Source organism: Thauera mechernichensis (assembly GCF_029588855.1).
GTDB classification, from domain to species: domain Bacteria; phylum Pseudomonadota; class Gammaproteobacteria; order Burkholderiales; family Rhodocyclaceae; genus Thauera; species Thauera mechernichensis.
The window spans coordinates 1-56,012 of sequence record NZ_JARQZE010000016.1; the positions used below are offsets into that span (position 1 = coordinate 1).

Annotated in this window: 53 protein-coding genes, 1 tRNA gene and 2 pseudogenes (1 of these 56 running past the window's edge); 30 read left to right on the forward strand and 26 right to left on the reverse strand. The window is 66.6% G+C overall.

What is annotated here, in order from left to right; genetic code table 11:
* Window positions 1-162 (forward strand): annotated as a pseudogene (locus tag P7F68_RS19915) (2-(1,2-epoxy-1,2-dihydrophenyl)acetyl-CoA isomerase); the annotation flags it as partial.
* 4 nt (window positions 163-166) lie between these two features.
* Here the strand turns inward: P7F68_RS19915 and P7F68_RS16180 are convergent.
* The 7 genes from P7F68_RS16180 to P7F68_RS16210 form a co-directional block, all read right to left on the reverse strand.
* Complete coding sequence (locus P7F68_RS16180) at window positions 167-1,381, reverse strand: multidrug effflux MFS transporter (protein ID WP_277834676.1); 1,215 nt, start codon at window positions 1,379-1,381, stop codon at window positions 167-169.
* Window positions 1,382-1,495: 114 nt separating this feature from the next.
* A complete protein-coding gene (gene maiA, locus P7F68_RS16185; RefSeq protein ID WP_277834678.1) occupies window positions 1,496-2,140 on the reverse strand; it encodes a maleylacetoacetate isomerase in 645 nt (214 codons plus the stop codon).
* 26 nt (window positions 2,141-2,166) lie between these two features.
* Window positions 2,167-3,492, reverse strand: a complete 1,326-nt coding sequence (locus tag P7F68_RS16190; protein ID WP_002930478.1) for a TRAP transporter large permease — start codon at window positions 3,490-3,492, stop codon at window positions 2,167-2,169.
* The gene (locus P7F68_RS16195) at window positions 3,489-4,031 is read right to left on the reverse strand and encodes a TRAP transporter small permease (RefSeq protein WP_002930476.1); all 543 of its coding nucleotides are present in this window, start codon (window positions 4,029-4,031) and stop codon (window positions 3,489-3,491) included. The genes P7F68_RS16190 and P7F68_RS16195 overlap by 4 nt, the downstream gene beginning before the upstream one ends.
* A 71-nt stretch (window positions 4,032-4,102) precedes the next feature.
* Window positions 4,103-5,137 (reverse strand): TRAP transporter substrate-binding protein, encoded by a 1,035-nt coding sequence (locus tag P7F68_RS16200; RefSeq protein ID WP_277834681.1) that lies wholly within the window; start codon window positions 5,135-5,137, stop codon window positions 4,103-4,105.
* A 94-nt stretch (window positions 5,138-5,231) separates the two neighbouring features.
* A complete protein-coding gene (locus P7F68_RS16205) occupies window positions 5,232-6,242 on the reverse strand; it encodes a fumarylacetoacetate hydrolase family protein (RefSeq protein ID WP_277834682.1) in 1,011 nt (336 codons plus the stop codon).
* Window positions 6,239-6,790, reverse strand: coding sequence for a VOC family protein (locus P7F68_RS16210; RefSeq protein ID WP_002930467.1), 552 nt, complete (start codon window positions 6,788-6,790; stop codon window positions 6,239-6,241). Before P7F68_RS16210 ends, P7F68_RS16205 begins: the two co-directional genes overlap by 4 nt.
* 138 nt (window positions 6,791-6,928) lie before the next feature.
* On the opposite strand from P7F68_RS16210, the gene P7F68_RS16215 reads away from it, so the two are divergent.
* Window positions 6,929-7,840 (forward strand): LysR family transcriptional regulator, encoded by a 912-nt coding sequence (locus P7F68_RS16215; protein WP_277834684.1) that lies wholly within the window; start codon window positions 6,929-6,931, stop codon window positions 7,838-7,840.
* Between the two features lie 34 nt (window positions 7,841-7,874).
* Here the strand turns inward: P7F68_RS16215 and P7F68_RS16220 are convergent, their stop codons facing one another.
* From P7F68_RS16220 to P7F68_RS16230, 3 genes are all read right to left on the reverse strand, one after another.
* Window positions 7,875-8,111, reverse strand: coding sequence for a DUF2783 domain-containing protein (locus tag P7F68_RS16220; RefSeq protein WP_277834687.1), 237 nt, complete (start codon window positions 8,109-8,111; stop codon window positions 7,875-7,877).
* Window positions 8,112-8,122: 11 nt separating this feature from the next.
* A complete protein-coding gene (locus P7F68_RS16225) occupies window positions 8,123-9,790 on the reverse strand; it encodes an FAD-dependent oxidoreductase (RefSeq protein WP_277834689.1) in 1,668 nt (555 codons plus the stop codon).
* 136 nt (window positions 9,791-9,926) lie between these two features.
* Window positions 9,927-10,889 carry an MBL fold metallo-hydrolase gene (locus P7F68_RS16230; protein WP_277834691.1) on the reverse strand — a complete coding sequence of 321 codons (963 nt, stop codon included), beginning with the start codon at window positions 10,887-10,889 and terminating at the stop codon, window positions 9,927-9,929.
* 159 nt (window positions 10,890-11,048) lie between these two features.
* On the opposite strand from P7F68_RS16230, the gene P7F68_RS16235 reads away from it, so the two are divergent.
* Window positions 11,049-11,885, forward strand: a complete 837-nt coding sequence (locus P7F68_RS16235) for an IclR family transcriptional regulator (RefSeq protein ID WP_002930459.1) — start codon at window positions 11,049-11,051, stop codon at window positions 11,883-11,885.
* On the opposite strand, the gene P7F68_RS16240 is transcribed toward P7F68_RS16235, so the two are convergent.
* The 7 genes from P7F68_RS16240 to ftsY form a co-directional block, all read right to left on the reverse strand.
* Window positions 11,861-13,630, reverse strand: coding sequence for a diguanylate cyclase domain-containing protein (locus tag P7F68_RS16240; protein WP_277834694.1), 1,770 nt, complete (start codon window positions 13,628-13,630; stop codon window positions 11,861-11,863). The two genes, P7F68_RS16235 and P7F68_RS16240, sit on opposite strands and share 25 nt — an antisense overlap.
* Before the next feature lie 38 nt (window positions 13,631-13,668).
* Complete coding sequence (locus P7F68_RS16245) at window positions 13,669-15,564, reverse strand: ABC transporter ATP-binding protein (RefSeq protein ID WP_277834696.1); 1,896 nt, start codon at window positions 15,562-15,564, stop codon at window positions 13,669-13,671.
* Between the two features lie 239 nt (window positions 15,565-15,803).
* Window positions 15,804-17,363: an alkyl hydroperoxide reductase subunit F gene (gene ahpF / locus P7F68_RS16250; RefSeq protein ID WP_277834699.1), complete on the reverse strand. Its 1,560-nt coding sequence runs from the start codon at window positions 17,361-17,363 to the stop codon at window positions 15,804-15,806.
* Between the two features lie 130 nt (window positions 17,364-17,493).
* The gene (gene ahpC, locus P7F68_RS16255) at window positions 17,494-18,057 is read right to left on the reverse strand and encodes an alkyl hydroperoxide reductase subunit C (RefSeq protein ID WP_002930451.1); all 564 of its coding nucleotides are present in this window, start codon (window positions 18,055-18,057) and stop codon (window positions 17,494-17,496) included.
* Between the two features lie 185 nt (window positions 18,058-18,242).
* Window positions 18,243-19,139: a permease-like cell division protein FtsX gene (gene ftsX / locus P7F68_RS16260; RefSeq protein WP_277834703.1), complete on the reverse strand. Its 897-nt coding sequence runs from the start codon at window positions 19,137-19,139 to the stop codon at window positions 18,243-18,245.
* Window positions 19,136-19,828 carry a cell division ATP-binding protein FtsE gene (locus tag P7F68_RS16265; RefSeq protein ID WP_002930448.1) on the reverse strand — a complete coding sequence of 231 codons (693 nt, stop codon included), beginning with the start codon at window positions 19,826-19,828 and terminating at the stop codon, window positions 19,136-19,138. The genes ftsX and P7F68_RS16265 overlap by 4 nt, the downstream gene beginning before the upstream one ends.
* The gene (ftsY, locus tag P7F68_RS16270) at window positions 19,825-21,009 is read right to left on the reverse strand and encodes a signal recognition particle-docking protein FtsY (RefSeq protein ID WP_002938473.1); all 1,185 of its coding nucleotides are present in this window, start codon (window positions 21,007-21,009) and stop codon (window positions 19,825-19,827) included. The genes P7F68_RS16265 and ftsY overlap by 4 nt, the downstream gene beginning before the upstream one ends.
* Window positions 21,010-21,173: 164 nt before the next feature.
* Between ftsY and P7F68_RS16275 the strand changes: the two genes are divergently transcribed.
* The 5 genes from P7F68_RS16275 to P7F68_RS16295 are packed head-to-tail and all read left to right on the forward strand — an operon-like array spanning window position 21,174 to window position 25,244.
* Entirely contained in the window at window positions 21,174-22,550 is a 1,377-nt protein-coding gene (locus P7F68_RS16275) for a M16 family metallopeptidase (RefSeq protein ID WP_277834707.1), read from the forward strand.
* A 28-nt stretch (window positions 22,551-22,578) separates the two neighbouring features.
* A complete protein-coding gene (locus P7F68_RS16280; RefSeq protein WP_277834709.1) occupies window positions 22,579-23,952 on the forward strand; it encodes a M16 family metallopeptidase in 1,374 nt (457 codons plus the stop codon).
* Window positions 23,949-24,488 carry a 16S rRNA (guanine(966)-N(2))-methyltransferase RsmD gene (gene rsmD, locus P7F68_RS16285; protein WP_002938461.1) on the forward strand — a complete coding sequence of 180 codons (540 nt, stop codon included), beginning with the start codon at window positions 23,949-23,951 and terminating at the stop codon, window positions 24,486-24,488. The genes P7F68_RS16280 and rsmD overlap by 4 nt, the downstream gene beginning before the upstream one ends.
* Complete coding sequence (gene coaD / locus P7F68_RS16290) at window positions 24,485-24,973, forward strand: pantetheine-phosphate adenylyltransferase (RefSeq protein ID WP_002931041.1); 489 nt, start codon at window positions 24,485-24,487, stop codon at window positions 24,971-24,973. The genes rsmD and coaD overlap by 4 nt, the downstream gene beginning before the upstream one ends.
* 19 nt (window positions 24,974-24,992) lie before the next feature.
* The gene (locus P7F68_RS16295) at window positions 24,993-25,244 is read left to right on the forward strand and encodes a YfhL family 4Fe-4S dicluster ferredoxin (protein ID WP_002938455.1); all 252 of its coding nucleotides are present in this window, start codon (window positions 24,993-24,995) and stop codon (window positions 25,242-25,244) included.
* Window positions 25,245-25,324: 80 nt separating this feature from the next.
* On the opposite strand, the gene P7F68_RS16300 is transcribed toward P7F68_RS16295, so the two are convergent.
* Both P7F68_RS16300 and mutM read right to left on the reverse strand, forming a co-directional pair.
* Window positions 25,325-27,295, reverse strand: a complete 1,971-nt coding sequence (locus P7F68_RS16300) for a dynamin family protein (protein WP_277834793.1) — start codon at window positions 27,293-27,295, stop codon at window positions 25,325-25,327.
* 119 nt (window positions 27,296-27,414) lie between these two features.
* A complete protein-coding gene (mutM, locus tag P7F68_RS16305; protein ID WP_002931048.1) occupies window positions 27,415-28,233 on the reverse strand; it encodes a bifunctional DNA-formamidopyrimidine glycosylase/DNA-(apurinic or apyrimidinic site) lyase in 819 nt (272 codons plus the stop codon).
* A gap of 239 nt (window positions 28,234-28,472) precedes the next feature.
* On the opposite strand from mutM, the gene P7F68_RS16310 reads away from it, so the two are divergent.
* From P7F68_RS16310 to pth, 7 genes are all read left to right on the forward strand, one after another.
* Entirely contained in the window at window positions 28,473-30,191 is a 1,719-nt protein-coding gene (locus P7F68_RS16310; RefSeq protein WP_002938450.1) for a tetratricopeptide repeat protein, read from the forward strand.
* A complete protein-coding gene (gene lolB, locus P7F68_RS16315) occupies window positions 30,188-30,808 on the forward strand; it encodes a lipoprotein insertase outer membrane protein LolB (RefSeq protein WP_002938449.1) in 621 nt (206 codons plus the stop codon). Before P7F68_RS16310 ends, lolB begins: the two co-directional genes overlap by 4 nt.
* Window positions 30,790-31,689 (forward strand): 4-(cytidine 5'-diphospho)-2-C-methyl-D-erythritol kinase, encoded by a 900-nt coding sequence (gene ispE, locus P7F68_RS16320; protein WP_002938447.1) that lies wholly within the window; start codon window positions 30,790-30,792, stop codon window positions 31,687-31,689. The genes lolB and ispE overlap by 19 nt, the downstream gene beginning before the upstream one ends.
* 45 nt (window positions 31,690-31,734) lie before the next feature.
* A tRNA-Gln gene (locus P7F68_RS16325) sits at window positions 31,735-31,811 on the forward strand.
* Window positions 31,812-31,903: 92 nt separating this feature from the next.
* Window positions 31,904-32,854 (forward strand): ribose-phosphate pyrophosphokinase, encoded by a 951-nt coding sequence (locus P7F68_RS16330; protein ID WP_002931055.1) that lies wholly within the window; start codon window positions 31,904-31,906, stop codon window positions 32,852-32,854.
* Window positions 32,855-32,944: 90 nt separating this feature from the next.
* Window positions 32,945-33,544 (forward strand): 50S ribosomal protein L25/general stress protein Ctc, encoded by a 600-nt coding sequence (locus P7F68_RS16335; RefSeq protein ID WP_002931056.1) that lies wholly within the window; start codon window positions 32,945-32,947, stop codon window positions 33,542-33,544.
* Between the two features lie 39 nt (window positions 33,545-33,583).
* The gene (pth, locus tag P7F68_RS16340; RefSeq protein ID WP_037982543.1) at window positions 33,584-34,255 is read left to right on the forward strand and encodes an aminoacyl-tRNA hydrolase; all 672 of its coding nucleotides are present in this window, start codon (window positions 33,584-33,586) and stop codon (window positions 34,253-34,255) included.
* A 14-nt stretch (window positions 34,256-34,269) separates the two neighbouring features.
* On the opposite strand, the gene P7F68_RS16345 is transcribed toward pth, so the two are convergent.
* Complete coding sequence (locus P7F68_RS16345; protein WP_277834741.1) at window positions 34,270-35,184, reverse strand: ATP adenylyltransferase family protein; 915 nt, start codon at window positions 35,182-35,184, stop codon at window positions 34,270-34,272.
* Window positions 35,185-35,401: 217 nt separating this feature from the next.
* On the opposite strand from P7F68_RS16345, the gene ychF reads away from it, so the two are divergent.
* Complete coding sequence (gene ychF / locus P7F68_RS16350; protein ID WP_002938434.1) at window positions 35,402-36,493, forward strand: redox-regulated ATPase YchF; 1,092 nt, start codon at window positions 35,402-35,404, stop codon at window positions 36,491-36,493.
* Between the two features lie 39 nt (window positions 36,494-36,532).
* Here the strand turns inward: ychF and P7F68_RS16355 are convergent.
* Window positions 36,533-37,006, reverse strand: a pseudogene (locus P7F68_RS16355) (IS3 family transposase); the annotation flags it as partial.
* 286 nt (window positions 37,007-37,292) lie between these two features.
* Here P7F68_RS16355 and P7F68_RS16360 point away from each other — a divergent pair.
* The 4 genes from P7F68_RS16360 (at window position 37,293) to P7F68_RS16375 (ending at window position 41,556) form a co-directional block, all read left to right on the forward strand.
* The gene (locus P7F68_RS16360; RefSeq protein WP_277834745.1) at window positions 37,293-38,354 is read left to right on the forward strand and encodes a Fic family protein; all 1,062 of its coding nucleotides are present in this window, start codon (window positions 37,293-37,295) and stop codon (window positions 38,352-38,354) included.
* Between the two features lie 583 nt (window positions 38,355-38,937).
* Window positions 38,938-39,810 (forward strand): bactofilin family protein, encoded by an 873-nt coding sequence (locus tag P7F68_RS16365; RefSeq protein WP_037982548.1) that lies wholly within the window; start codon window positions 38,938-38,940, stop codon window positions 39,808-39,810.
* A 14-nt stretch (window positions 39,811-39,824) separates the two neighbouring features.
* A complete protein-coding gene (locus P7F68_RS16370; RefSeq protein WP_002938421.1) occupies window positions 39,825-40,619 on the forward strand; it encodes a hypothetical protein in 795 nt (264 codons plus the stop codon).
* 1 nt (window position 40,620) lies between these two features.
* Window positions 40,621-41,556, forward strand: coding sequence for a mechanosensitive ion channel family protein (locus tag P7F68_RS16375; protein WP_277834750.1), 936 nt, complete (start codon window positions 40,621-40,623; stop codon window positions 41,554-41,556).
* Window positions 41,557-41,589: 33 nt separating this feature from the next.
* Here P7F68_RS16375 and P7F68_RS16380 read toward each other — a convergent pair whose 3' ends face one another.
* The 3 genes from P7F68_RS16380 to P7F68_RS16390 are packed head-to-tail and all read right to left on the reverse strand — an operon-like array spanning window position 41,590 to window position 44,332.
* Window positions 41,590-42,486 (reverse strand): DMT family transporter, encoded by an 897-nt coding sequence (locus P7F68_RS16380; RefSeq protein WP_037982542.1) that lies wholly within the window; start codon window positions 42,484-42,486, stop codon window positions 41,590-41,592.
* The gene (locus tag P7F68_RS16385; RefSeq protein WP_002938412.1) at window positions 42,483-43,025 is read right to left on the reverse strand and encodes a response regulator transcription factor; all 543 of its coding nucleotides are present in this window, start codon (window positions 43,023-43,025) and stop codon (window positions 42,483-42,485) included. The genes P7F68_RS16380 and P7F68_RS16385 overlap by 4 nt, the downstream gene beginning before the upstream one ends.
* On the reverse strand, window positions 43,022-44,332 hold the full coding sequence (locus P7F68_RS16390) for an ATP-binding protein (protein ID WP_277834754.1): 1,311 nt from the start codon (window positions 44,330-44,332) through the stop codon (window positions 43,022-43,024). The genes P7F68_RS16385 and P7F68_RS16390 overlap by 4 nt, the downstream gene beginning before the upstream one ends.
* A 227-nt stretch (window positions 44,333-44,559) precedes the next feature.
* On the opposite strand from P7F68_RS16390, the gene nosZ reads away from it, so the two are divergent.
* From nosZ to P7F68_RS16440, 10 genes are all read left to right on the forward strand, one after another.
* The gene (gene nosZ, locus P7F68_RS16395; RefSeq protein ID WP_002938410.1) at window positions 44,560-46,509 is read left to right on the forward strand and encodes a TAT-dependent nitrous-oxide reductase; all 1,950 of its coding nucleotides are present in this window, start codon (window positions 44,560-44,562) and stop codon (window positions 46,507-46,509) included.
* 162 nt (window positions 46,510-46,671) lie between these two features.
* Window positions 46,672-48,855: a NosR/NirI family protein gene (locus tag P7F68_RS16400; protein ID WP_277834757.1), complete on the forward strand. Its 2,184-nt coding sequence runs from the start codon at window positions 46,672-46,674 to the stop codon at window positions 48,853-48,855.
* Window positions 48,856-48,872: 17 nt separating this feature from the next.
* A complete protein-coding gene (locus P7F68_RS16405) occupies window positions 48,873-49,295 on the forward strand; it encodes a hypothetical protein (RefSeq protein WP_002931094.1) in 423 nt (140 codons plus the stop codon).
* Between the two features lie 113 nt (window positions 49,296-49,408).
* On the forward strand, window positions 49,409-50,704 hold the full coding sequence (locus P7F68_RS16410) for a nitrous oxide reductase family maturation protein NosD (protein WP_002938402.1): 1,296 nt from the start codon (window positions 49,409-49,411) through the stop codon (window positions 50,702-50,704).
* Window positions 50,676-51,623 (forward strand): ABC transporter ATP-binding protein, encoded by a 948-nt coding sequence (locus P7F68_RS16415; RefSeq protein WP_277834761.1) that lies wholly within the window; start codon window positions 50,676-50,678, stop codon window positions 51,621-51,623. Before P7F68_RS16410 ends, P7F68_RS16415 begins: the two co-directional genes overlap by 29 nt.
* Before the next feature lie 10 nt (window positions 51,624-51,633).
* A complete protein-coding gene (locus tag P7F68_RS16420; RefSeq protein ID WP_002931099.1) occupies window positions 51,634-52,449 on the forward strand; it encodes an ABC transporter permease in 816 nt (271 codons plus the stop codon).
* Between the two features lie 38 nt (window positions 52,450-52,487).
* Window positions 52,488-53,030, forward strand: a complete 543-nt coding sequence (locus P7F68_RS16425) for a nitrous oxide reductase accessory protein NosL (protein ID WP_002931100.1) — start codon at window positions 52,488-52,490, stop codon at window positions 53,028-53,030.
* A gap of 14 nt (window positions 53,031-53,044) precedes the next feature.
* A complete protein-coding gene (locus P7F68_RS16430) occupies window positions 53,045-53,317 on the forward strand; it encodes a hypothetical protein (RefSeq protein ID WP_002931103.1) in 273 nt (90 codons plus the stop codon).
* A complete protein-coding gene (locus P7F68_RS16435; RefSeq protein ID WP_002938391.1) occupies window positions 53,314-53,679 on the forward strand; it encodes a toxin-antitoxin system TumE family protein in 366 nt (121 codons plus the stop codon). Before P7F68_RS16430 ends, P7F68_RS16435 begins: the two co-directional genes overlap by 4 nt.
* Window positions 53,676-54,311, forward strand: a complete 636-nt coding sequence (locus P7F68_RS16440) for a nitrous oxide reductase accessory protein NosL (protein ID WP_277834764.1) — start codon at window positions 53,676-53,678, stop codon at window positions 54,309-54,311. The genes P7F68_RS16435 and P7F68_RS16440 overlap by 4 nt, the downstream gene beginning before the upstream one ends.
* Before the next feature lie 20 nt (window positions 54,312-54,331).
* Here P7F68_RS16440 and P7F68_RS16445 read toward each other — a convergent pair whose 3' ends face one another.
* Both P7F68_RS16445 and P7F68_RS16450 read right to left on the reverse strand, forming a co-directional pair.
* Window positions 54,332-55,708, reverse strand: a complete 1,377-nt coding sequence (locus tag P7F68_RS16445; RefSeq protein ID WP_277834766.1) for a sensor domain-containing diguanylate cyclase — start codon at window positions 55,706-55,708, stop codon at window positions 54,332-54,334.
* Between the two features lie 182 nt (window positions 55,709-55,890).
* Window positions 55,891-56,012, reverse strand: partial view of a c-type cytochrome gene (locus P7F68_RS16450; RefSeq protein WP_002931108.1) — the final stretch only. 283 nt of this gene lie beyond the right edge of the window; the window shows 122 of its 405 coding nt (coding positions 284-405); the start codon falls outside the window, past its right edge; the stop codon is at window positions 55,891-55,893.

Here is a 56,012-nt window from a genome sequence, read left to right on the forward strand (position 1 = left end):
GTGCGCACCCGCCAGGCCATGCACGCCGCCCCCGGCCACACCCTCGAACAGCAGCTCTCCTTCGAAGGCGGCTTCATGCGCGAGCTGGGCTGGAGCGCGGACTACGCCGAGGGCGTCGCCGCCTTCATGGAAAAGCGCGCGCCGAAGTTTACCGGCCAGTAAGCGCTCAGCGCTGCATCCGCAGGCGGCGGACGAGCCCCCAGGCCACCGCCGCCGTAACGGCTGCCGACACGCCGATACCGGTGATCATGGGCTGCGCGCTCCCGTCCATGCTCGCACCCAGCCACTGCCCCACCGCAAACGCCGATAACATCATCAGGCAGCCGCTGAGCGCCGAGGCCGCACCGGCCGCGTGCGGAAACGGGCCCACCGCGCCCGCCTGTCCGCAGGGCTGGTGAATGCCATGGCCGAGCATGTAGAGCAACATCGGCAGCATGATCGGCCACACCCCGGCAACTCCCGACCACGCCAGCACGGCCATCACGCCGCCGCCCGCGAGCGACAGCGCACCACCGACCACGACTGTCCGCTGCACCCCCAGGCGCTTGAGCAGGGCGCGGCAAAGGAAGGTGCCGACCAGGTAGGCAAGCGCCATCAGGCACATCAACAAGCCGTAGTGAACCTTCGTTACCCCGAACAAGGTGATGAAGACGAAGGACGAAGCCGCGAGAAAGGTGAACAGGCCGGCATACGTCGTCATCGCCAGCAGCGCAAAGGCGATGAACTGGGGATGGCGGACGATGCCCATCCACGTTGCCAGCAAGGCTGAGGGGCGCAAGGCGCGCGGATCCGGACAAGCCAGGGTCTCCTCGAAGCGCATCGCGATCAGCACCAGCGTACCGCCGCCGAACACGGCGAGCGTCAGCAGGGCCGCGCGCCAGCCCCACAACTCGGCCACGACGCCGCCGAGCGGAATGCTCAGGCACGCGATGACACCGAGCCCGGACAGGCCCTTGCTGATCGCGCGCGCGCCAGCCTCGGGGGCGTAAAGATCGCGTACCAGTGCGCGCGCGCACATCACCACCGCCCCCATCGCCGCCCCCTGGGCAAGCCGCCACGCCAGCAGCGTATCGATCGTCCCGGCAAACGCACTGCCGACCGCCGCCAAGGTGTAGATCGACAGACCGAGCAAGAGCACAGGCTTGCGCCCGAAGCGGTCCGACACCGGCCCCCACACCAGCTGCGAACACCCGAAGGCCAGCAGCAGCCCCGACAGGGTGAGCTGCGCCTGCCCGACCGACGCGCCGAGCGCATGCGTGAGCGAAGGCAGCGCCGGCAGGTAGAGGTCGGTGGTGACGGGCTGGATGCCCAGCAGCAAGGACAGGGCAAGGACCACGAAGGCCCCCGACATGGCTGGCGCCGAGGCGCTTGCGGTCGTCATGACAGGGGCCCGTTGCAGCGCTGCATGGGCAAGGGGCCCGGGGCAGCGGCGGTGTCGATCTTCTTCATGCAGGTGGGGCCCATTCGGTTGCGCAGCCCCCGTGGCGCGGCGGCCTCATTCGGCGTCAGGCTGGTTGCCGGGTGCCGCCAGCCTGAAAGCCTCGATGGTCTCGCAATTCGCGGCGATGCGCACGATATTCGGCATCGCCGACAGATCGCAGCCGAAGCGCCGGGCATTGAACACCTGCGGCACCAGGCAGCAGTCTGCAAGCCCTGGCACATCGCCATGACAGAAGTCGCCGGTACGCCTGTCGCCGGCCAGCAGCGCCTCGACCGCGCCCAGCCCGGCAAGCACCCAGTGCCGGTACCAGTCGGTTTTCTGGCTGTCGGCGGCGCCGAGCACCTCGCCCAGGTACTGCAGCACGCGCAAGTTGTTGATCGGATGGATGTCGCACGCGATGGTGAGAGCGATCGCACGCACGCGGGCTCGATCGAGCGGCGCCTGCGGCAGCAAGGGCGGCCGCGGATGGACCTCCTCGAGGTACTCGATGATTGCCAGAGACTGGCCGAGCACCTCGCCCCCATCCTCCAGCGCAGGCACGAGCCCGGCCGGGTTCAGTTGCAGGTAGGCAGGCTGGCGATGTTCGCCGCCGCCGCGCACGAGGTGTACGGGTACCGCGTCGTAGGCCAGCCCCTTGAGCCCGAGCGCGATGCGCACGCGATAGGCTGCGGAGCTGCGGAAATAGGTGTAGAGCCTCATCGTCTATCCTTTCAGATGCAAGGGCGTCAGCCACCCAGCAGATGCACCAGCCACAACGAAAGTCCGGGGAAAAGCGCCAGCAGGATGATGCGCACACCGTCCGACGCGAGGAAGGGCAGCACGCCGCGGAAGGTCTCGCGCATCGGAATGTCACGCGCCAGGCTGTTGATGATGAACACGTTCATGCCCACCGGCGGCGTGATCAGGCCGATCTCGACCACCATCAGGGCAAGGATGCCGAACCAGATCGCCTTGTCCGTCGGGTTGAGCCCCCAGAAATCGAGCCCCATCACGATCGGCAGGAAGATCGGGATGGTGAGCAGGATCATCGACAGGCTGTCCATGACGCAGCCCAGCACCAGATAGATGAGGATGATGCCGATCAGCACCGCAGCAGGCGTGAGGCCGCTCTCGAGGACCCAGCCGGCCAGGGCCTGCGGCATCTGCGACAGGGCCAAAAAGGCATTGAGCACGTCGGCACCGAGCAGGATCAGGAAGATCATCGCGGTCGACTCGGCGGCACCGAACACAGCGTGCGCGAGCCCCTTGAGATCGAGCTCGCGCGACGCCACTGCGAGCGCCGCGGTGGCGATGGTTCCCACCGCAGCCGCCTCGGTCGGGGTGAAGATGCCGCCATAGATGCCGCCGATCACCACCACGAATACGGTCACGATCGGCCACACGCGGGCGACCGCCGTCATGCGCTCGGCCCACGACTTGCGCGTCGAGGCCGGGCCGGCGTCGGGCACCACGCGGGCGTAGATGGCCACCACCAGCATGTAGCCGAGCATCGCGATCAGGCCGGGGATGAGCGCGGCCATGAACATCGCCGCGACGTTCTGCTCGGCGAGGATGGCATAGATCACCAGCACCACCGAAGGCGGGATCAGGATGCCGAGCGTGCCGCCGGCGGCAAGTGCCCCCGTGGCGAGGGCCGGCGAATAGCGGTTGCGCCTGAGTTCGGGCAACGCCACCTTGCCCATCGTCGCCGCGGTGGCGAGCGAGGAGCCACAGATGGCACCGAAGCCGGCGCAGGCGCCGATTGCACTCATCGCCACGCCGCCGCGGTAGTGGCCGAGAAAGGCGTTGGTGGCCTCGAACAGCCGGCGCGACAGGCCCCCGTGTGAGGCGATGTTGCCCATCAGCAGGAAGAGCGGCACCACCGACAGGTCGTAGACCGAGAAGCGCCCGTAGGCGAGGTGCTTGAAATAGCTCATCAGCGGGTCCCAACCCGAGACTGCGATGTAGCCAATGGCGCCGCCAAGCAGCATGGCCATGCCGATGTGGATGCGCAGGGCGAGCAGGACAAGGGTCAGCCCACCTACCAGGAAGCCAATGGTCACACTGCTCATTGCTCGCCCACCTCGTTGTGCATCTGCCCCTTCCAGGCGGTGTACAGGGCGGTGAGGGCAAGCAGCAGGAAGCCCGGCCCAAGCGTGAGATAGGACCACCACAGCGGCCAGCCCAGGATCATGGTGCTCTCACCCGTTTGCGAGGCTTCCCAGGCACCGACGAAACTGCGCCAGGCGATCACTGCAGCCCCCAGCGCAAGCACGACCGAGGCGATGCGATCGAGCACGCGGCGCACCCGGGCCGAGGCGTTGTGGGTGAAGAAATCGACAATGACGTGGGCGTTCTTCATCTGTGCGTAGGGCAGACAGGCCGCGATCGCGAGCGCACACGCCATCTGCACGAGTTCGACATCGCCCAGCACCGGCGCATCGAACAGCCAGCGTCCGAGCACGCTGTACACCGAGACACCGCAGGCAGCGAACAGCAGCACCGCGCCCCCCAGCGCCGAGAGCTGCGACCATGCAAACAGAAAGTGCCCGACCGGATCGCGCGGGCCGGGGTCGCGCTGGTCGTCGAGCTGGGGAATGACTTCGGCCATGGCGGGGCCTCCGGACTGCCGGGGTTGTGCGATTGGCGGCCCGCCCGCGGGCGCGGCAGGCCGCCAGCAGGTCAGCGGGCGCTGTGTGTGGCGATCAGCGCGCGCGCGGTATCGAGCATCTCCTGGCCCGGATAACCCTTGCCGCTGACCTCCTTCACCCACTCTGCGGCGAGACGATCGCCAACCTTCACCCATTCGGCCGCCTCGCTCGCCGGGATGGTATGGAACTGGTTGCCGCGATCGACCGCCTGCTGGCGAGCCGCAGGTGCCGACTCGTCCCAGGCGCGACCGATCGCCGCCGAGAAATCGGCACCGGAGTTGGCATCAATGACCTTCTTGAGCTCGTCCGGCAGGCTGTCGTAGCGGGCCTTGTTCATCGCAATGGTGAAGAAGGTGGTGTAGAGCGAGGGCTGGGAGGCGTCCATCTCGGTGTGGTACTTGGTCATCTCATGCAGCTTCATGGTCGGGATCACCTCCCATGGCAGCACGTAGCCGTCGACCACGCCCTTGGACACCGCCTCGGGCGTCTGCGGCATCGGCATGGCCACCGGGGTCGCGCCGAGATGGGCGATCATGCGGTTCGTGAGCCGCGTCGGCGCGCGCATCTTCAGGCCGCGGAAGTCGGACATGCGGGTGATCGGACGCTTGTTGTTGTGGATGTGGCCGGCGTCATGCACATGGAAGGCGAGCGGCTTGACCGACTCGAAGTCCTTCTGGCCGAACTGCTCGTAGTAGGCCCAGGCCGCGCGGCTCGCGCCTTCGGCATTGTGGGTCATGAAGGGCAGCTCGAAGACCTCCACCGACGGGAAGCGGCCCGCCGTGTACCCGGGCAGGGTCCACACGATGTCGGCAACGCCGTCTGCCGCCTGCTGGATGAGTTGGGCAGGCGTGCCTCCAAGCTGCATGGCCGGGAAGATCTGGCACTTGAGCCGGTTGTCCGACTCGACGGCAATCTTCGCGCACCAGGGTTCGAGGATCTTCTGCTGGCTGAGCGCGGTAGCAGGCCAGAAATGCGCGACCTTGAGCACGATCTCCTCGGCGCGGACCGGGGCAGCGAACAGGGTGGCAGTGGCGGCGGCCAGGCCGATCAGGGCTTTCAGCTTCATGTGTCTCACTCCTCTCAAGCGTTTTTGTGTGACTGCGGGTTTTGCCGGCGCTGGTGCGAGCCTTCTGCGGGTCATCGCCAGGCCGGGGGGAAGCTCAGGACTGGACTGCGGTGACGCGGTTCTCGATGGCGCCGAAGATGCTGCGCCCCTCGCGGTCGAACATCTCGATGCGTACGACGTCGCCATCGCGCATGAAGGGCGTGGCGGGCGTGCCCTGTTCAATGGTTTCGTAGGTGCGCAACTCCGCCAGGCAGCAGTAGCCGACGCCACCGTGCTCGATCGACGAGCCCCACAGGTCGCCCTGCTTGTTGGATACCGTCCCCGAGCCGATGACGGAGCCGGCCTCGAGCTCGCGGGTACGTGCCACATGGGCGACGAGCTGGCCGAAGTCGAAGGTCATGTCGACACCAGCCTCGGGCTTGCCGAACAAGGCGCCGTTCAGGTGCACGACGAGCGGCAGGTGCAGCTTGGCATCCTTCCAGGCATCGCCGAGTTCATCGGGCGTGACCGCTACCGGACTGAACGCAGAGGCGGGCTTGCTCTGGAAGAAACCGAAGCCCTTCGCGAGCTCGTTGGGGATCAGGTTGCGCAGGCTGACATCGTTGACCAGCATCACCAGGCGGATCGCGCGCGCCGCATCGGCGGGCGTCGCCCCCCTCGGCACATCGCCGGTCACCACCGTAACCTCGGCCTCGAAGTCGATCCCCCAGCGTTCATCGGCCACCACCGCGTCGCGCGGCCCAATGAAGCTATCCGAGCCACCCTGGTACATCAGCGGGTCGGTGTAGAACGAGGGCGGCATCTCGGCATTGCGTGCCCTGCGCACCAGCTCCACATGGTTGATGTATGCAGAACCGTCGGCCCACTGGTAGGCACGCGGCAACGGCGAATGGCAGGCGGCCTGGTCGAACGGCTGCGACTCGATCGCTGCGCTGTTCAGGGCTTCGTACACCTGGCGCAGCTGCGGCTCGCAGGACTGCCAGTCGTCGAGCGCGGCCTGCAGGCTGCGCGCAATCGCCGGGACGGCCCGGCAGCGCGCCAGGTCACGGCTGACGACGACCAGGGTGCCGTCGCGGCCGCCCTGCTTGAGGGTGGCGAGTTTCACTGGAACATCTCCTTGTAGCTGCCGTCGTGCATCCAGGCGGCATGCTTGGGCGCCTTGCGGGTCTGCGCCCACTCCTCAAGCATCTCCCACTTCACCTTGTCGAGGGCTTCCAGCATGCCGGGCCGATGGGTATTGCAGGCCAGCTCGAGACGGTGGCCGTTGGGATCGAAGAAGTAGATCGACTGGAACAGCGCATGGTCGGTCGGCCCCACCACGTCGATGCCCTCGGACTCGAGGCGAGCCTTGGTGGCGAGCAGGGTGTCCATGGAATCGACCTCGAGCGCGAGGTGCTGCGTCCATGCCGGGGTGTTTTCGTCGCGCCCCATCGGCGCACGGGTGGGGAGCTCGAAGAAGGCGAGCACATTACCCATGCCGGCATCCATGAAGATATGCATGTAGGGATCAGGCTCTCCGGTCGACGGCACCGCGTCCTCGGCGATCGACAGCACCAGCTTCATGCCCAGGTGCTTCTCGTACCAGCGCGCAGTCTGGAGCGCGTCCTTGCAGCGGTAGGCTACGTGATGAATCTTGTTCACGATCGGCGTCATTGCAGTCTCCTTCTCCTTCCTGGTTCCAGGGTTCGCGCCCCATGTTTCGTTTATCGCCCGATAAGGCATGCCCACATTACAGGCGAAAAACTAATATCATTCCAACAGCTTTTTCAGATTCATTTATCGGGATACCTGATGAATATCACGCTCCGCCAACTCCGCGCCTTCGTCGCCGTGGCGCGCAACGGGAGCTTCACCCTGGCGGCCGAGAGTCTGTTCCTGACCCAGTCGGCGTTGAGCGGCCTCATCAAGGAACTCGAACAGTCGCTCGGCGTGCGCCTGTTCGACCGCAGCACGCGACGCATCCAGCTCTCGGAGATCGGTCGCGGCATCTATCCGCTGATCGACAAGATCCTCACCGACCTCGATGGCGTGGTCGACGAGGTCACCAACCTGAAGGCACTCAAGAAAGGCGTGGTACGGGTGGCAGCCCCTCAGTTGATGGCATGCACCCTGCTGCCCGAGGTGATCGCAGCCTATCGCGCACGGCATCCCGAGGTGGATATCCGCCTGATCGACTGCGCCGTGGAGAGCGTGACCTCGCGGGTGTTCTCCGGCGAGGTGGATTTTGGTGTCGGCCCCGAGCGCGACCCGAGCTCGGACATCGACGCTGCACCGCTTTTCGAACTGCCCTTCCATGCGGTGTTCCCGCACGGACACGCGCTCGGTGCGCTACAGGCCGTGCGCTGGTCGGACCTGGTGCACCATCCGCTGATCACCCTGCAGGGCCAGTTCACGGAACGCCTGTCGGTGGACCTGCACAATGCAATGCGCGAAGTCGACCTCGACCCCGCCACTACCGTGACCTTCATGTCGACCGCCCTCAGCATGGTGGCATCCGGGCTCGGGGTGACGATCTGCATCCCCTATGCCGCTTCGCTGGTGCGTCTTTACCAGCTCGACATGCGCCCGCTGGTGGAGCCCGAGGTCACGCGCCGCTTTTACGTCTTCAGTCGCAATGGGCGCTCGCTGTCGCCCGCGGCACACAGCTTCCGCGACATGCTGTTCGAGCATGTTGCGGACATCGGGTGCGGCACCCGGGACTGAGCGCCGCACCCGACGAGGGCGTGGCGAGCGCGGCTCAGCCCTCGGCTGCCACGCCCTCACGCGCGAGTTTCAGCGCCTCGCGCAGCACGGTGATGTCACCGACATGGTTGGCGAGAAGCAGGATCAGGCGGGCGTTGAGCATCTCGCTCTGCTCGTCGCTGAGTTCGCGGTGGGCGTCGATGAGCGCCTCGTAGAAATCGTCGCCGGGCGAAAAGGCACGGAAGTAACGCTTGCCGGGTTCGGCCAGGTTGGGCTGCAGGTTCAGGGCCATGACGATCTCCTTCAGGCGTTGCAGGTGGCACGGACGAGGGCCGCTCGCACCCGCTCGGTGTCAAGCAGGCGCCAGCGCGCAGCCACATGCTGGTCGGGACGGATGAGATAGGTGGTTCCGGGCCTCATGTCGTAGCGCTCGCGCACACGCCCCTTGGCGTCGATCAGCGTACGCAGGCCGGCAGGCGCCCGCCCGCGGGCCGCGACGATGACGGGCTCGAGCGCGATACCGCCATCAGCGAGCGCCTGCACGGTGGCGAGGGTGGTGTCCGCGAGGGCGGATGCATCGTCGACGTAATGCAGTACCTGGAAGCGGTTCCCGAGCACCTGCAGCAGCCAGGCGTGGCCATCGGCCGCGAGCACCGGCGCGTCGTCCATCGGCGCCCCCGGCACCATGGTGCCGGCAAAGTCGTCCTCGTCTGGCGTGTTGAGGCTCGATGCGGTCAGGTAGCTCGGCACCGACAGGCGCCCGGAATTGACGAGGGCGCGAGCGAAGGGATGATGTTCGGCCAGGCCCAGGACGGCGTTACGGAAGGTCTTGCTGGTGCGGCTCTTCGGGGTGATGAAGTCGGTCGAGCGCGTCGAGTTCATGATGTTTTCGTCCGCCGCGAAACCGCGCTCTTCGGTGTAGCTGTCGAGCAGCTTCGGCGGCGCCTTGCCGTCCATCACGAGCTTGAGCTTCCACACCAGGTTGTCGGCGTCCTGGATGCCCGAGTTGGCGCCGCGCGCTCCGAACGGCGAGACCTGATGCGCCGCATCGCCGACGAAGAGCACGCGCCCATGGTTGAAGCTGTTCATCCGCCGGCACTGGAAAGTGTAGACGCTGACCCATTCGAGCTCGAACTCGCGCTCGTCCCCGATCATGGCCTTGATGCGCGGAATCACGTTCTCGGGCTTCTTTTCCTGCTCGGGATCGGCGTCCCAGCCGAGCTGGAAATCGATGCGGAAGACGTTGTCGGCCTGACGATGCAGCAGCACCGACTGATTGGGATGGAACGGTGGGTCGAACCAGAACCAGCGCTCGGTCGGGAAGTCCGCCTTCATCACCACGTCGGCGATCAGGAAGCGGTCCATGAAGATCTTGCCCTCGATGTCGAGGCCGAGCATGCTGCGGATCGGGCTGCGCGCGCCGTCGGCGACGACCAGCCAGTCGGTGGTGAGCGAATAGGCTCCGTCCGGCGTCTCCACACGCAGCCCTGCCTTGTCGTCGCCGGGCGTGACGCCGATGACGTTGTTCCGGAAGCGGATTTCCAGGTTGGGGAGCTGGCGGGCGCGGCGGACGAGGTATTCCTCGAGGTAATACTGCTGCAGGTTGATCATGCCCGGACGATGATGGTCAGGCTCAGGGCAGAGGTTGAAATTGAAGACCTCGTCCTCCCGAAAGAAGGTGCGCCCGACGTTCCAGGACACACCTTTGGCGACCATCTCCTCGCCGCAGCCGAGGCGGTCGAGGATCTCGAGCGCACGCTTGGCGTAGCACACGCCACGCGACCCGATGGATACGGTGTCGTCGTTGTCGAGCACCAGCACGCGCTGGCCCTGCTGGGCGAGGTCGATCGCAGTGCACAGGCCAACCGGGCCGGCGCCGACGATGATCACGGGATGGTGCCCTTCCCGCCCCTCGTCGATCTCGGGTGGTCGGACATATTCGAACTTCGGGTATGTGTACGTGCTCAGCACGGCGGTCTCCTCCTGGTGTTGGTTCGCTCCGGCCTCACGTCTGGGCGTGAGTTCGACCGGATACGGGCGCCCACGGCGGGCACCCGATCCCTCTGCTGCGGGGCCTGGCGCAATCTGCGTCCTTCAGTGCGGCACCTCAGGCCTGCAGCGCATGCCACATCTGCTGGTCGCGCTCGGCCGTCCAGATGCGCGGGTCGGCGATGCCGCTCGCCTCGTCATGGGCACGCGTGACATCGAACGGCAGGCAGTGCTCGTAGATGAAGACGTGGCCGAACTTCGGATCCATGTTCTTGCGCGTGTGCGCCATCGCCGCCTTCAGATCCATGCCCTGCGCCACCGCCTCCTGTGCGCTGAGGTACAGCGTGGAGACGAAATCGCGCGTGTAGGCCAGCCCTGCCTGCACGGCAGCAGGCGTCATCAGGGCGGGGCCGCGCCCCGGGACGAGCTTGGCGAAGTTCATCGCGGCAAGCCTGTCGAGCGTCTGCGGCCACTCGGCGAGATAGGCGTCGCCGGTGTAACAGGCCGCGTCCGCCTCGACCAGGTCACCCGAGAAGCAGATCTGCTGAGCGGGCAGGTACACGATGGTGTCGCCCTTGGTATGGCCTCGACCGATCTGCTTGATCTTCACCTCGAGCTTGCCCAGCCAGAGCGTCATCTCGCCCTCGAAGCTCATCGTCGGCCAGGTCAGGCCGGGCACGCTCTCGACAGCCTGGAACAGGCGCGGGAAGCGGCCGATCTCCGAATCCATGTCCTGCTGGCCGCGCTCAACGATCAGATCGTAGGTGTCGCGGCTGGCGATGACCTCCTGCAAGCCTTCGCTCTTGTAGCCCGAAGCGCCGAGCACGCGGACAGCGTGATAGTGGGTCAGCACGACATACTTGATCGGCAGGTCGGTGATCTCGCGAACCTTGGCGATGACGCCCTGCGCTGCGACCGGCGTCGCCGTCGCGTCGATGATCATGACGGCGTCGTCGCCGATGATGACGCCGGTGTTGGGATCGCCCTCAGCAGTGTAGGCGTAGGCGTTATCGGACAGCTTCTCCCAGCTGATCTTCTTCTCTTCGACGTCGGCCTGCGATGCAAACTTCTTGCTGTTCATGATCGTGTGTCTCCTGCATTGACTGGGTGCGTCGAATCCTAGACCGCGATTTGCCTATAGTCAATCGATTTGCTATTAACAAATCTGAAGACCATGATGAGACCGACCGTGGCACGCGCACGGAAGCTGCTAACATTCGCCGCGATTCAGGAGGGAGTCATGCAGGACAACACGCCGGCGGTAGCCGACACCGAACGCAGCGAACGGCGCGGCATCCAGTCCATCGAGGTCGGCGGCGCCCTGCTGCAGGCCCTGGTGCGCAGCGGCAAGCCGATGATCCTGAAGGAGCTCGCGCGCGAGGCGGGCATGCCGCCCGCCAAGGCCCACCCCTACCTGGTGAGCTTCGGCAAGCTCGGCCTCATCGAACAGAACCCGCTGACCGGGCGTTACGGCCTGGGGCCCTTTGCCCTGCAGGTCGGGCTGACCGCCCTTCACGGACTTGACCCGCTCAAGGCCGCGATTCCCGAGGTCGCTCGCCTGGCCGACGACATCGAGCTCAACGTCGCCATCGCGGTATGGGGAAACCTGGGTCCGACCATCGTTCACATCGAGGAATGCAGCAAGCAGATCCACGTCAACATGCGCCCTGGCACGGTGATGACGCCCTTGCTGCTGTCGGCCACCGGACGGGTGTTCGCGGCCTTCCTTCCCGAGCGCATCGTCGCGCCGATCCTCGCCGGCGAGACTGCAGCCGAGCCCGCCTCGGCGACCGACCTGACGGTCACCTCGCCCGAGGCGGCAGAGCAGCTCCTACAGGAAGTGCGCCGACACCGCCTGGCGCGCGCGCTCGGCAACCCCATCCCCGGCATCAATGCGTTCTCCGCGCCGGTCTTCAACGACGTCGGGCAGCTCACGCTCGCGATCACGGCGATGGGCCCCGCAGGCAGCTTCGACACCGCCTGGGATGGCGCGACCGCACAACGTGTGCGCACCTGCGCACAGGTCGTCGCGGCCCGCCTGGGCGCCGCGGCTCAGTCGCCCAGCGCGGGCGTGTAGAAGCGGTGGTGGCCGCGGCCGCCGTGCTTGACCGCGTAGAGGGCGAGGTCGGCCCGCCTGAGCAGGCTCTGCGCGTCGCCTCCGTGCTCGGGCGCCAGCACGATGCCGATCGAGGCCGACACGCACCCCTCGCCCTTCTCCAGCACGAAGGGCGTTGCGATCGCCTCGCCGATGCGCAGGGCAATCTCCTCGACGTCGTCCATACCGCCGATCTCGTTGAGGATGACAGCGAATTCGTCACCGCCGAGGCGGGCAACGGTGTCCGATTCGCGCACACAGGCGTTAAGGCGCTCGCCCGCTTCGACCAGCAGGGCGTCACCGGCGAGATGCCCCAGGCGGTCGTTCACCGCCTTGAAGCGGTCGAGGTCCACGAACAGCAGCGCGAAGGCCGAACCTCGCCGGTGCGCCCCCGCCAGCGCGGAAGCGAGGCGGTCGTCGAACAGCGCCCGGTTCGGCAGGCCGGTCAGCGGATCATGGTCTGCCCGGTAGCGGATCTTGTCCTCGAGCGCCTTGCGGCTGGTAATGTCGCTGAGGGTGGCGATGTAGCCCTGAATGTCGTCGGCGGCACCGACGCGGACGATCGAAATCCACTGCACGTAAAGGTCGCCGCTCTTGCGCCGGTTCCACATCTCGCCCTGCCAGTTGCCCTCGCGGGCGAGGCTGTCATACATCTGGGCAAAGTAGTCGGCATCATGACGCCCGGACGCAAGCAGTGCAGGCGTGCGGCCAAGCACCTCCGCAGCGGCATAGCCGGTAATGCGGCAGAAGGCGGGATTGACCTGGGTGATGCGGGACTCGGCGTCGGTCACGATGATGCCCTCGGCTGCGCCGTCGAACACCGCGCGGTAGCGCGCCTCGCTCTCTGCAAGCTGGCGCGCGCTGTGCCGATGCAGATCGACCTCGTCCGCCAGCTTGCGATTGGCGTCGGCAAGCTCGCCTGTGCGCAGCGCGATGAGGCGCTCCTGGTCGGCATTGATCGCGCGCACCACGCGCAGGTGGCGGCGGTTGACCAGCAACAGGCCATGGATCAGCCCGGCGGAGATCAGGAAGGCGAGCAGGTGCATGGCCCCGGTGCGCAGGCGCTGGGTGTCACGCATGGCAATCAGCGCCTGCGCAGGCATGGTGACCGAGATGCCGCCGCGGATGTCACCGACCTCGTAGCCCTGCGCGATGTGGCACTGCAGACAGGCCGGCACCACCAACAGCGGCGCCATGTAGCGATGGGTCTGGGTGTCGCCCGCAGCGACGAGCTCCAGCACTTCCGCCTCGCCACGCTCGAAGCGCCGTAGCGCCTCGCGCTCCCAGGGGTCGGGCGCATTGCCCGGGCGGATGGGGGACAGGCTCGTGATACGCACGCGCACGCCCTGCTTGGCCTCGGCGAGTTCGGCGATCTGTCGCGTCATGTAGGCCGGATTGACCATGGTGAGACGGCGCCCGTCCGCGCTGTCGATATCGCGCGCAGGATGCTCGAGGTAAGGATTGGGCTGGCCCTCGTCCGAGACAAGGACATACACGCCTCCGTGGCGCGCATTCCATTCGCGCGTGGTCTCGACCAGCGCGAACAGCGTCGCGCCACGCTCGCGCGCCAGGGCGAGCACGCTGCGATCGATCGACCGCCACTCGAGCACCAGCAGGACGCCGAACAACAAGGCGCACACGAGATACCCCAAGGCGACAGCCGAGGCAAAGCCCCCTTCGCGCAGCGCGCGACGGCCTTCGGGGGTGTGCTCGCGGGGTGGACTCATGCGCCTAGTCTAGACCGTCGGAAAGATGGCTGGGAAGCTCATGCATCCACAGTGGAGACCGTCGTCCGCCCGGGCGCGGCCACTGCCTCCTCGTCCTCGCTGCCCAGAAAACCGCCGCTCTGATGCGCCCAGAGGCGCGCATACAGCCCCCCCTGGGCAAGCAGGCTGCGGTGATCGCCCTCCTCCACGATCCGCCCACGGTCCATCACCACCAGGCGGTCCATGGCGGCGATCGTAGACAGCCGGTGCGCGATCGCCACCACGGTCTTGCCTTCCATGAGACGGTAGAGGCTCTCCTGGATCGCGGCCTCGACCTCGGAGTCGAGCGCACTGGTGGCCTCATCGAGCAGCAGGATGGGCGCGTCCTTCAGCATCACGCGCGCGATCGCGATGCGCTGGCGCTGGCCGCCGGAGAGCTTGACGCCGCGCTCGCCCACATGGGCGTCGTAGCCGCGCCGCCCCTTGGGGTCGGTGAGGCCGAGGATGAAGTCGTGCGCTTCCGCACGCTTGGCTGCCGCAACCATGTCCGCATCGGAGGCATCGGGGCGGCCGTAGAGGATGTTGTCTCGCACCGAACGGTGCAGCAGCGAGGTGTCCTGGGTGACCATGCCGATCTGCGCGCGCAGGCTGTTCTGGGTGACGCCGGCGATGTCCTGGCCGTCGATCAGGATGCGGCCCTGCTCGAGGTCGTAGAAGCGCAACAGCAGGTTCACCAGGGTCGACTTGCCCGCGCCCGAGCGCCCGACCACGCCGATCTTCTCACCCGCGCGGATGGTGAGCGTGAAATCGTCGATCACCCGCCGCGCCTGCGCACCCGTCGCACCATAGGCGAAGCCGAGGTGCTCGAAGCGGACTTCGCCACGGCTCACCACCAGCGGCTTGGCATCCGCGCGATCCACAACCGCATGCGGGCGCGACAAGGTGTTGATGCCGTCCTGCACGGTGCCGACGTTCTCGAACAGCGAGGCCATCTCCCACATCACCCAGTGCGACATGCCATTGAGGCGCAGCGCCATCGCGGTCGCCGCCGCCACCGCGCCAACGCCGACCTGGCCCTGGCTCCACAGCCACAGCGCCACCCCGCTGGTGGAGAGGATGAGGCCCATCGACAGGCTGTGCACGACGATCTCGATGCCGCTCACCAGGCGCATCTGCGCATGCACCGTGTGCAGGAACTCCTGCATCGCGCCCCGTGCGTAGCCTGCCTCGCGGCCAGCGTGGGAGAACAGCTTGACGGTGGCGATGTTGGTGTAGGCGTCGGTGATGCGCCCGGTCATCAGCGCACGGGCGTCGGCCTGGACGCGCGACACCTTCGACAGGCGCGGCACGAACCAGCGCAGCACCAGTGCATAGAGCGCCAGCCAACCCAGGAAGGGGGCGAGGAACCAGACGTCGAAGCTCGCCACCACCAGGGTGAGAGTGACGAAGTAGATGGTCACGAAGACCAGGATGTCGGTCATGATCAGGCAGGTGTCGCGCACCGCGAGCGCGGTCTGCATGACCTTGGCCGAGACCCGGCCGGCGAATTCATCCTGGTAGAAGCTCATGCTCTGGCCGAGCATCAGGCGGTGGAAGTTCCAGCGCAGCCGCATCGGGAAATTGCCCGCCAGGCTCTGGTGCTTGAGCATGGTCTGCACCGCCACCAGCGCGATGCTGCCGACGATGATGGCCGCAAGCAGCAGCAGGGTGCCCCCCTCGTCGGCCCACAAGCGCGCGGGTTCGACCGCAGCGAGCCAGTCGACCACCTTGCCGAGCATGGCGAACAGCAAGGCCTCGAAGGCGCCGATGCTCGCGGTGAGCAGCATCATGCCGAGGATGAAGGGCCGCATGCCCTCTGTACCCGCCCACAGGAAGGCGAAGAAGCCGCGCGGCGCAGGGCCGGGCGCGGCTTCGGGATAGGGGTCGATACGACGTTCGAACCAGCTGAAAGGCACTGATGGGCTCCTCGATGATCTCGGCATGTGACAGCCAGAGTGTGCCGTGGTTGCCCGCACAATGGCAAAAAGCCCCGTACGGGGCTGGGCCGCGCGAGGCCGCACGAGGACTGCTGTAGGAGCGGCGCCAGCCGCGAGCTTTCGTCGCGCAACCAACTTGCGCCATCGCCTTCAACACCTCGCGGCTGGCGCCGCTCCTACATGAGGGGCAGTACGGGGGGCAGCGCCCCCGTGTGAGCTTACATCGCCGGTGCGCTGCTGCGAATCAGGTGATCGAAGGCCGACAGCGAAGCCTTGGAGCCTTCGCCCATGGCGATGATGATCTGCTTGTACGGCACCGTGGTGCAGTCGCCGGCAGCGAAGATGCCCGGCACCGAGGTCTGACCCTTGGCATCGACGATGACCTCGCCGAAGCGCGACAGCTCGACCGTGCCCTTGAGGAAGTCGGTATTGGGCAGCAGACCGATCTGCACGAAGATGCCCTCGAGCTCGACGCGGTGCACCTGCTCGGTGTTACGGTCCTTGTACACCAGGCCGTTGACCTTGTCGGTGCCGGTCACCTCGGTGGTCTGCGCGCTCTTGATGACGCTGACGTTGGGCAGGCTGTAGAGCTTCTTCTGCAGCACGGCGTCGGCACGCAGGTCATCGGCGAACTCGAGCAGGGTCACATGAGCGACCACGCCGGCGAGATCGATCGCGGCCTCGACACCCGAGTTGCCGCCACCGATCACCGCGACGCGCTTGCCCTTGAACAGCGGGCCGTCGCAGTGCGGGCAGTAGGCCACGCCCTTGCCGCGGAACGCCTTCTCGCCGGGCACGTTCATCTCGCGCCAGCGCGCACCGGTGGCGACGATCACGGTCTTGGCCCTGAGGCTGGCGCCGTTCTCCATCTTGACCTCGTGCAGGTTCTCGCCCGGCACCACGGCGGCGACGCGCTGCAGGTTCATGACGTCGACTTCATATTCCTTGACGTGCTCCTCGAGGGCCGCGACCAGCTTGGGACCTTCGGTGTACTTCACCGAGATGAAGTTCTCGATCGCCATCGTATCCATCACCTGGCCACCGAAGCGTTCGGCGACCACGCCGGTGCGAATACCCTTGCGTGCAGCGTAGATCGCCGCCGCCGCACCCGCTGGGCCACCGCCCACCACCAGCACGTCGAATGCAGCCTTCTCGGCCAGCTTCCTGGCGTCGCGCGCCGCAGCGCCGGTGTCGACCTTGGCCAGGATCTGGCCCAGTTCGAGGCGGCCCTGGTCGAACTCCTCGCCATTCAGATAGACGGTGGGCACCGCCATGATCTGGCGCTCCTCCACTTCCTTCTGGAACAGTGCGCCGTCGATCATGGTGTGGCGGATCTTCGGGTTGAGCACTGCCATCAGGTTCAGGGCCTGCACCACATCCGGGCAGTTATGGCAGGACAGCGAGATGTAGGTCTCGAAATTGAGCTCGACGTCGAGGTTCCTGATCTGCTCGATCACCTCGGCCTCGACCTTGGGCGGGTAGCCACCGGCCTGCAGCAGGGCAAGGATCAGCGAGGTGAATTCGTGGCCCATCGGCAGGCCGGCGAAGCGCACACGCGCCTCTCCACCACGCGGCCCGACCGAGAACGAGGGCTTGCGCTCGTCGTCATCGCGGCGCTCGATCAGGGTGATGAGCTTGGACTGCTCGACCACGTCGTGCAGCAGTTCGAGCATTTCCTTGGACTTGGGACCATCGTCCAGCGACGCCACGATCTCGATCGGCTGCGTCACCCGCTCCAGGTAGGCTTTCAGTTGAGTCTTGATGTTGGCGTCAAGCATGACGGTTGTTCCTTTGGATGATTCCGGCCGCTGCGGTTTTGCGCGGTCCTGATACGACACAGCCGGCACGGGGCCGGCTGCTGGATTCACGGCCCGGACCCCATGGGCCCGGGCAGATGCTGCGGCCTGCTTAGATCTTGCCGACCAGGTCGATCGACGGCGCCAGCGTGGCTTCGCCTTCCTTCCACTTGGCCGGGCAGACTTCGTTCGGGTGCGACGCGACGTACTGGGCGGCCTTGAGCTTGCGCACGGTTTCGGTCACGTCACGGGCGATGGCGTTGTCGTGCACTTCCATCGTCTTGATGACGCCTTCCGGGTCGATCACGAAGGTGCCGCGCAGAGCCAGACCAGCTTCCTCGATATGCACGCCGAAAGCGCGGGTCAGCTGGTGAGTGGGGTCGCCAACCAGGGGGAACTGGGCCTTGCCGACCGCCGGCGAGGTTTCGTGCCAGACCTTGTGCGAGAAGTGGGTGTCGGTGGTGACGATGTACACCTCGGCGCCAGCCTTCTGGAACTCGGCGTAGTGCTCGGCAGCGTCCTCGATCTCGGTCGGGCAGTTGAAGGTGAAGGCAGCCGGCATGAAGATCAGCACGGACCACTTGCCCTTCAGGTCGGCTTCGGTCACTTCGATGAACTTGCCATTCTTGAAGGCTTGGGCTTTGAACGGCTGGACTTGGGTGTTGATCAGCGACATGTAGTTGCTCCAGAAGGGGTTGCAGGACGTTGGGTGAAACTCGATGGATGACAGTCTAGATCGGCGCCATGCATTGATCTAATTGATTATCGAGATACTCTCGATTGAAACAACCTATCAGAGAAAGCAGGCGCCAGGACGCCCCATCGATTTCAGCATCATACGTCAGGGCACACGCGCGGATTTCAAGCCCCGGCAAGGTGCCTGCGCACCGAGATGGCAGCCCCCAGCCAACCGAGCAGCGCGGCGAAGGCAACGATGGCCAGTGCAGCACGCCAGTCCGGCCCACTGAGCACGAACACCGCGCCGTAGGTCTCGGCCAGCGCGGTGACGGGGGCGGAGAGCGCCCGCACGCCCAGCGACACCGTACCCAGGGCCACCAAGCCGCCGAGCGCGCCCTGGAGGCCACCAAACCAGTAGAACGGCCGCCGGATGAAGGGGTCGGTGGCGCCCAGCAGGCGGCTGACGGCGATCTCCTGGCGTTGCGTCAGAATCTGCAGGCGGATGGTGTTGAAGGTGACGATCACCAGCGCAAAGCCGAGCAAGCCCGCCAGCATGAGCACGGCAGAGCGTCCGAGCCCAAGCAGCGCATGCAGGCGCTTGACCCAGGCCGAATCGAGCTGGACATGGGCCACCTTGGGCCACGTCGCCATCTGCTCGGCCATGCGCTCGAACAGCTCCGGATCCTCCTCGCGCAATGACAGCACGAAGGCATCGGGCAGCGGGTTGGCGCTGAGCCCGCCGAGGACGTCGCCCAGGCCGCTCGCTTCGAGCTGGCGCAGAGCCTCGTCGCGCGCCACGAAACGATAGCTGCCGAGGTCGGGCGTTGCCTTCAGGCGCTGCTCGATGGCGGCGCGATCCTCGGGCCCGGCGTCCATGTCGAGAAAGAGACTGATCTCGGGAGCGCCCGAGACGCCGCGCGCCAGCGAGGACACATTGTCCAGCAGCAGGTAGCCGCCGCCCGGCAGCGACAGCGCGATGCCGACCACCAGCGCGGACAGCAGGGTGCTCAACGGCTGGGCGGCAAGGCGTCGCAACGCATGGGCGATGGCGCGCAGGTGCAGGTAAAGCCAGTGGATCATGCTGCCTCCATGGCCGGGCGCCCTGTGGGACGCGAGTCCTCCACGAGTTGCCCCTTCGCGAGCACGAGCCGGCGCGGCCGGCTCGCCGAGAACAGACTGGCATCATGCGTGGAGATGAGCACGGTCACCCCGGCCTGATTGAAGGAGCGGAACAGCTCGGCAATGTCCGCCGCATAGGCGGGGTCAAGATGCGCCGTAGGTTCGTCGGCAATCAGGATGGAGGGCCTGTTGACGATGGCACGTGCGATCGCCACCCGCTGCTGCTCGCCACCGGAGAGACCTGCGGGCATTTCCTTGCCACGCCCGTCCAGACCGACACGCTCGAGCGCCGCCCCGACCCGGCGAGCGGCATCACCCGGCGGATGGCCAGTGATGACGAGAGGCAGCATCACGTTGTCGAACACGCTGCGGTCGAACAACAGGCGGCTCTCCTGCAGCACCAGGCCGAGGTTGCGCCGCAGGTAGGGAATGGCGGTGCGCGGCAGATGGGAAACATCCTGCCCATTGATGAGCACACGCCCGGCGCTCGGACGCTCGATCACCGGAATGAGCTTGAGCAGCGTGCTCTTGCCCGCACCCGAGTGACCGGACAGCACGACGAGTTCGCCGTGGCGGACCTCGAAACTGATCCCGGCCAACGCCGTATAGCCGCCCGCATAGCGCTTGGCTACGCCCTCGAAGACGATCATCTGCGCGCGTCCGCTCCCGCCTTTACCGCACCTGCACCAGGCTCGAACAAGGCATCGACGAACTCGCGCGCCTTGAAGGGCTGCAGGTCGTCGATACCCTCGCCGACACCGATGAAGCGCAGCGGCTTGGGGCATTGGCGCGCGATCGCCGCCAGCACACCGCCCTTGGCAGTGCCATCGAGCTTGGTCACCACCAGGCCGGTGACGCCGATCGCCTTGTCGAAGGCCTTGACCTGGGCGAGCGCGTTCTGGCCGATGTTGGCGTCGAGCACCAGCAGCACCTCGTGCGGGCCGCTCGGGTCGGCCTTGGCGATCACCCGGCGCACCTTGGCGATTTCTTCCATCAGGTGGAGCTGGGTGGGGAGGCGCCCGGCGGTGTCGGCGAGCACGACGTCGATCCTGCGCGCACGCGCGGCGTTGATGGCATCGAAGATGACCGCTGCGGCATCGCCGCCCTCCTGGGCGACCACGGTGACGTTGTTGCGCTCGCCCCAGGTCATCAGCTGCTCGCGCGCAGCAGCGCGGAAGGTATCGCCGGCCGCCAGCAGCACACTCTTGCCCTGGGCCTGGAAATACTTTGCCAGCTTGCCGATCGAGGTCGTCTTGCCCGAGCCATTGACGCCCGCGATCATGATGATGAAGGGCTGGTGGCTGCCGAGCTCGAGCGCCTGCTCGAGCGGCGCAATGATGCCGTGCAGGCCGTCGGCGAGCGCCTTCTGCAGCTGGTCGGCGGTTTCCAGGCGGTCGCGCTTCCAGCGCATGCGCAGGTCGTCGATGAGGTACTGGGTGGCATCGACACCGCAATCGGCCATCAGCAAGGTGGATTCGAGTTCCTCGAGCAGATCCTCGTCGATCTTGCGCAGGCCGAAGAGGTTGGCCAGGCCACCGCCGATCTGCTGACGCGTGCGCGCCAGCCCCGCCTTGAGGCGCTCACCCCAGGACAGGCGCGGCGCCGGCGCCACCACCGTCTCGGCCACGGCTGCAGCCTCCCCCTCCGCAGGCACCACTTCGGCGACGGCTTCAGCCGCTGGCTGCGCGACCTCGACCGCCGGCGCTGCAGCGGCCGCTGCGGCCGGGTCGATCACCGCAGGCGCGGGAACGCCAACCTCGGCCGTCGGTTCCGCTACTGCGGGCGCCACGTCCTCGGGCTTTGGGGACTTCTTCTTCAGGAAACCAAACATGAAACGCTCGGGTCAGAGAGGTCGTTTTGCGTCGGCGCGCATGGCACCCGTTGCGTGGGCGCCCGCCTCCGATCACGCTAAGATGCGGCTCCGCGGCACGCGCCGGCCCTGCCTGCGCCCGTACTGCGAAATGCCGCGAATTCTAACAGATGCAGGACAACTCCATGTTTCGCTCACCCCGCCTTCGTTCAGTGCTGCTGGGCATTGCGGCAGCCACCCTGGCCGCACCGCCCGCCCTCGCCAACCCGTTCGAGACCACGCTTGCAAACGGCATGAAGCTGATCGTAAAGGAAGACCGCCGCGCGCCCTCCGTGGTGCACATGGTCTGGTACAACGCTGGCGCGATGGACGAGCCGGACGGCGTGTCGGGCGTGGCCCACGTGCTCGAACACATGATGTTCAAGGGCACGCGAGAGGTCGGCCCGGGCGAGTTCAACAAGCGCGTCGCCGCAGTCGGCGGGCGTGACAATGCATTCACCGGCAAGGACTACACCGCCTACTTCCAGCAGGTGCCGCCCGCCCATCTGCCGGCGATGATGGCACTCGAGGCCGACCGCATGCAGAACCTGGTGCTCACCGACGACGAGTTCGCGCGTGAGCTCGAGGTCGTGAAGGAGGAACGTCGCCTGCGCACCGACGACCAACCGCGCGCGCTGGTCTACGAGCAGCTGATGGCCACCGCCTTCCAGGCTCATCCCTACCGCCGCCCGGTGATCGGCTGGATGCCCGACCTCGAGGCCATGCAACCCGAGGACGCCCGCGAGTGGTACCGGCGCTGGTATGCGCCCAACAATGCCTGGCTGGTGGTCGTGGGCGACGTCGACCACCAACAGGTCTTCCGCGACGCCGAGCAGCACTACGGCGCGATCCCGGCACGCGCCCTGCCCGAGCGCCGCATCTCGCCCGAGCCTGCCCAGCGCGGTCCGCGCAGCTCGGAGGTGCGGGCACCGGCCGAACTGCCCTACCTGGCCATGGCCTGGCAGGTGCCCACCCTGAGCGACCCGGCAAACGAGCGCGAACCGTACGCGCTGCAGGTGCTCGCCGCAGTGCTCGACGGCTATGACGGCGCCCGCCTCACCCGCCGCCTGGTGCGCGACGAACAGCTCGCGGTGTCGGTCGGCGCGGGCTACGACGGCAGCGGCCGCGGCCCGTCGCTGTTCTACCTCGACGGCGTACCCGCCCCGGGGCGCACGGTCGATGAACTCCAGGCCGCGCTGCGCGCCGAACTGCAGCGCGTCCGCGACCACGGCATCAGCGCGGAAGAGCTCGCCCGCGTCAAGACCCAGGCCATCGCCAGCCGCGTCTACAAGCGCGACTCGCTGATGGGCCAGGCGATGGAGATCGGCTACCTGGAGTCGGCAGGCCTGTCCTGGCGCGACGAGGACAGGCTGCTCGAAGGCCTGCGCGCAGTCACTGCGGACGAGGTGCAAGCGGTGGCGCGGCGCTATTTCGACGACGCCAGCCTCAGCATCGCCCGTCTCGACCCGCAGCCGCTCGGCGAACAACGCCCGCGCTCGCCCTTCGCCCCCGCCCGCCACTGACGCATCAGCACAGGAAACCGCTGCAACCATGCGCGCATCGATCCGCCCCCTGATCCTCCCCGCTCTCGCCCTCGCCGGCTTCCTCGGCCTGGCCTCACCTGCACTCGCCGGCCCGCAGATCCAGCACTGGGTCGCACCGACCGGCGCGCGCGTGCATTTCGTCGAAAGCCGCGCCCTGCCCCTGGTCGATATCCAGGTGAGCTTTGCCGCCGGCACCGCGCTCGACCCTGCCGACAAGGCCGGCCTGGCCAGCATGACCCAGGCCCTGCTCGATGCGGGCGCCGGCAACCTGGACGAACAGACCATCGCCGACCGCAAGGCCGACCTCGGCGCCCAGGTTCGCGGCGGCGCCGACAACGACCGCGCCAGTCTGGCGCTGCGCAGCCTGTCGTCGCCAGCCGAGCTCGACGCGGCCGTCGAACTCATTGCCACCGTGCTGGCGCGACCGACCTTCCCTGCCGAGATTCTGGAGCGCGAGCGCGCACGCGCGATCGCCGGCCTGCGCGAGGCGCTGACCAAGCCGGGCAGCCTTGCTGCCCGCCAGTTCAATGCCGCGCTCTACGCGGGCCACCCCTACGGCAACAACAGCAGCCCGGAATCGCTGGCGGCGATCAGCCGTGAAGACCTGGCGGACTTCCATCGCCGATACTACGGCGCCAACCGCGCCGCAGTGGCGATCGTCGGCGATATCGACCGCGCCACGGCCGAGCGCATCGCCGTGCGCCTCACCGAAGCCCTGCCGCAGACCGCAGCCGCCAGCCCGCCGCCGCCGCCCACCCCCACCCGCGCCCAGACTTTCCGCATCCCCCACCCTTCAGCCCAGGCCCACATCCTCGTCGGCCAGCCCGGCATGGCACGCGAGGATGCGGACTACTTCGCGCTGCTGGTGGGCAACCACGTCCTGGGCGGCGGCGGCTTCGTGTCGCGCCTGACCCGCGAAGTGCGCGAGCAGCGCGGCTTCGCCTACAGCATCTATAGCTTCCTGTCGCCGCAACAGGTCGCCGGCCCCTTCCAGATCGGGCTGCAGACGCGCGGCAGCCAGGCCGACGACGCACTCTCGGTCGTGCGCCAGACACTCGACACCTTCATAGCCGAAGGACCGACTGCCGACGAGTTGCAGGCCGCCAAGGACAACCTGATCAACGGCTTCGGACTGCGCCTCGACTCCAACGCCAAGCTGCTCGACCATGTTGCCATGATCGGCTTCTACGGCCTCGCCCTGGACTGGCTCGACACCTATCCAGCACACGTCGAGAAGGTCACCGTGGCGGCCGTGCGCGACGCCTGGCAACGCCGCATCCGCCCGGATCAGCTCATCACCGTGATCGCTGGCGGCGACGGTGATCGCGCGCCGGATGCCGCTGCCACGCCGAGCGCCGCGATAACGGACGGCGCCAATTGAGCCGGGTACGCATCGTCGGCGGGCAATGGCGCTCCCGCCTGCTCGACGTCGCCCAGGCACAGGGACTGCGCCCCACGCCCGATCGCGTGCGCGAAACCGTGTTCAACTGGCTGGGCCAGGATCTGGACGGCCAGCACTGCCTGGACTTGTTCGCCGGCACCGGCATCCTCGGTTTCGAGGCGGCCTCGCGCGGTGCCGCGGGCGTGGTGCTGGTCGAGCGTGATGCACGCGCCCTGGACGCACTGCACAAATCGGCAAAGACCCTACAAGCATCGCAAGTAGAGATCGTGCGCGGCGATGCGGTAAGATTCGCGCAAACCACACCGCGAAGGTTCGACGGCGTGTTCCTCGACCCCCCGTACAAGCAGGGTTGGATCGAGCGTGTAGCCCCCTGGCTCGACCGCATCGTCCAGCCCGGTGGCTGGCTTTACGTGGAAGCCGAGGCGCCGGTCACGAGCCTGGGCAAGTGGCACGTCGTCAGGCAAGGACATGCCGGCCAGGTTCATTTCCATCTGATGCGTGGGAGCGATGAATGAAGGAAGCGATTGCGGTCTATCCAGGCACCTTCGACCCGTTCACCCGAGGCCATGAGGACCTCGTGCGACGGGCCTCGGTGCTGTTCGACCGTGTCGTGGTCGCGGTGGCCAAGAGCAACAGCAAGAACCCGATCTTCTCGCTCGAGGAGAGGGTCGAGATCGCACGCTCGGCCGTCGCCGCCTTTCCCAATGTGACGGTGGTCGGCTTCGACTGCCTGCTCATGGACTTCCTGCTGCAGCAGAATGCGCGCGTAATTCTGCGCGGCCTGCGTGCGGTGTCCGACTTCGAATACGAATTCCAGATGGCGGGGATGAACCGCAAGCTCTATCCGGACGTCGAAACAGTATTCCTGACCCCGGCAGAAGAGTACATGTTCATCTCGGCCACCATGGTGCGTGAGATCGCCCGCCTCGGCGGCGACGTAAGCAAGTTCGTGCAGCCTCAGGTGCTGGCACGGCTGCAGGAAAAACTGAACTCAAAGTGAAAGCAAGGAAGCAAAGAACATGGCTCTGATCATTACCGACGAATGCATCAACTGCGACGTGTGCGAACCGGAGTGCCCGAACGGCGCCATCTCCCAGGGTGACGAGATCTACGAGATCGACCCCGGCAAGTGCACCGAATGCGTCGGCCACTTCGACGAGCCGCAGTGCCAGCAGGTGTGCCCGGTCGACTGTATCCCGCTCGATCCCGACCACAAGGAAACCAAGGATCAGCTCATGGAGAAGTTCCTCAAGCTGACCGGCAAGGCCTGAGCCCCTTCTCGGCGGGCAGACGCTGAAAACTCGAATGGGCGAGCCGCGGCTCGCCCATTCGTCTTTGCGGCCGCATGCGCTCAGGCGACGGCGCGCCCCGCCTCCGTGTCGGCAGACTCCACCCGGGCCAGGCCAAGCGCGTCTGCGATCGCGTTCTCGTGCGCATCGAGGTCGGCGATGAGCGCCAGCACGGCCTGCTCGCCCTGCTTGAGCTCATCGACACGGCTCTCCAGCGTGTCGGTCGCCTCGTGGATGCGCTTCACGCTCTCAAGGCGGCGCTTGAGCTGGATCTGGTACTCGCGCACCTGGGTTTCCAGTGGCGACATGACTGCACGCAACCACTGCTCGACGTCGCGGTTGGCGATTTCGAACGTGCGGCGCGCCTGCACCGCCACGGTCTCGAAGAACTTCTGCGTGAGCGCGTGCTTCTCCGTCGTGACCAACACCAGCGCGGTGTTGATCTGGCGATTGAAGGCCGCCTCGAGGCGGTCGATCTCCTTCTCGTAGCGTAACGTCGAAAAACCCTCCGGCGGCGTCAGCTTGAGCCCGTGCTCGACGCTGAAGCGCTTGTACATTGCGTCGAGCATGCGCGTGATCTCGCCGATCTCTGCCGTCGACCGCTCCAGATTGGCGCGCAAGTGTTTGAAGAAGCCCTCCATCGCCTCGCGCAGGCCGCGCGAGAAGGAGGACTCGAGCATGGCCTCGCGCGTGCGTCGGGTCTCGTCGCGCAATGCATCCAACCCCATGTGGGCAAGAAGGTTGTTGGTCAGGTTGGAGAACACCGAGCGCACCGCGTAGTACTTCTGCAGGCCCTGCTCGAACTCCTCCTTTTCACTGCGGATCTTGCGCATCATGTATTCGATGACGCTCTGGTTCTTGCCGCGCAGGTCGGTGAGTTCCTGCAACTGCTCGCGCAGGCTGCCCAGGCGGGCCTCCAGCAGGCCGCGCGTGGCAGCGATGACCTCGTGCGTCTCGGCGAACATGTCCTCGCGCACGATCTCCTGCTTGGTGGGCAGCAGGTCCTCGCTCAAGGCGCGCTCGAGCACGGGCACGCGGCTACGCTCGAGCAGCGCCGCATCGCCCTGGATGCGGGCCACCAGCCCCTTCTGCGCCGACACCGGGAAGACCGCGGCGGGCTCGATGCCCAGCGTATCGGCCACCGAATCGACCTGGCGCGCGATCTCGGCGTCGATCCGCGCCTCGTCGCGCAGGCCGTCCCACAGGCCATCGATCTTGTTCAGCACCACCATGCGACCGCGCTGGCGCTCCGCACCACCCTGCACGTAGCTGCGCCATACGGCAAGGTCGCTCTGCGTCACCCCGGTGTCGGCCGCCAGAATGAAGAGCACGGCGTGCGCATTGGGCAACATTGACAGCGTCAGCTCGGGCTCGGCGCCGATGGCGTTGAGGCCGGGCGTATCGAGCACGACCAGACCCTGCTCGAGCAGCGGGTGCGGGAACTGGATCACCGCATGGCGCCAGACCGGAATCTCGACCAAGCCGTCGGCGCCGGGCTTGATGCCCTCCTCGCCCTTGACATCGACCGCGAAGCCGAGCGCGTCGGCTTCGGGCTGGCTGACGCGCTGGGTGTCGCCCACGCGTGCGAGCGCACGCTGCAGGCTGGGCGCATCGACCGCATCGAGCGGCAACACATGCCACTCCTCGGGATAACGCTTGAGCTCGCTGACCGGCGTCTGGCGCACGCGCGTACCTATCGGCAGCAGCCTGAGCTCGGCCTTCGCCCCCTTGGACCACTGCAGCTCGGTCGGGCACATCGTGGTACGCCCGGCGCTCGAGGGCAGGATGCGATCGCCATGGTCGGCAAAGAAGATGGCGTTGATGAGCTCGGACTTGCCGCGCGAAAACTCGGCAACGAAAGCCACCGTGAGCTTGTCGTCACGCAGGCGCTCGAGCAGGTACTGCAGGCGCAGGTCGGACTGCGCGTCACCCACCTCGTTGCGCGTCAGCCAGCTGCGCAGGCGGGTCACCGCATCGCCTGCATTGGCGCGCCAGCGGGCGTAGGCGGAGAACTGTTCGGTCAGATCGGTCATCTGCACCCTCGTCGAGTGGGTTGCCATGGATATTCCTAAAGGATAGCGGCGAGCACCGCCGTTTACAACGTGAAAAGCGCCTGCTACGGACAGGAGGCGTGCCACGGCCGACGAGCGACCTAGTTGCGCCGCTGGCAGCGCGGGCAGAAGTAGGTGGCACGCTGGGCGCTGACGATCCGCCGCACCGGCGTACCGCACACCCGGCATGCCTCGTCGTCACGGCCATAGACGAAGTACTGCTGCTGAAAGTAACCCGGCTGGCCATCGCCACCGACAAAATCGCGCAAGGTACTGCCGCCCGCGGCGATCGCCGCCTCCAGCGTCTCGCGCACGGTACTGACGAGGCGTTCGCAACGCTGCTCGCCGAGCCGCCCAGCCACCTGGAGCGGATGGATGCGCGCCCTGAACAGGCTCTCCGAAGCATAGATGTTGCCGACACCGACAACCTTGTGGCTGTCCATCAGCACATGCTTGATCGGAGCACGCAGCCCACGCGTGACGCGGTACAGCCAGGCACCGTCGAAGCCGGCTTCGAGCGGCTCGGGCCCCAGACCGGCAAGCAGCCGGTGCCCGGACGCGGCACCGGGCTGCCAGAGCACCATGCCGAAGCGGCGCGGGTCGCGCAGACGCAAGGCCTGCGCACCGAACACGAAATCGACATGATCATGGACACCTGCGGGCTCATTCGCCTGCACCACGCGCAGGCTGCCGGACATGCCAAGATGCACGATCACCGTCCCCGTACCGAAATCGAACAGAAGGTACTTGGCGCGCCGCGTCACCGCCTGCAGCGTGCGCCCCCCCACCTGCGCGGCCAGGTTGTCGGGTACGGGCTCACGCAGGCGCGCATTGCGTACCACGACAGCGTTCAGGCAACGCCCTTCGACATGCGGCTGGATACCGCGGCGGGTAGTCTCGACTTCTGGCAGTTCGGGCATGAAGATGGGCTGGGCGAGGCGAAACCCCGTGACGGGAAGGGAAGGCGCAGCGGGCGGAGCACCCACATTCGCGGGCCGGGCGGTGCCAATGGCGCACGCTGCTTGCGAGCAGTGCATCGAACTGCATACCATGACGCGAACCGAATTCTAGATCAGCCCTCCAACCCGCGTCAGCCCGCACACGGCCCCGCAACGCCGCGGCCCGCGCCGCATCGATCGAAGTCTGCCGGACCCTGCCCATGAAGACCCACTTGAAGCGCCTTGCCCGATCAGTCTGCCTCGCACTCGCGCTGGGCACGGGCGGGACCGCCGTAGCAGCCAATGGCGACATCGTCGGCGGCGCACTGCCAGCGCAGGAACTCACCGCGCGCACGCTGTACCACTTCCTGCTCGCCGAGATCGCCGGCGCCCGCGGCGAAATCGGCCTATCCGCCCAGCTCTACCTCGACCTTGCGCGCTCCACCCGCGACCCGCGCATCGCGCGCCGAGCCACCGAGATCGCAATGTACTCGCGCAACGTCCAGCTCGCGATCCAGGCTGCGCACATCTGGAGCGAAGTCGCGCCGGAGTCGGAGGAGGCCCGCCGCCTGCTCGCAAGCATCGCCGGGTCCGGGGAGGCACGCGACAGCATCGATCTCGACGCGGTGCAGATCCAGCTCGCGCGTGTGCTCGCCCAGTCGAGCGAGCGCCTGCCGCAGAACCTGCTCGGCCTCAACCGCACGCTCGCGCGCATCCCGGACAAGCAGGCCGCCAAGGAGATCGTGCAACGCCTCACCGAGCCCTACCTTGAAGTGCCTGAAGCCCATGTCGCACGTGCGCAGGCCGCCATGATCGCCGAGTCCCCGATGGAGGCCCTCGCTGCGGCCGACAGCGCGCTCGCACTGCGCCCGGGCTGGGAACCCGGCGTGCTGCTCAAGGCCCAGATCCTGCAACAGGCGGGCGCCGGCGCCGAAGCCATGCGCCAGCTCGAAGCCGAGGTCAAGCGTGCGCCCGAAAGCCGCAGCCTGCGCCAGGCCTACGCACGCGCCCTGGTCGGCAACCAGCGCTTTGCCGAAGCGCGTGCCGAGTTCCGCCACCTGCTCGTCGGCGCGCCCGAGGATGCCGAGCTGCACTATGCCGTCGGCCTGCTTTCGCTCCAGCTCGGCGAAGCCAGCGAGGCCGAGTCCAGCTTCCTGCGCGCCCTTGCCGCCGGGCACCCGCAAGCCGACATCATCCGCCTCCACCTTGGCCAGATCGCCGACGGACGCGGCGAGGGCGAACGCGCCCGCCAGTGGTTTGCCGATGTCAGCGACGAGGGACACCGCACCGAAGCCATCATCCGCAGCGCCCAGAGCCTGGCGAAGGAAGGCCGCCTGGATGAAGCCCGGACGCTGCTGCAGGCTGAAGCCGACGAACCCGAGACCCAGCGCCGGCTGGTCCTCGCCGAGGTGCATCTGCTGCGCGACGCGAACCAGCCGGGCGAGGCCTTGCTGGTGATCGATGACGCCCTGCGCGAGACGCCCGACGATACCGACCTCCTCTACGAGTCGGCCATGCTGGCCGAGCGCCTCGACCGTATCGACCTGATGGAGACGCGCCTGCGCCGCATCATCGAGCTCGACCCCGAGCATGCCCACGCCCACAACGCCCTCGGCTACTCGCTCGCAGACCGCAACCTGCGCCTGGACGAAGCGCACGAACTGATCGAGCGCGCGCTCGAGCTCGCCCCCGACGACCCCTTCATTCTCGACAGCCTGGGCTGGGTACACTTCCGACGCGGCGACAAGCTGGCCGCGCTCGAGCACCTGGAGCGCGCCTACTCGATCCGCCAGGACGCCGAGATCGCAGCCCATCTCGGCGAAGTGCTGTGGGCGCTGGAGCGCAAGGACGCGGCCCGCCGCATCTTCGACGAGGCCTTGAGCGCCCACCCCGACAACCGCCTGCTCAACGACACCGCGCTGCGCCTGGGCGTGCGATGAGCACTGCGCAGCCTGCACACCTCCGGCACGGCCGCCAGCGGCGCGTGCTGCTCCTGGCTCTGGGCGCCAGCCTGGCGCTCACTGCATGCGCCCCCCTGCTCCCCTCATCGCCGGCAGGCGGCACGCCCGCGGCCGCGCGCACGGCATTGCCCGCCTTCCTGCTAGAAGGCCGCCTGTCGGCAAGCGACGGAGTGCAGGGTGCAAGCGGCAGGCTGGAGTGGCAGCACACGCCCGACGCCGATACGCTGGTGCTGCTGTCCCCGCTCGGCCAGATCGCCGCCCGCCTCGACAGCAGCGCTGAGGGCGCCCGCCTGAGCACCGCCGACGGCGCGATCATCGAGGCCCCGAGCGCAGACCTGCTGCTTCCCCGGGTGCTCAACGTCGACATCCCCGCTGCGCGCCTGCGCCTGTGGGTGCAGGCGGTCACCGACGGCAGCGCCGAGGTGCGCCTGCGCGACACCGCCGGGCGCCCCGTACTGCTCATCGACCGCGGCTGGCGGATCGAGTACGCCGCCTATGCCGACGACAGCGCCCAGGCCCTGCCCACGCGGGTGGACATCTCCCGCGGCGATGCCCGCATCCGACTGATAGCCGATTCATGGACCATCCTGCCCTGAACACAGCCCCCCTCCTCGGCACCGTTCTGCAAGCCGGCAAGCCGACCCAACTGCTGGGCTGCCCTGCGCCCGCCAAACTCAACCTCTTCCTGCACGTCGTCGGCCGTCGGCCCGATGGCTACCACCTGTTGCAGACCGCATTCCGCCTGCTCGACTGGGGCGACACGATCGACCTGCGGCTGCGCACCGATGGCGTCATCCGGCGCACCAACGCCATCGCTGGCGTTGCCGAGGAACAGGACCTTGTCGTGCGCGCCGCACGCCTGCTTCAACAACGCACGGCCACCACCCTGGGAGCAGACATTACCCTGCACAAGCAACTACCGATGGGCGGCGGGCTGGGCGGCGGCAGCAGCGATGCAGCCACGACGTTGATCGCGCTCAACCGCCTTTGGCAAACCGGCCAGTCACGCGCGCAATTGCAGACCATCGGACTCGAACTGGGCGCCGACGTGCCGGTTTTCGTCTTCGGCGAGGACGCCTTCGCCGAGGGCGTTGGCGAGCAGTTGCAAGCCCTGACGCTGCCCTCGGCGTGGTACGTGATCCTGTCGCCAGGCGTCTCCATACCGACTGCAGAAATTTTTTCGTCGAAGGACTTGACGCGCAACACACCTCTCATCAAAATGGCGGACTTCGCAGCAAGCACCACCCACAACGACCTGCAGACAGTAGCCTGCAATCGTTACCCGGAGGTGCAAGAAGCGATCGACTGGCTGAGCAACTTTGCACCAGCCAGAATGACAGGCTCGGGCGCCTGCGTGTTTGCGGAAGCACGCTCTGAGGAGCAAGCGGATCGCATCACGAAAAGTTGTCCGCCACGCTGGAAAGCTTGGAAAGCGCGCAGTCTTGCTCGCCATCCGCTTTACGAGTGGTTACAATAGCGCCCGCCCTGCCAAGCGATCTGCATCGCGGGCGAAAAGGTTTCTTGGGGAGTCGCCAAGTCGGTTAAGGCACCGGATTTTGATTCCGGCATTCGAGGGTTCGAATCCTTCCTCCCCAGCCAGATGACGACGGGCAGGCCATGGGCCTGCCCGAGTCGTTTCTGCGCGACAATTTTTATTCGCGCGTCGTTTAAACGGCTTCGGAGTAGCTGAAATGCCCCACGGCAGCCTGATGGTCTTCACCGGCAACGCCAACCCCAAGCTTGGCGCCGATGTGACGCGACGTCTGGGTATCTCCCTCGGTTCGGCCACCGTCGGCCGCTTTTCGGACGGCGAGGTCAATGTCGAACTGCTCGAGAACGTGCGTGGCAAGGACGTCTTCGTCCTCCAGCCCACCTGCTCGCCGACCAACGACAACCTGATGGAACTGCTGGTGCTGGTCGATGCGCTCAAGCGCGCCTCTGCCGGCCGCATCACCGCTGCCATCCCGTATTTCGGCTACGCCCGCCAGGACCGCCGCCCGCGTTCGGCGCGCGTGCCGATCACGGCCAAGGTCGTCGCCAACATGCTGCAAGCCGTGGGTGTGCAGCGCCTGCTGACCATGGACCTGCACGCCGACCAGATCCAGGGCTTCTTCGACATCGCGGTGGACAACGTCTACGCGGCGCCGGTGCTGCTCGCCGACCTCGACAAGCAGAAGTACGACGACCTGCTCGTGGTCTCGCCCGACGTCGGCGGTGTGGTGCGCGCACGCGCCTTCGCCAAGCGCATGGAATGCGACCTGGCGATCATCGACAAGCGCCGCCCCAAGGCCAACGTGTCCGAAGTCATGAACATCATCGGCGAGGTCGAAGGCCGCACCTGCGTGATCATGGACGACATCGTCGACACCGCAGGCACGCTGTGCAAGGCGGCTGCCGCGCTCAAGGAGCACGGCGCCAAGCGCGTGCTGTCCTACTGCACGCACGCCGTGCTGTCGGGCGCAGCCGTATCGCGCATCAATGATTCGGCGCTCGACGAACTCGTCGTCACCGACACCATCCCGCTGCGTGAGGACGCCAAGGCCTGCAACCGCATCCGCCAGGTCTCGGTCGCCTCCCTGCTGGCCGACACCATCCTGCGCATCAGCAACGAGGAATCGGTGTCCTCGCTGTTCATGGAATAAGTCTTTCGCCCGTACGGCCCCGTGCCGTACGGGCTTTCACCGTCTTCGCCTGGTCGCGGGCGAAGACACTCTTCACTCAGGAGCAACACAATGCAGATCGAATTCAAGGCCACCAAGCGTGACGCTCAGGGTACGGGTGCGAGCCGCCGCCTGCGTCGCGCCGGCCAGCTGCCGGGCATCATCTACGGCGGCGCGGGCGAAGTCAGCCTGATCACCATGGACCACAACGAGCTCTACCACCTGCTGCGCAAGGAAGCTTTCCACGCCTCCGTGCTGAGCATCGAGGTTGAGGGCGCCAAGGAATCCGTGGTGCTGCGTGACACCCAGTGGCACCCGTTCAAGCAGCAAGTGCTGCACATCGACTTCCAGCGCGTCGCGGCCGACCAGAAGATGCACCTGAAGGTGCCGCTGCACTTCGTCGGCGACGACGTCAGCCCGGCCGTCAAGCTCGGTGGCTGCATGATCTCGCACACCATCAACGAAATCGACGTCCAGTGCCTGCCCAAGGATCTGCCCGAGTTCATCTCGGTCGACCTGTCCGCGCTGGAAGCCGGCCAGTCGGTGCACGTGTCGCAGATCAAGCTGCCGGCCGGTGTCGAGTTGGTGATGCACGGTGAAGGCGACCCCGTGGTCGCCACCGCGCTGCTGGTCAAGGGCGCTGCGACCGAAGGCGAAGGCGAAGCGGCCTGATCGGCCACAGCCCTGCCCGTACAGCCAAGGCCGACACTGATGAGCACTGCGCCCATGCGCCCGCCTCGTCTGATCGTCGGCCTCGGCAACCCGGGCGCCGAATACTCCGAGACCCGGCACAACGCCGGGTTTTGGTTTTGTGAGCGGCTCGCCGACAAGTTCGGCGTACGCTTCTCGCACGAATCACGCTTCCACGGCCTGGTCGCCAACGCGCGCGAAGCCGGCATGTGGCTGTTGATGCCACAGACCTACATGAACCGCTCCGGCCAGGCCATTGGTGCGCTGGCGCGCTTCTACCGCATCGAACCGGCCGAGATCCTCGTCGTCCATGACGAGCTCGACGTGCCGCCCGGCCAGTTGCGCCTCAAGTTCGGCGGCGGCCTCGGCGGCCACAACGGACTCAAGGACACCTCCGCCCACCTCGGCACCAACGACTACTGGCGCCTGCGCATCGGCATCGGCCACCCCGGCGACCGCAACGAGGTGGTCAATTTCGTGCTCAAGCCCGCACGGCGCGAAGAGCAGCAGCTGATCGACGAGGCCATCGACAAGGCGCTCGCGGTCTGGCCGCAGATCCAGCGCGGCGAGCTCAATGCCGCCGCCACCAGGCTCAACGCACGCCCCGCGCCGCCCAAACCTCCGAAGCCGCCCAAGCCCCCCGGGCCACCCGCAGCCGTCGGCTCGGACGAGCCGCCCGCAGGGGACGGCTGAGGCCCTGATCGCGCTCAGTAGCCGACTGCAGCCAGCGCGCGCAGCGGACCCACCGCACGGATCGCCTCGATCTGCTCGCGGTGGCGGGTGTATAAGGTCCCGCCGAAGCACACTGCGCTCATCGAGATGCCCTCGAAATGCTCCCGGCTGCGCGGAATCGCCAGCAGCCAGCCATCACCCACGAGTAGGTTGAAGGGCGGCAGCAGGCCATCCTCGCCCGGGCGCAACCCGAGCTCGGCACAGGCACGCTCGAAGCCCGCCAGCAGGCTGTCGGCTGACACGGCCACCGCCTCACCCCGTCCGCAGCGCACACGCACGAAGCAGTGCCGCATCGGCAGCGCCGGATGCGTGGCCACCCCCTGCTCTGCCAGCGCTGCCGGCAGCCCGGGCACGAACAGGCGCAGGCTGGCATTGCCCGCGGCCTCCGGCATCCACTGCACATGCTTGTGGCGCTGGCTGGCGCCCGCGGCAGCGCCGCCGTTGTAGAGCCCGATCCCGCCTGCCGCGGCCATCAGCTCGGCAAGCGCGGCAAAGTCACAAAGCGCCAGCGGTGACAACTGCTCGGCGAACTCTCGCCGCGCCAGCACCAGGTGACGCGCGCACAGCGGAAACTTGTTCAGGATCGCGACATGATGGCCGCCGACCGGCCCAACGGTGAGCTCGGGGTCCGGGTTCAGGAAGGGGTTGAAGCTCGGATCGCGCGGACCGCCGGGAATCGCCACCGCCTTGTCGTCCTTGGCGCCCTCAGCCTTCGCCGCCGCGGCCGCCTTGCTGGCATCCTTGGCCGCGAGCGAGGACACCCAGCGCACGATGAAGCGCATGCCGGCGTCCTCCATCTCGACCTGCTCGGCCTGTACCGGCACCAGCGCCCCCGACGCCAGCGCCGCCGTGCTACGGTCGTCGATCGCCTCGATCCAGCTCGCGTTCATCCATGTCTCCCTGTTTCTGGTTTCTGTTTTGCACAAATGCAGGACGAACGATTGTAGGCCAGGCACAGGACAAGAGCCACGCCGCCTCGTCTCGTCATGCGAAGGGATCGCCTTTGGAGCACCACACTGCGACGCGGTACAATCCGGGGTTTTCCACACCGGATCAAGCCCGTAGCCCTGCGAGCGGCGGCGCGCACCGGAACGATCAAGGATTCACATGAGCCTGAAATGCGGAATCGTCGGCCTGCCCAACGTCGGCAAGTCGACCCTGTTCAATGCGCTGACCAAGGCCGGCATCCAGGCCGAGAACTACCCCTTCTGCACCATCGAGCCCAATGTCGGCATCGTCGAGGTGCCTGATCCGCGCCTGGCCCAGCTGGCCGAGATCGTCAAGCCGCAGAAGATCCAGCCCGCCATCGTCGAATTCGTCGACATCGCCGGCCTTGTCGCCGGCGCATCCAAGGGCGAAGGCCTGGGCAACCAGTTTCTCGCCAACATCCGCGAGACCGACGCCATCGTGCACGTCGTGCGCTGCTTCGCCGACGACAACGTGATCCACGTCTCCGGCAGCGTCGACCCGATCCGCGACATCGAGGTCATCGACACCGAGCTCGCCCTGGCCGACATGGCCACCGTCGAGAAGGCCATCAACCGCTACAAGCGCCCTGCCGCTTCGGGCGACAAGGAGGCCAAGATCCTCGTCGCCGTGCTCGAGAAGTGCTTCGCCCAGCTCGACCAGGGCAAGCCGGTGCGCGCGCTCGAGCTCGCCAGGGAAGAATGGGCCAGCCTCAAGCCGTTCTGCCTGATCACCGCCAAGCCGGTGCTCTATGCCGCCAACGTCGCCGAGGACGGCTTCGAGAACAACCCGCACCTGGACGCCGTGCGCGCCCATGCCGCCGCAGAAGGCGCCGAGGTCGTGGCGCTGTGCGCCGCGATCGAGGCCGAGATCGCCGACCTCGAGGACGCCGACAAGAAGGAGTTCCTCGAGACCATGGGCCTGGAAGAACCCGGTCTCGACCGCCTGATCCGCGCGGGCTACAAGCTGCTTGGCCTGCAGACCTACTTCACCGCAGGCGTCAAGGAAGTGCGCGCGTGGACCATCCACGTCGGCGACACCGCACCGCAGGCCGCCGGCGTCATCCACACCGACTTCGAGCGTGGCTTCATCCGCGCCCAGACCATCGCCTTCGACGACTTCATCGCCTGCAAAGGCGAGGCCGGCGCCAAGGAAGCGGGGAAGATGCGCGCCGAAGGCAAGGAGTACGTGGTCAAGGACGGCGACGTACTGAACTTCCTGTTCAACGTCTGATGAGGTGCCCTACGTTTTCCGCCTTCCAACTGGCCGTCTTCATGCTGCCATTTTCTGCTGATCCTGTCGTTCGATCCAGTTCTGCAAGAACGTGATCGGCGACAGATATCCCAAGCTGGAGTGGCGGCGGCTCCGGTTGTAGAACACAGCGATGTATTGGAACAGATCGCTCGTGGCCTCGTTTCAGGTCGCGTAGCTCACGCCATGCACCCGCTCATTCTCGAGGCTGTTGAAGAAGCTTTCAGTCGGTTCGTTGTCCCAGCAGTTGCCCTTGCGCGACATCGAACCGCGCATGCCATAGGCGGCCAGTCGGACCTGGTAAGCGTGGCTGGCGTACTGACTACCCCTATCGGAGTGGAACAGCACGCCCGGTCCCGGCCGCCTGCGAAACCATGCCATCGACAGCGCATCGAGCACCAGGTCGGTCGTCATCCGTGGTTTGATCGACCAGCCAATCACTGCGCGGTTGAACAGGTCGATCACGACCGCCAGATACAACCAGCCCTCGGGGGTCAATTTACGGTGTCGCCTGACATTGGGCATCGAAGCGTCAAAACTCGGAAGTACTACGGCACGGCGCATCAGGCACGGGATAGGCATGCCGTGCGCCCCGTGCGAATTGAGGCTGACTTGCCGGTGAGGGCGCTACCCATCCAAGCGCGGCTAATCACACAGGCGCACATCAACTCAAAGCATGCAGCGGAAATGGGGTAATTGCAGTTTTATTGGGGTAATTTTCATCTAAAATACCCCAATAAAACTGCAATTACCCCATTCTTTCGTACTCGGATGCTGCTGCATGCAATCACTCTCGCCAGACTACCTCGTCAAGCTACGCTTCGACGCGCAGCAGCTGGCGACCCTGCGCGCCCTGGGTGAATACAGGGGCAAGCAGCAGCTCTTCGTGGCGCAGTCGCCCGAGGTCTTGAGCGATCTGCGGCAAGTGGCTGTTGTCGAGTCCACCGAGTCATCAAACCGCCTGGAAGGCGTCGTCGTTGCTGCGCACCGGCTCAAGTCACTGGTGCTCAAGAATGCCACGCCGCAAAGCCGGTCCGAGCAGGAAGTGGCGGGCTACCGCGATGCCCTGAGTCTGATCCATGAAAGCGGTGAGCAGATGCCTTTATCAGAAGGCACGGTACTGCAGCTCCACGGCATGCTGTACCGCTACATGCCGCAACCGGGCGGGCACTGGAAGGCCACGAACAACGACATCGTCGAGCGCCACCCCGATGGCAGCTCGCGCATCCGCTTTCGTCCGGTTGCCGCGCACCTCACGCCCATCGCAATGGCAGACCTGATCGCGCGCTACCGGTTGGCCTTGGATCAGCACTTGGCAGACCCCTTGGTACTGGTGCCGCTGGCGATCCTCGACTTCCTGTGCATCCATCCCTTCCCGGATGGCAACGGCCGCATGGCTCGGCTGTTGACCCTGCAGCTGCTCTATCACTTCGACTATGCGGTGGGCCGCTTCATCAGCTTGGAGCGCATCTTCGAAGAATCGAAGGAAAGTTACTACGAAACGCTGGAGGCCAGCTCCCAAGGCTGGCACGAGGCAGCACACGACATCGCCCCGTGGCTCGATTACTTCTGGGGTGCCCTGCTGCGCGCGTACAAGGAATTTGAAGAGCGCGTGGGCACCATCGAGCGAGGCCGTGGCGCCAAGGGCGACCGCGTTCGCTCTGAAATTCTCAAACGCCAACTGCCTTTCTCCATCTCGGAGATCGAAGAGGCCTGCCCCGGCATCAGCCGCGACATGGTGCGCGTGATCCTGCGCGCCATGAAAGCCGAGGGGGTGATCGCCCCAACAGGAAAGGGACGCGGCGCGAAATGGTCGCAAGTCAAGGCGGAGGGAAAAACCTGATGCAACAGCGACCACAAGCATCATATATAAATCAACGCGTTACCGCCGATCTTCTGGTTTAACGTCTGCACCTCGACCTGACACACAACGCTTACGGACCGAGCCGGCTGCACAACGCCCCCGGCGGCCGACCACACGTCCCGCGTTGTAGCCTACAATAAGGTGATAGTCAGCAATCGCCCGCCACATGAACATGTCTGCTCACCACCGCCTCACCCGCTGCCGCGCGCCAGTCCGTGCGAGTGGGCGTGTGCGCGCGCGCAGCATGATGTCGCCGCTGCGCGATCTCGCGACCCAGCTCGCGTTCAAGGTTACAGGGTCTCCCGCCGTGCTTTCCCAGGCCGTGCGGGGCCAGTACCGGGGCTAAACCCCACCCCCGCACGGCACCTTGCCCGGGACGCGCATGACGCGCCTCCCGATCAACGTGCAGCCGCTGCGGGCACCTGTCCAGTCCCCCGCTCCCAGACCGCCCAGGCGGTCAGGCCCCGGTCCATCCGGGCCACCCCGGTCATCGACGCCCCCATCGGCTGCACCCCAGGATGCCGCGCCTTGGCGCGGCCAGGCGATGCACGAGGGTGATGCAATGGTTCTCACACGTAGTTTCGTCAGGGCGAAGCGGCCCTGCACAGACGGTTTTCGCTGGTTCGTCCGCCAGTTCGGCGACGGTGCCAACTATCAGGACATGCTCGACGAGATGGTCGCGGCCGGCCGCGTCGGCGACGCCTGCTGGCTGCTCGAGCAGTTCGGCCCCACCGATGAGGTCCGCGTGCTCGACCTTATCGAGGCCGAGGCAATCGTATTCGCCGGTACGCTCGAGGTGCGCGGCGGCGTCGATGTCGAAGGCATCGTGCGTGTCGGGCGCTCGCTGCATGCCGGTGCCGGGGTACGCGCCGGCGGCGAGCTGCGCATCGGTGCCGACCTGCGCATAGAGGGCAGCATCCGCGCCGAGGCCGGGCTGCGCGTAGGGGGCGACCTGCGCGCGGGCTGGGGCGTGGACTGCGCCGGCGAGCTGCGCTGCGACGGTGAGGTGCGCATCGGCTGGGATCTGCGCTGCGCCGGCCGCGTGCGGATTGCAGGGAACGCTTTCATCGGCCTCGATCTTGAAGGCGACGAAGGCGTACGCTGCACCAAAAGCCTGCAGGCAGGCGGCGACATCCGCGTAGCGCACACGCTGCGCGCTGGCCAGGGCATCGCCGCTGGCGGCTCGATCGAGGTCGGCATGCACCTGGAGGCCGGTTGGGGCATCAAGGCCGGCAAGTTGATTGGTGCCGCCGGGGCCATCCGTGCCGGCGAGAGCCTGAACGCAGGCGAGGCCATCCGCGCTGGCGCAGGTTACGGCGTTTTTGCCGGTCTCGACGTACAGATGGAGGCCTGGGAGAGCAGTGCGCGGGTAAGCGCCCCGCAGCGCCCGGAGGGCCTGATGAGCGGCTGGTGGGCCGGTCCGGCACCGTGCTGAGGGGAGGACGACGAATGAACGCGATCGCCCTTTGCCGCCGCTCGCTCGGCCACCTGCACACCCCACCCTCGCACCGCAGCAGCTTCTCGCCGCGCTCGGCGCTGGCCTTTCCGCAGCCGCCGCCCACGCGCATCGCCCGGGACGCCGTGCTGTCACTGGCGCGGCACCTGCTCGCGCTCTACCGCCCGCTTCCGCCCCAGATCCGCCCACCGCGCCTCGAGCTGCGCATCGACGTCAACCAGCCCGACGAAGACATCGAGGCCGAGCTCGCTTCCCTCCACCGCCGCCTGCACACGCCGGGCGACGCCATGAACGCCTGCGCGCGCCTGCCCGCGTTGCAGCCGGGCCTGATCTTCCATCACCGCGAGGCCGACGGCGAACACTATGTGTATGTCGAGGACCCCAGCCGCGGCTGCCTCGCCGGCTACACCGTGTTCAACCGCCTGATCGAGGTCGACCGCCGCACCGATCGCCACGTACGCTCGCCGCATTCCAAGTACGCCCCTGCCTATCAGGGTCGGGGCATCGCCAGCACCGTTTACGCCTGGGCACTGGGCCGCGGCCTGTGCCTGGTCAGCGGCGCGCGCCAGTCCGAGGGGGCACATGCCCTGTGGCGCGCGCTGGCGCGCCGCCATCCGCTGCGCTGGGTGAGCCTGCAGGCCAAGCGCATGCACGACCTCGGCAGCGAGGCGCCGGCCGCCCGCGCCGCCGCGCTCGACACCCGCATGCTGCTGCTGGGCGAGGGCTGGAGCCTGCCCCAACTGCACGCGCACCAACTGCTGCACCCGGCCGCCCCGGGGAGCCGCTGAGATGAAGACTCCCGACGCGCCGAGCCCTGTTCCCTCCTGGCTGCGCGCCGCGGCCGCGCTTGCCCTGCTGCTGTTGGTCGCAGCCCTGGCCGACCCCCTGTTCCAGCGCCTGCCCGCCGCCCATCCGCTGCAGGGCTGGCGCGAACCCGTGCGCAATGCGGCCCTCGCCCTCGCCCTGCTGTTCGGTGCCCACCTGCTGCATGCGCTGGTGAGCAGTCGGCTGTCGCAGCGCCGCAAGGGGCAGCGGCCGGTGCCCAAGGTCCTGCTCGACCTGTTCCGGGTCCTCCTCTTCGCCGCGGCCACCCTTCTGGCGCTGTCACTGCTGCTGCGCCAGGGCCTGTCGGGCCTGCTGACCGGCTCGGGCCTGGTGCTGGCGGTGCTGGGCTTCGCCATCCGCAACGTGGTCGCGGACACTTTGTCGGGCATTGCGCTCGGCATCGAGGCGCCGTTTCGCATGGGCGACTGGGTGCGGATCGAGACCCTGGCGCAGGGACGGGTGCAGGAGATCGGCTGGCGCACCACCCGCCTCGTCACGCGCGACAGCACCTACGTGATCCTGCCCAACAGCCAGATCTCGCGCCAGCGCATCACCAATTTCAGCGCGCCGCGCAAGGAGTACCGCGACCATGTCGAGCTCACCCTGCCGGTGGACCTGCCGGTGGCCGAGGCCAGGGAGCTGATCCGCGTGGCGCTGGACGGCGCCCACAGCCTGGTGGACGGCAAGCCGCCCGAGGTACAGGTGGTGCAGTACGGCCCCCAGGGCATCAGCTACCGGGTGAAGTACTGGGTGCCTCAGCACGACCGCGAGCCCATGTGCCGCGACGAGGTGTTCAGCCTGATCGACCTCGCCCTGCGGGAACGGGGCGTGCGCTTCGAGCGTACGCCGGCGGCGGCGCCTTGTGCACTGCGCGGCACGATGCGGGACGAAACGCTGTGAGGCGCGGCCCGGCCACGGGCGCGTGCCGCCCCTTCAGCCCAGGCTGCGCAGCAAATCCCTGACCCAGCGCCAGCGGCTCAGCACCAGCGCCGAGAAGATCAACGCGCAGCCGAGGAACTGTTGCGCGCTCATCGTCTCGCCGAACCACCACGCCGCCACCAGCGCGGTCCACATCGGCTCGAGCATCAGGATCACCGCCGCGTGGCTGGCGCTGGTCAGGCTCTGGCCGCGCAGCTGGACGAAGAAGCGCAGTGTGGTGGCGAGGATGGCGCTGGCGAGCAGCCAGCCCACGACCGGGGCGGCGACCGTTTCCGGCCAGCGCTCCAGCAGCAGCGACAGCGGCAGCATCAGCACCGCGACCATCAGCACCTGCACCGCGCTCAGCGCCAGCGGCGGCACGTTGCGCACGATGCGGCTGTTGAGCGTGAACAACACAGCGAACACCAGCGCGGCGCCGAGGAAGAACCACTGCCCGGGCTCGAAGCGGAAGCCCTGCTCGAGCGACAGGCAGGCAAAGCCCAGCAGCGCGAGCGGCATCGCGACCCAGGTGATGCGCGGCGGGCGCTCGCCGAACAGCAGCCAGCCGATCAGCGGCACCATGACGATGCCAAGGCTGGAGATGAAGGCGCCTTCGCCGATGTGGGTGGCGTGCTCCAGGCCAGTGATCCACAGCGCCATCGCCGCGGCGAACAACGCGCCGACGATCAGGGCGCCCCTGAGGCCCGCCACCGTGAGGCGGCGCAGCTGTGGCCAGGCGAAGGCGAGCAGCACCACGCCGGCCAGCAGAAAGCGCAGGCTGACGAATTGCAGCGGCGCCAGCCCGGCGAGTGCCTCCTTGGAAAAGATCCAGCCGGCGGCAGCCAGCAGCGTGGTCGCCAGCAGCCACAGGTCGGCTTTCAGAGTGTGGGCGGGGGGCGTCACCGCGCTCACACGCCGCCCGGCGGACGTGCGAGCTTGCGCTGCAGCGTGCGCCGGTGCATCTGCAGCGCCCTCGCTGTCGCCGAGATGTTGCCCTCGTGTTCGGCGAGCACGCGCTGGATATGCTCCCACTCCAGGCGATCGACCGACATCGGCGCGCCCGGCGCGTGATCGTCGATGATCACATCCTCGGCTCGCAACGCCTTGATGATGGCATCGACCTCGGCTGGCTTGGCGAGGTACTGCACCGCACCGAGCTTGACGGCATCGACCGCGGTGGCGATGCTCGCGTAGCCGGTCAGCACCAGGATGCGCACCCCCGGACTGGCATCGAGCAAGGGGCGGATGAGCTTGAGGCCGGATTCGCCGCCGATATTGAGGTCGAGCACGATGAACTCGGGGGTATGGTCCCCGGCAAGCTCGAGCGCCCCTTCGCTGTCGGTGGCGCCATAGGTATCAAAGCCGCGCTGAGCAAGCGCGCGCACCAGCACCCTGTTGAAGGCGGGGTCGTCATCGACGACGAGCAGGGTGGGAGCATTGTCGACAATCATTGCACTGCAGCCTGGGACGGAATCATCAAGCGCGCAATGGTGCCACCGCCGGGCCGCGGACGGAACTCCAGCCGACCGCCATGGTGCTCGACCGCGGCGTGGGCGAGCATCAATCCCACCCCCATGCCCTGGGCATGAGCCCCGAGCGGCGCCCGGCGCGCAGCATCGATGCGCGCAGCGGACAGGCCCGGCCCGCGGTCGGCGACCTCGATGCACACCAGCCCGGCGCTTGCGGTGATCGACACCTCGATCGCGCCGGCTACATCGGCCGCGACAACGGCGCCGGCTGTGGCGCACATGTGCTGATTGGCGTTGGCCGCATTATCGATGAGGTTGTGCAAGGCTTCGCCGAGCGAGGCATCGGCGACGATGCTGCCACCCTCGCCCTGCACCTGGACTGCGACGCCGGGACGCAGTTGCCGCCAGCGCGCCGCCACCTGGTCCACCCAGACGCGCACTTCTACGGCGCCACCCCCTTCCGCGCGCGGCTGCCCAGCCTCGCGGGTGAGACTGTTGAGGATGTCGCGACAGTGGTCGACCTGCTCGCGCACGAGCTCCAGATCGTCGCGCACCTCGGCATCAAGGTCCGTGCGCCGAGCCAGTTCGCCGGCAAGGATGCGCATCGTGCCCAACGGCGTCCCGAGCCGGTGCGCCGCGCCAGCGGCAAGCTTGCCCAGGCCGACCACGTAGGCGTCGCGCGCACGCGCTGCGTTGGCTTCGGCCAACTCGGCCTCGCGGCGGGCGAGTTCGGCATTGAGGCGGGCGATGAACCACACCACCGTCACCGCCGCAAATACGAAGCTGATCCACATGCCGGCCAGGTGCCACTGCATGGCGAGCCCGCTGTCGGTGAGGCGCACCGGCTCGTGAAAGCGCCACAGGAAGGAATAGACCCCGACTGCCAGCACAGCCAGCGCCCAGCCCTGGGTAGCCGGCAGGATGGATGCGCCAATCGCCACCACCGGCAGCAGCAATGAGATCGCCGGGTTGGCGACACCGCCGGTGAAATACAGGAAGGCGCCCCAGGCGACAAGATCCACCGTCAGCTGCAGGAAGGCGCCCCAGCGCCCCACCAGCCAGCGCGCCACATCCGCCAGCAAGGCCAGATTGACCGCCAGCAGCGCGAACGTCACGCCCGCCAGCGGCGCCAACGGCTGCGCTGGCACCAGCCATGGAAACACCACAAAGCTCATCGCGGCCATCGCCGCCAGCGACACCCAGCGCAACTGCAGCAAGCGCGCCCGATTCGTGCGCACTGCGCTCAAGCCTGACGTTTCGACCCGCCCCCCTTCCACCTCCATGCGCATGCCATTCACTCCGGTTATGGATATCCCTTTTCACGTCAGGGGCACGTCCCTGTCTTTGCGGTACATCAAGGTTTATGCCATGGCTGCTTCATAGAATGACCCTGCGACAAAACGTCACAGGACAAATTGTCACAGGCAGGCCGCACAGCCAACCCGGCGCGAGGGGCGCAGGGCGCAGTGATTGACTGGATGCCGGCGATCTTATGTGAATACGGGAGCGACGAACCATGCAAGAAACCAAGATGAACACGGTCGAGGCGATGCCCGATCCTAGCCGCCGCAAGTTCCTGAACACCGCCGCCTTCGCAGGCCTGGCGGGTGCAGGCCTGTCGGTCGGCTTGTCCGCCTGCAACAAGGAGTCCGCTCCCGCAGCCGGCGCACCGGCCGCCGCTGGCGCACCTGTCGCCGCAGCCAAGGCCGCCTACAACGATCCGCACCTGAAGCCGGGCGAACTCGACACCTACTACGGCCTGTGGTCGGGCGGCCACACTGGCGACTTCCGCGTGCTCGGCCTGCCTTCCGGGCGCGAACTGCACCGTGTGCCCTGCTTCGTGCCGGACGCACTGGTGGGCTGGGGCCACACCAACGAATCCAAGAAGATCATGGGCACCAAGGCTGACGGCAGCCTGCGCTACACCGTCGGTGACACCCACCACACCCATGCCTCCTACAAGGACGGCAACTACGACGGCCGCTACGCCTGGATCAACGACAAGATCAACAGCCGTATCGCCCGTATCCGCCTCGACTACTTCATCTGCGACAAGATCACCGAGCTGCCCAACGTGCAGGGCTTCCACGGCATCTTCCCGGACAAGCGCGACCCGGTGGACCCGGCGATCAACTACACCACCCGCGTGTTCTGCGGCGCCGAGTTCCATGTTCCGCTGCCGAACGACGGCCGCGACGTCGACAGCCCGGAGAAGTACCGGACGCTGTTCTCCTGCGTTGACGCCGAGACCATGGAAGTGCGCTGGCAAGCGCTGATCGACGGCAACTGCGACCTCGTCGCCACGTCTTTCGACGGCAAGCTCGCCGCAACCAACCAGTACAACACTGAAGGCGGCTACCACTACGAAGGCATGATGTCGGCCGAGCGCGACGCCTGCCTGTTCTTCAACATTGCCCGCATCGAGCAAGCGGTGAAAGACGGCAAGTACACCACCTACGGCACGTCCCGCGTGCCGGTGGTCGACGCCACCAAGGCGGCCAACACCGACCCGAAGACCGCGCTGGTGTGCTCCGTCTCCGTGCCGAAGAACCCGCACGGCGTGAATGCCAGCCCGGACGGCAAGTACTTCATCTGCGCCGGCAAGCTGTCGCCGACCGCCACCGTCATCGAACTGTCCAAGGTGCTGGACTGGTTCGACGGCAAGGTGGACGACGAAGACAAGACCATCGTGGCCGAAGTCGAGCTCGGCCTCGGCCCCCTGCACACCGCCTTCGATGGCCGCGGCAACGCCTACACCACGCTGTTCCTGGACAGCCAGATCGTCAAGTGGAACGTGGACGCCGCCATCAAGTTCCACAGCGGTGACAAGAGCGCGCAGTACGTGGTCGACCGCCTGGACGTGCATTACCAGCCCGGCCACATCAACGCGTCGCAGTCCGAAACCATGTTCGCCGACGGCAAGTGGCTGTGCGTGGGCTGCAAGTTCTCCAAGGACCGCTTCCTGCCCGTCGGCCCGCTGCACGCCGAGACCGAGCAGTTTGTCGACATCTCCGGCGAGAAGATGGTGCTGGTGGCGGACCACCCTGTCCGTCCCGAACCGCACGACTTCATCATCTTCAAGCGTGAGCTGCTGCAGCCCAAGCAGGTCTATGACATCAACGAGTTCCCGCTCGCAGTCAAGGACCCGAAGGAAGCCGGCGTCTTCCGCGACGGCAACAAGGTGACGGTGAAGATCACCTCGCTGGCACCGGCCTTCGAGCCGCGCGAGTTCAAGCTGCAACTCGGCGACGAGGTCACGATCATCCTGACCAACCTCGACAAGATCGAGGATCTGACGCACGGCTTCGCGATCCCGAAGTACAACGTCAACTTCATCGTCAATCCGCAGGAGACGGCCTCGGTGACCTTCATTGCCGACAAGCCCGGCGTGTTCTGGTGCTACTGCACCCATTTCTGCCACGCCCTGCACCTCGAGATGCGCTCGCGGATGATCGTCGAGGCATAACGCAAAGCACTATCCAGGCTGGAAGACACAAGGGGCGAAAGCCCCTTGTGTCTTTTGATGGAGCGTCATTTCGCCCATCAAAAAATTAGAATTTGATAATGAACAAGGCAGGCGGCGGCGGGCCTCAATAGACTCTCCGCCAGCTTTCAACCGGAGCGCATCATGAACCCGTTCTCCGCCCTGCGCAGCGCCACCATGGGTGCTTTGCTGGCCGTCGCCACCCTGCTCGGCAGCCCGCCGTCATTCGCCCAGACCGCATACGAGGCCCCGCTGCCCGCCCAGATCAACACCGACCCCGACCTCTGCGCGCATGTTGCCTGTACCGAGGTGCTGCCGGCCGCCAGCAGCTTCTCGCACCGCATGGGCAAGCCGACCTACGTCGAGGGCTACCGTGACGACGCGGGCCAACGCAAGCTCGTGGGCTATGTGTTCCTGTCGACCGACATCGTGGATATCCCCGCGTACTCCGGCAAGCCCGTGATCACACTGATCGGCATGGATACTGACGGCATCATTACCGGGACCAAGATCCTGCGCCACAGCGAACCCATCCTGCTGCTGGGCATTCCCGAGAGCGTACTGACGAAGTTCGTCAACCAGTACCTGGGCAAGTTCGTCGGCGACAAGATCGAGATCGGCAAGGCGCGCAACGAGGAAGGCTACATCGGCCTCGATGCGATCACCGGCGCCACCGTCACGGTGATCGCTCAGAACCAGGTGGTGATGCGCTCGGGCGTGGCGATCGCACGCCAGGTCGGCATCCTGAAGGTCGAACCACGGCCGGCGATCCGCTATTCGGCCATCGACGAGCGTCTGAGCTGGGAGCAACTGCTCAAGGACGGCAGCGTACGCCGCCTGACCGTGAAGTCCGAACAACTGGGCATGCCACGCACCGCTGAGCCTTATGTGGACATGTTCTTTGGCCACCTGAACACGCCCTCGGTCGGCAAGAGCATCCTCGGCGAGAGCGGCTACACCAGCCTGATGTCGCGCCTGAAGGACAACGAACACGCGATCTTCATCATCTCCAACGGCTACGACTCGTTCAAGGGCTCGGGTTTCGTACGCGGCGGCATCTATGACCGCGTGCAGGTAAGCCAGGACATGGACGCCTACACCTTCCGCGACCTCGACTACCTCAACCTTTGGGGTGTGCAGGCGCCCGGCGCCCCGAGCTACAGGGAGTCGGCGATCTTCATCATCCGCGACCCGGGTTTTGCAGCAGCCTACCCGTGGAGCCTGGTCTTCCTCGGCAACAAGCTCGACCGCAACACCGGCCACCGCGACTTCGTCAGCTTCGACAGCGAATACTGGGTGCCTGCGAAGTACATGGAGGGCGGCCGGCCCAAGGTCGTCAAGCCCGATGCCCCCTGGGTGCGCGTATGGAAGATGCGCGCGGTCGAGATCGTACTGTTCTCCATCCTGCTCGTCGGCGTCGCCGCCGTGTATGCGATGCGCGACCGCCTGACCCGCCTGTCCACACGCAAGAACAAGTGGCCGGTCGATGGCTTCAAGTACGCGGCCTGGCTCATCAGCATCTTCTTCGTCGGCTTCTACCTGCTTGCGCAGCCCTCGATCACCCAGGTGCTGACCTGGTTCCACGCCCTGCTGTTCCAGTGGAAGTGGGAGCTGTTCCTGACCGACCCCTTCATCTTCCTGTTCTGGATCTTCATCATCGTCACCGTGTTCGTGTGGGGACGCGGCCTGTTCTGCGGCTGGCTGTGCCCCTTCGGCTCGCTGTCCGAGTTGCTGTACAAGGTGGGCGCCAAGCTCGGCCTCAAGCGCTTCCAGTTCATGCTGCCGATGAAGTGGCACAACCGCCTGAAGTGGGTGAAGTACTTCGTGTTCTTCGGCCTGCTTGCGGTGTCCATGCTGTCGATGGGTCTGGCCGAGAAGCTGGCCGAGGTCGAGCCCTTCAAGACCACCTTCCTCGTCGGCCTGTTCAGCCGCAGCTGGCCCTACACCCTGTTCGCTGCGGGTCTGCTCGGGCTGTCGATCTTCACCGAGCGGCCGTTCTGCAAGTACCTGTGCCCGCTCGGCGCAGCGCTCGCCATGCCTTCGACCTTCCGCTGGTTCGGCCTCAAGCGCAAGCAGGAATGCGACTCGTGCAAGGCCTGCGCGGTGGGTTGCGGATCGCTGGCGATCGATGACAAGGGCCGCATCGACCACCGCGAGTGCATGCTCTGCCTCGACTGCATGGTGATGTACACCGACGAGCACGCCTGCCCCCCCCTGGCCCAGGAGCGCAAGCGCCGCACCAAGGCCGGCCTGGCACTCACCCCCATCGGCGCCGACGGCTACTACATTCCGATCAAGCCGGTGGCTGCAGCCACCCCTAAAGCCTGAACCAGGAGGACACGAGAATGGTCGATCCGCGCATCCTGACCGAAGCCGTCCACCCACCCTACGAGGACAAGGGTGCAACCCGCCTGCTGGCCGAGGCCTGGGACCACATCTGGCCGTGGAGCCGCAGCGGCTTCGAGCGCCAACGCGCCGTGCAGGCGGCGGGGCTGGCTATTGCGGTCGCCGCCACGGTGGCCTGGGTACTGGCCGCAATGGGCAACCTGACACCTGGCGCCATCATCGGCTGGTGGTTCGGCTGGAGTGTCTTCGAGGTCGTGGTGCGCATGGGCGCCAAGCCCTACGTGAAGGACGGCCCCTGGTGGGGCCGGCGCTACCGCAAGGCCAGCCCGATGGACATGGTGTGCTACGTCGGCTTCAAGAACCTGCTGGTCGGCGCTGTGCTCTTCATCGGCCTCAAGAGCCTCGGCCTGATCGTGATCTGAGCGCAGCCCGGCAACGGGCTGGTTGAAAAAAGGCGGAGTGCTGCTTCACCCAGATCAAGGCAGCATGCGGCACTTCGTCGCACACTGGCGCCAGCCTCGCCACAGAGCAGACAATGCCCCACCCCCTCTTGCCCTTTCGCTTTGCCGTATTCATCGCCTTCGTCGTCCTGCTCGCCGCCGGGATCCTGCCGGCCCACGCGGCGACCTGGCGGGTGCAGGCCGGCGAATCGATCCAGGCCGCAATCGAGCGTGCGGCGGCCGGCGACACCGTGGAAGTCGAGCGCGCACGCTACGTCGAGAACCTGCGCATCGACAAGGCGCTGACCCTGCGTGGGCTCAACCGGCCGACGATCTCGGGAGGGCTGCGCGGCGACACCATCCGCATCACCGCCAGCGACGTCACGATCGAGGGCCTGATCGTGTCGGACTCCGGCGACAGCCTGCGCGAGCAGAACGCCGGCATCTACATCTTTCCCGGCTCGGACCGCGTGGTGGTGCGCAATTGCGACATCACCTACAGCCTGTTCGGGCTGTGGATCGAAAAGGCCAACGACGTCCTGATCGAGGGCAACCTGATCACCGGCAAGCGCGAGTACGCCTCGCCACAGCGCGGCAACGGCATCCAGCTCTACAACACCCGCCGGGCGCGCATCATCGGCAACAACGTCAGCTTCGTGCGCGATGCGCTCTATGTCGATGTGTCGCATGACGCCGAATTCCGTGACAACAAGCTGCACCACAGTCGCTACGGCACGCATTACATGAACGCCTACGACAACCTGTGGGAGAACAACGAGACCTGGATGAACCGCGGCGGGCTGGCGCTGATGGAAGTGCGCCGCCTGACGGTGCGCAACAACCGCGCCTGGGCCAACTCGGACCACGGCATCATGCTGCGCACCATCCAGGATTCGGTGATCGAGAACAACGTGGTCGCCGGCAACCAGCGCGGCTTCTTCATCTACGACGCCGAATACAACACCCTGCGCGGCAACACCGTGGTCGACAACGTGGTCGGCATCCACCTGTGGGCGGGCTCCAAGAACAACGTGGTCGAACGCAATGACTTCATCTTCAACCGCGAACAGGTGCGCTACGTCGGCGCGCGCGACATGGTCTGGGGCGAACAGGAAGGCAACCACTGGGGCAACTACCTGGGCTGGGACCGTGACGGCGACGGCATCGGCGACGTGCCCTACGAAGCCAATGACCTCGTCGACCGCCTGACCTGGCGCCATCCGATGATGAAGCTGCTGCTCGGCAGCCCGGCAGTGCAGACCCTGCGCATGGTCGCGCAGCAGTTCCCGCTGCTGCGCGCGCAAAGCGTCGTCGATCCGAATCCGCGGATGGAGCCCAACAACCCTGACTGGAGCCAATGGCGTGGCAGACACTTCCCCCGCGCTCAATGAGGCCGGCAAGGCGATGATCGTCGCCCGCGGCGTGCGCAAGCATTTCGGTGCGATCCACGCGGTCGATGGCGTCGACCTCGACATCCGGGGGGGCGAGCTCTTCGGCCTCATCGGCCACAACGGTGCCGGCAAGAGCACCCTGTTCAAGATGATGCTCGGCCTGATCCCGATCACCGCCGGCGAAATCCGCATCGATGGCGCCCCGGTGGGCGCTGGCGGCGGCAGCTTCCGCGCCGTGCGCCGCAAGGTCGGCTACCTGCCCGAGAACGTCGTCCTCTACGACAACCTGACCGGGCTCGAAACCCTCGATTTCTTTGCCCGCCTCAAAGGGGTGTCGCCCGCCGACAACATGCACGTACTGGAGCGCGTGGGCCTGGTTCACGCCGCCCGCCGACGCGTACGCGAATACTCCAAGGGCATGCGCCAGCGCCTGGGCTTTGCCCAGGCCTTGCTCGGGCGGCCGCGCATCCTGTTCCTCGACGAACCGACCAACGGCCTCGACCCCGAGGCGATCCGCGGCTTCTATGCCATCCTGCGCCAGCTGCGCAGCGAGGGCGTGACCACCGTCATCACCTCGCACATCCTGGCCGAGATCCAGGAGCGCGTGGACCGGCTGGCCATCATGGCTGCAGGCAAGGTACAGGCCGTCGGCACCGTGGCCGGACTGCGCGAAAGGATGGACCTGCCGCTGTGGTTCGACGTGCGGGTTGCGCCAGCCGATTTCGAAGCGGTGCGCGCAGTGCTCGGCCATCTGCCCGTCGGTGCCGTCGAGGCGCACGACGACCACGTGGCAGTGCAGTGCGCACGCGAATCGAAAATGGCCGTCATCGCCGCGCTGGCCTCGCTCGACGGCAAGGTGCTCGACCTGAGCGTGCGCGAACCTTCGCTCGAAGACGTGTTCTTCGGCTTTTCGGACTGAGAGGCAGGCCATGGAGTTCTCGCAGATCACAACCATCGCCGGCAAGGAATTCTGGGACCGCATCCGCAACCGCTGGGTGCTTGCGGTGGCCCTGGTATTCACCGTGTTCGCGCTGTCGATCGCCTATTTCGGCTCGGCCCAGCAAGGCGCGGTCGGGTTCCGCTCGATCGAGGTCACCATTGCCAGCCTGGTCAGCCTGGTCATCTACCTCATCCCCTTGATCGCGCTCCTGCTCGGCTTCGACGCCATCGTCGGCGAACGCGAGCGCGGCTCGCTCGATCTCCTGCTGTCGATGCCGATCACCCGCTTCGAGCTACTGCTGGGCAAGTACCTCGGCCTGGCCGGCGCGCTCACCTTCTCGACCATCGCCGGCTTCGGTCTGGTAGGGATCGTGCTGTCGGCCCAGCTCGACCTCAACGCACTGTTCCATTACTTCGGCTTCATGCTCAGCTCGGTCCTGCTGGGCTGCGCCTTCCTGAGCCTGGCCGTGATGCTGTCGGTGTTCGCCAGCGACCGTACCCGCGCCTCAGGCCTCGCGATCGCGCTGTGGTTCTTCTTCGTGCTGATCTTCGACCTGCTGGTGCTGGGCGTGCTGGTGGTGACAGGCGGCCAGTGGGGCGGCGAGGCGCTGCCCTACGTGATGCTGCTCAACCCGGCCGACGTGTTCCGCATCCTCAACATCTTCACGCTGGAAGATGTGCGTACGCTCTACGGCCTGGCCACGGTCTTCCCGGCCACCCTCGCCCAGCCCTGGCTGCTGGGCCTGGTGATGGCGGGCTGGATCGCGGCACCGCTGGCCATTGCCGCCTGGCGCTTCCGGCGCTGAGACCCTGCAATACGTTCTGACTGAATGGAGCAATCCTCATGTGCACACATCACGCCTGCCAGAGCCGCCGCCGCTTCCTGATGGCCGCTGCCGGCGCTGGCCTGCTGGCTGCCTGCGGCAGCGGCAGCGAAGGCGGTACCGGCAACCTGGTGCCGCTCGAGATCGATCTCAACTCGAGCTGCGCACTCGACGGCATGCTCCTCGCCGACTATCCCGGCCCGAAGGTGCAGATGCACTACGCAGGGCGCGCCGAGCCCGACTGGTTCTGCGACACCATCGAGATGTTCAGCATCTACCTCAACCCAGAGCAGGCACGCGTCGTCCGCGCCATCTTCGTGCAGGACATGGGCAAGGCCGACTGGGACAGCCCGAAGGGCCATTGGATAGACGCCAAGACGGCGTTCTACGTCTTCGGTTCCAGGCGACTGGGCAGCATGGGCCCCACGGCAGCCTCCTTCTCGATCGAGGCCGAGGCCAAGGCTTTCGCCGACGAACATGGCGGCCGCGTGCTGCGTTTCAACGACGTCACCCCGGACATGGTCGTCCTGGACGGTGGCGCCCTTCATGATCAGCGAATGTAAATAGGCAATAGAACATGGATCCGGTCTACAGCGCCCTCCCTCCCGATGATGCCGCGCATGTGCAGCGGCTCAGCCGGCTGATGTACGAAAGCCGGGAAAACTGCCGCGATGTCCTCAATGCCCTTGGCGCCGGCTCGGCGGACGAACTCCTCGCCCGTATCGCGCACGCCGAACTGCCCGAACACCCGGCCTACGAGCACTACCTTGCCGCACGCATCCTCGCCGACACGCACGAGATCGCACGCAGCGAAGTCGCACGCATCCTGAAGGAGGCCAACGCACAATGAGCCTGCATCCGCACCTAGCCTCGGTGCTCGCCACCGAGCGCGCCGACTGTTTCGCCGCGCAGCCCCGCCTCACCCAGGACGCCATGCTGCTCGAGCTGGCGAACGGCGTCGAGATCACCGTCCGCTACGCCGCCCAGGACGCCTACTCCGTGCGCTGGCGCTGCCCGGACGGCAAGGAGCTTGGCATCGATACCGCGCCGACCCATCCCGGCCTGGCCACTACACCCAACCACCTGCATCTGGCCGAGGGCCTGGTGGTCGCCGACCCGCTCACCCGCATCGGGGACACGGCCGAGGACAACCTGCTGCGCATCATCGATGCCCTGATGCAGGACCCGCTCCTCGCCAGCGAACGCGCATGACGACGCTGAACGGTCGCCGCCGCACCCTGCTGGCCGGCGGCGCCTTGCTTGCCGCGGGGCTAGCGGGCGCCCTGTTCTGGCGCCACGGCACGCGCGCAGGCACCGATTTCGAACCGCCCTTCGAGGACATCTGCATCGTTCCGCCGACGCGGGTGTCGACGCCACACCCATACGACCCGGCCTCAGGCCTGGCCATGCACGAGGCTCGCCCTGTCCCGGCTGAGGCACGTTGCCCGGTGTGCGGCATGTATCCCGCTCGCTTCCCGCGCTGGGCTGCACAGATCATCTTCACCGACGGCTCGGCGCACTTCTTCGACTCGCCGGTCGATCTGTTCATGTTTCTGGCCGAGCCCGGCCGCTTCGACGCCAGCCACAGCGCGGAGGACGCCACCGCCCTGTATGTCGCCAACTTCGAGGACGGCAGCTGGCTCGACGCGCGGACGGCGGTGTTCGTGATCGAGGCCCGTGTACGAGGCCCCATGCGCGGCCCGGACCTCCCCGCTTTCGCAAGCACGGCGGCCGCCCAGGCCTTCATCGCCGCACAGGGCGGTCGCGCGCTGCACTTCACGGACATCGACCCTGCCGTCGTCGGCAGCCTGCGCGACGCTAACCACGGCCACCACACGCACTGATCCCCGGCACGATCCTGCATTCAGTCCAGTAATTCGCCGCTGTCGGGGAAGGCACGTATGACCCGGTTCTTGCCCTGGCGCTTGGCCTCGTAGGCGCCACGATCGGCCCGCGCGACGAAATCGCGTGAACTCTCGCCTGGAACGAAACGCGTAACACCAATGCTGGCGGTGCAATGCACCAGAGCGGGCGCTCCTTCCGGGAGGAAGCTGCTTTCACGAAACAATGCCCGGACCCGCTCTGCGGCAGCGAGCGCCTCTCTCACCCGAGTTTCCGGCAGCAGCACGACGAACTCCTCGCCACCATAACGGAAGGCCTGGTCCGTCCGGCGCAGACAGGCGGTAACGCACTCGGCAAGGCGGATCAAGACCTGGTCGCCCTCGACATGCCCCCAGGTGTCGTTGAAAAGCTTGAAATCGTCCACGTCCATCATCATCAGCGACAGCGGATGACGATAACGCTCGGCCCGATCCATTTCCTCGGTCAGTCGCTGCACGAAATGGCGCGCGTTGAAAAGCCCCGTCATGCCATCGGTGATCGACAACAGCCGGAAGCGCTCTTCGCTGCGACGCAGCTCCGCCTCGGCCCGCTTCTGCTCGGTGATGTCCTGCAAGGTCTCTACGGCACCGATGATCTCGCCACGCGCATTGCGCAAGGGCGCAGCCGTGAAGTAAAGCCAGCGCCCGCCATCTCCGAAAGCAGCGAAGAAGTCCTCGGCCTCGTAGGCGCCAGGCAGGGTCGCCGACGGGCGGTACCCCTTGCCCGCATAGTAGCGGTCGATCTCGCTCCCGACCGTGCCATCGACGACAAGATCGGCCAGGCAGGGACGTGCTTCGGTGTAGAAGGCCTTCCAGTGCTCGCCGGTGCCGACGATCTCATTGGCTGGGATACCCGTCAGCTGCGCACAGGCTCGGTTCCAATGCGTCACCTGGTGACTGCCGTCGATGACGAATGTGGGCACCGAGGAGCCATCGACGATCTGCTCCAGGCGCCGGCCCTCGTCGACATACGGCTGCCTGTCACGCGGCCGGGCCCGGACGCGTGCAGCGGACACCACCTCGACCAGACGCTCGCTCCAGTCGCCGCGTTCGTCGCGGACGACGATGTCAACCGCCCCCGCCTTCATCAACGCGATCGCGGTCTCAACCTCGTCGCAGGGACCGATGACGACCACCGGAACAGCGGAATCCTCGGCCACGCGTCGGCATGTCTTAAGCAGTGCCGCGTCGTCATCGCCGACCAGCAACAGCAGGTCGAACCCGGACATGTTGCCGCGCGGCCCGCTGCCATCAAACGCCGGGCGGCACGCCTCAACCTCAGCACAGCCGGCCAGACGCGCAGCGATCGTCGCCGATGCAACGCAGTCGTCGGACACCAGATCAATGAGAAGGATACGCATGGCGCTTTCGCTCTGCCTGGACGCCGATGCACGATATTGCCTCATCGTCAGCGGGCCGACAACGCGCGCGAACGGAGCGGAAGTGCGCTCATGCCATGCGCAAGAAGCAAGAATGGACCCCAGTGGGGTCCATTCTTGCTTCTTGCAGGGCGCGCGCGCCCATGCAGCCTGATCGCGCCTGCTTACTTGGACAGCGCGACCATGTAGTCCACGGCGGCCTTGACCTCGTCGTCGGTCAGCGATGCACCACCGCCACGGGCCGGCATCATGCCCTTGGAACCGGTGTAGCCCTCGATGGCGTGCT

Coding starts and splice junctions, on each gene's coding strand:
- P7F68_RS16180 (WP_277834676.1), bottom strand. CDS start 1,381: ATGACGACCGCAAGCGCCTCGGCGCCAGCCATGTCGGGGGCCTTCGTG.
- maiA (WP_277834678.1), bottom strand. CDS start 2,140: ATGAGGCTCTACACCTATTTCCGCAGCTCCGCAGCCTATCGCGTGCGC.
- P7F68_RS16190 (WP_002930478.1), bottom strand. CDS start 3,492: ATGAGCAGTGTGACCATTGGCTTCCTGGTAGGTGGGCTGACCCTTGTC.
- P7F68_RS16195 (WP_002930476.1), bottom strand. CDS start 4,031: ATGGCCGAAGTCATTCCCCAGCTCGACGACCAGCGCGACCCCGGCCCG.
- P7F68_RS16200 (WP_277834681.1), bottom strand. CDS start 5,137: ATGAAGCTGAAAGCCCTGATCGGCCTGGCCGCCGCCACTGCCACCCTG.
- P7F68_RS16210 (WP_002930467.1), bottom strand. CDS start 6,790: ATGACGCCGATCGTGAACAAGATTCATCACGTAGCCTACCGCTGCAAG.
- P7F68_RS16215 (WP_277834684.1), top strand. CDS start 6,929: ATGAATATCACGCTCCGCCAACTCCGCGCCTTCGTCGCCGTGGCGCGC.
- P7F68_RS16220 (WP_277834687.1), bottom strand. CDS start 8,111: ATGGCCCTGAACCTGCAGCCCAACCTGGCCGAACCCGGCAAGCGTTAC.
- P7F68_RS16230 (WP_277834691.1), bottom strand. CDS start 10,889: ATGAACAGCAAGAAGTTTGCATCGCAGGCCGACGTCGAAGAGAAGAAG.
- P7F68_RS16235 (WP_002930459.1), top strand. CDS start 11,049: ATGCAGGACAACACGCCGGCGGTAGCCGACACCGAACGCAGCGAACGG.
- P7F68_RS16240 (WP_277834694.1), bottom strand. CDS start 13,630: ATGAGTCCACCCCGCGAGCACACCCCCGAAGGCCGTCGCGCGCTGCGC.
- ahpF (WP_277834699.1), bottom strand. CDS start 17,363: ATGCTTGACGCCAACATCAAGACTCAACTGAAAGCCTACCTGGAGCGG.
- ahpC (WP_002930451.1), bottom strand. CDS start 18,057: ATGTCGCTGATCAACACCCAAGTCCAGCCGTTCAAAGCCCAAGCCTTC.
- ftsX (WP_277834703.1), bottom strand. CDS start 19,139: ATGATCCACTGGCTTTACCTGCACCTGCGCGCCATCGCCCATGCGTTG.
- P7F68_RS16265 (WP_002930448.1), bottom strand. CDS start 19,828: ATGATCGTCTTCGAGGGCGTAGCCAAGCGCTATGCGGGCGGCTATACG.
- ftsY (WP_002938473.1), bottom strand. CDS start 21,009: ATGTTTGGTTTCCTGAAGAAGAAGTCCCCAAAGCCCGAGGACGTGGCG.
- P7F68_RS16275 (WP_277834707.1), top strand. CDS start 21,174: ATGTTTCGCTCACCCCGCCTTCGTTCAGTGCTGCTGGGCATTGCGGCA.
- P7F68_RS16280 (WP_277834709.1), top strand. CDS start 22,579: ATGCGCGCATCGATCCGCCCCCTGATCCTCCCCGCTCTCGCCCTCGCC.
- coaD (WP_002931041.1), top strand. CDS start 24,485: ATGAAGGAAGCGATTGCGGTCTATCCAGGCACCTTCGACCCGTTCACC.
- P7F68_RS16295 (WP_002938455.1), top strand. CDS start 24,993: ATGGCTCTGATCATTACCGACGAATGCATCAACTGCGACGTGTGCGAA.
- P7F68_RS16300 (WP_277834793.1), bottom strand. CDS start 27,295: ATGACCGATCTGACCGAACAGTTCTCCGCCTACGCCCGCTGGCGCGCC.
- mutM (WP_002931048.1), bottom strand. CDS start 28,233: ATGCCCGAACTGCCAGAAGTCGAGACTACCCGCCGCGGTATCCAGCCG.
- P7F68_RS16310 (WP_002938450.1), top strand. CDS start 28,473: ATGAAGACCCACTTGAAGCGCCTTGCCCGATCAGTCTGCCTCGCACTC.
- lolB (WP_002938449.1), top strand. CDS start 30,188: ATGAGCACTGCGCAGCCTGCACACCTCCGGCACGGCCGCCAGCGGCGC.
- ispE (WP_002938447.1), top strand. CDS start 30,790: ATGGACCATCCTGCCCTGAACACAGCCCCCCTCCTCGGCACCGTTCTG.
- P7F68_RS16330 (WP_002931055.1), top strand. CDS start 31,904: ATGCCCCACGGCAGCCTGATGGTCTTCACCGGCAACGCCAACCCCAAG.
- P7F68_RS16335 (WP_002931056.1), top strand. CDS start 32,945: ATGCAGATCGAATTCAAGGCCACCAAGCGTGACGCTCAGGGTACGGGT.
- pth (WP_037982543.1), top strand. CDS start 33,584: ATGAGCACTGCGCCCATGCGCCCGCCTCGTCTGATCGTCGGCCTCGGC.
- P7F68_RS16345 (WP_277834741.1), bottom strand. CDS start 35,184: ATGAACGCGAGCTGGATCGAGGCGATCGACGACCGTAGCACGGCGGCG.
- ychF (WP_002938434.1), top strand. CDS start 35,402: ATGAGCCTGAAATGCGGAATCGTCGGCCTGCCCAACGTCGGCAAGTCG.
- P7F68_RS16360 (WP_277834745.1), top strand. CDS start 37,293: ATGCAATCACTCTCGCCAGACTACCTCGTCAAGCTACGCTTCGACGCG.
- P7F68_RS16365 (WP_037982548.1), top strand. CDS start 38,938: ATGGTTCTCACACGTAGTTTCGTCAGGGCGAAGCGGCCCTGCACAGAC.
- P7F68_RS16370 (WP_002938421.1), top strand. CDS start 39,825: ATGAACGCGATCGCCCTTTGCCGCCGCTCGCTCGGCCACCTGCACACC.
- P7F68_RS16375 (WP_277834750.1), top strand. CDS start 40,621: ATGAAGACTCCCGACGCGCCGAGCCCTGTTCCCTCCTGGCTGCGCGCC.
- P7F68_RS16385 (WP_002938412.1), bottom strand. CDS start 43,025: ATGATTGTCGACAATGCTCCCACCCTGCTCGTCGTCGATGACGACCCC.
- P7F68_RS16390 (WP_277834754.1), bottom strand. CDS start 44,332: ATGCGCATGGAGGTGGAAGGGGGGCGGGTCGAAACGTCAGGCTTGAGC.
- nosZ (WP_002938410.1), top strand. CDS start 44,560: ATGCAAGAAACCAAGATGAACACGGTCGAGGCGATGCCCGATCCTAGC.
- P7F68_RS16400 (WP_277834757.1), top strand. CDS start 46,672: ATGAACCCGTTCTCCGCCCTGCGCAGCGCCACCATGGGTGCTTTGCTG.
- P7F68_RS16405 (WP_002931094.1), top strand. CDS start 48,873: ATGGTCGATCCGCGCATCCTGACCGAAGCCGTCCACCCACCCTACGAG.
- P7F68_RS16410 (WP_002938402.1), top strand. CDS start 49,409: ATGCCCCACCCCCTCTTGCCCTTTCGCTTTGCCGTATTCATCGCCTTC.
- P7F68_RS16420 (WP_002931099.1), top strand. CDS start 51,634: ATGGAGTTCTCGCAGATCACAACCATCGCCGGCAAGGAATTCTGGGAC.
- P7F68_RS16425 (WP_002931100.1), top strand. CDS start 52,488: ATGTGCACACATCACGCCTGCCAGAGCCGCCGCCGCTTCCTGATGGCC.
- P7F68_RS16430 (WP_002931103.1), top strand. CDS start 53,045: ATGGATCCGGTCTACAGCGCCCTCCCTCCCGATGATGCCGCGCATGTG.
- P7F68_RS16435 (WP_002938391.1), top strand. CDS start 53,314: ATGAGCCTGCATCCGCACCTAGCCTCGGTGCTCGCCACCGAGCGCGCC.
- P7F68_RS16440 (WP_277834764.1), top strand. CDS start 53,676: ATGACGACGCTGAACGGTCGCCGCCGCACCCTGCTGGCCGGCGGCGCC.
- P7F68_RS16445 (WP_277834766.1), bottom strand. CDS start 55,708: ATGCGTATCCTTCTCATTGATCTGGTGTCCGACGACTGCGTTGCATCG.